Raw genomic sequence first — 57,671 nt, 5'->3', positions numbered from 1 at the left:
ACGGGTGCATTTTGCATAGCGGTTTTATCGCGATGCGAATGTGTGAAGCGTCGAAAGTGGTTCAACGGAAAATCAGGCAATTATGAAGAGAAAGGCCTTCAAAAGGTGGTTAATCCCCTCGGCAGCGGGCTGCTCGTCTCCCTCGCGGGATGTAGCGGCAACATGGTTCTGCTCGATCCCAAGGGCAGCGTGGGCGTGGCCGAAAAAGAACTCATCGCCACGGCAACATGGGCCATGCTGCTCGTCGTGGTGCCCGTCATCCTGCTGACGCTCTACTTCGCCTGGCGCTATCGAGCGTCGAACCGCGACGCCACCTACGCACCCAAGTGGGCGCACTCCACCGCGATCGAAGTGGTGGTCTGGACCATTCCGGCCATCATCATCCTGTTCCTCGCCATCCTCACGTGGAAGACCACGCACGAGCTCGACCCCTACAAGCCGCTCGAGTCGAACACGAAGCCCATCAACGTCGAAGTCGTCGCGCTCGACTGGAAATGGCTGTTCATCTACCCGGACCTCGGCATCGCGTCGGTCAACCAGCTCGCCGTGCCGGTGGGTACGCCGGTGAACTTCCGCATCACGTCGGATTCGGTGATGAACTCGTTCTTCATCCCGCAACTGGGCACCCAGGTCTACGCGATGGCGGGCATGCAAACGCGCCTGCACCTGATCGCCGACCATGCGGGCGACTACGCGGGTATCTCGTCCAACTATAGCGGCCGGGGCTTCTCCGACATGAAGTTCCGCACGATCGCCACGAGCCAGCAGGACTTCGACGCGTGGGTCCAGAAGGTCAAGGCGTCGCGCGCCGACCTCACGATGGACCAGTACGCGAGCGTCGCGCAGCCGCAGGAAAAGGCGCCGGTGGCGTACTTCTCGACGGTCGACCCGAAGCTCTTCAACAACATCATCGCGAAGTACAACAACGGCCACGTCACGAATTTCAGTGACCCGTCGTGCGCGACCAAGGGGTAAGCAGGCATGTTCGGCAAACTTACATTAGAGGCGATTCCATTCGATCAGCCGATCATCATGGGCGCGGCCGCGTTCATGGCGCTGATCGTGCTCGCGGTGTTCGGCCTCGTCACCGTGACGGGCAAGTGGAAGTATCTGTGGAACGAGTGGTTCACGAGCGTGGACCACAAGCGCATCGGCGTGATGTACATGATCGTCGCCGTGCTCATGCTCGTGCGCGGCTTCGCCGACGCGGTCATGATGCGTATCCAGCAGGCGCTGGCGTTCGATGCGCCGGGCTATCTGCCGCCGCACCATTACGACCAGATCTTCACGGCGCACGGCGTCATCATGATCTTCTTCATGGCGATGGCGCTCATGGTCGGGCTGTTCAACATCGTGGTGCCGCTGCAGATCGGCGCGCGCGACGTGGCGTTCCCGTTCCTGAACTCGCTGTCGTTCTGGATGACGGCGATCGCCGCGATCCTCATGAACCTGTCGCTCGTGATCGGCGAGTTCGCACAGGTGGGCTGGCTCGCGTATCCGCCGCTGTCTGAGTTGCAATACAGTCCAGGCGTCGGGGTCGACTATTACATCTGGGCGTTGCAGCTCTCGGGCGTCGGCACGCTGATCACGGCGATCAACTTCTTCGTCACGATCATCAAGATGCGCGCGCCGGGCATGAGCCTGATGAAGATGCCGGTGTTCACGTGGACCGCGCTGTGCTCGAACGTGCTGATCATGGCAACATTCCCGATCCTCACGATCGCGCTCGCGCTGCTCGGCCTCGACCGCTACGTCGGCACGCACTTCTTCACGAATGACGGCGGCGGCAACCCGATGGTGTATCTGAACCTGATCTGGGCATGGGGCCACCCCGAGGTGTACATCCTCGTGCTGCCCGCGTTCGGTATCTATTCGGAAGTCATGGCCACGTTCTCGAAGAAGCCGCTGTTCGGCTACAAGACGATGGTCTACGCCTCGTGCGTCATCATGATTCTCGCGTTCCTCGTGTGGGCGCACCACTTCTTCACGATGGGCTCGGGCGCCGACGTCAACGCGTTCTTCGGCATCATGACCATGATCATCGCGATCCCAACGGGCGTGAAGATCTTCAACTGGCTGTTCACGATGTATCGCGGCCGCATCGAATTCACCGCACCCGTGCTGTGGACCATCGGCTTCATGGTCACCTTCTCGATCGGCGGCATGACCGGCGTGATGATGGCCATCCCGGGCGCGGACTTCGTGCTGCACAACTCGCTGTTCCTCGTGGCTCACTTCCACAACGCCATCATCGGCGGCGTGGTGTTCGGCTACCTCGCGGGCCTGCACTACTGGTTCCCGAAGGTGTTCGGCATCAAGCCCAACGAGAAGCTCGGCAAGGCGTCGTTCTGGTGCTGGTTCGTGGGTTTCTACGTGGCCTTCGTGCCGCTGTACGTGCTCGGCTTCATGGGCGCCACGCGCCGTCTGAACCACTACGACAATCCGGCATGGCATCCGCTGTTCATCGTGGCGGCCGTCGGTGTGGCGATCATCGCGCTGGGCGTGGTGTTCCAGGTGCTGCAATGGGTGATGGCGTTCGTGAACCGCAACAAGGCAGAATGCCAGGACGTCGATGGCGATCCGTGGGGCGCGCGCACGCTCGAATGGTCGATTTCGTCGCCGCCGCCGGTCTACAACTTCGCGGTCATCCCGCAGGTGCATGACATCGACGCCTTCACGCACATGAAGGAAACGGGTCGTGGCCTCGGTCTCGCGGCGAAGTACCAGGACATCCATATGCCGTCGAACACGGCGTCGGGTTTCCTGATCGGCATGTTCAGCCTGGTGCTGGGCTTCGCGGGCATCTGGCACATCACGTGGCTCGCCGTGCTCGCGCTCGTCGCCATCGTCGTGACGGTTGCGGTGCATAGCTTCGGCAAGCACGACGGCTACTACATTCCGGCCGCCAAGGTCCGCGAGATCGAAGAGAAGCGCCATCGCGCGGCGGTTGCCGCCGAGCGCGAAATGGAAGCGCTGGAGGCTTAAACGATGTTACAGAAAACTCATACGGCAACGCTCGCCGATCTCGATCACGACGATCATCCTCCTTCGAACTCGGTGTTCGGCTTCTGGGTGTACCTGATGACCGACTGCATTCTGTTCGCGTCGCTGTTCGCCACGTTCGGCGTGCTCGGCCATCAGTTTGCGGGCGGCCCCACGGGCAAGGACCTGTTCAAGATCGGCGATGTCGCGGTCGAAACGGCGGCACTGCTGCTGTCGAGCATCACCTACGGTTTCGCGATGCTCGCCGCGCACCGCCGCAAGAGCGGCGCGGTGCTCGGCTGGCTGGCGGTGACCTTCGTGCTCGGCCTGGCGTTCCTCGGGCTCGAACTCAACGAGTTCTCGCACCTGATCGCCGAAGGCGCGGGTCCGCAACGCAGCGCGTTCCTCTCGTCGTTCTTCGCGCTGGTGAGCACGCACGGTCTGCACGTGTTCTTCGGCCTCGTCTGGATGGTCGTGCTGATGGTGCAGGTGATGCGCCGTCCGCAACTCGACGATCAGGCGATCCGCCGTCTCACGTGCCTCAGCCTCTTCTGGCACTTTCTGGACGTGGTCTGGATCTGCGTGTTTTCTTTTGTCTACCTCGGGAGCGTGCTCTAAATGGCTCATCCTCAAGCAGAAGCCCATGGCAGCCTCAGCAGCTATGCAACCGGCTTCATTCTCTCGGTGCTGCTGACCGCCGGCGCGTTCGGCATCGTGCTGCACGGTTCGCTGGACGCCAGCACCGCCCTGATCGCAATCGCCGTGCTGGCCTTCGTGCAGGTCGTCGTCCACCTCGTGTTCTTCCTGCATCTGAACTTGTCGGGGCAGGGCTGGAACGTGTTGTCGCTCGCCTATACTGTGCTGGCCGCTGCGTTCCTGATCTTCGGCACGATCTGGGTCATGCATAACGTCAGCATGAACATGATGTCGCGCTAAGCGTCATCGCGCGCGCCTCGTCCGGCGCGCAGGCACTTCCCGCAACGGCCGCACAGTTCTTTGATCTGTGCGGCCGTTGCCGTTTTGTCTGCGCTTTATGGACCGGATGCGCGCTTGACACCCGCGCGCCGCGACGCCTATCATGGGCGCCAAATGTTCGATTATCGACCATGAGTTCGCATATCGAACATCACGCACGAGGACGTGCGCGTTCGATCCCTCCTTTTCGCCCGCGCAGTCCGTCTATCTCAATCAGCTTGACATGAGATTCGGGTCGAGCCGCCACGCTCGCGCCGGGATCGACAGGAGACTTCAATGACGGAAGCTTTCATCTGCGACGCGATTCGCACGCCGATCGGCCGCTATGCGGGCGCGCTTTCCCCGGTTCGTGCCGACGACCTCGGCGCCGTGCCCCTCAAGGCGCTCATGGAGCGCAACAAGGAAGTGGACTGGGCCGCGATCGACGACGTGATCTACGGCTGCGCGAACCAGGCCGGCGAGGACAACCGCAACGTCGCGCGTATGTCGTCGCTGCTGGCGGGCCTGCCGCAGGCCGTGCCGGGCTCGACCGTCAATCGTCTCTGCGGCTCGGGCATGGACGCCGTCGGCATCGCCGCGCGCGCGCTCAAGTCGGGCGAAGCGGGCCTGATGATCGCGGGCGGCGTGGAAAGCATGAGCCGCGCGCCGTTCGTCATGGGCAAGGCCGCGACCGCGTTCGCGCGCGACGCCGCCATCTACGACACGACCATCGGCTGGCGCTTCGTCAACAAGCTGATGAAGCAGCAATACGGCGTCGACTCGATGCCGGAAACGGCCGAAAACGTCGCGGTCGACTACAACATCAGCCGCGCCGATCAAGACGCCTTCGCGCTGCGCAGCCAGTTGAAGGCCGCGCGCGCCATCGCCGACGGCACGCTCGCGCAGGAAATCGTCTCGGTCTCGATCGCGCAGAAGAAGGGCGATCCGCTCGTGGTGTCGCGCGACGAGCATCCGCGTGAAACCACGCTCGAAGCGCTCGCGAAGCTCAAGGGCGTCGTGGGCCAGGACGGCTCGGTCACGGCCGGCAACGCCTCGGGCGTGAACGACGGCGCCTGCGCGCTGCTGCTCGCGAACGAAGAAAACGCCAGGCGCTTCGGCCTCACGCCGCGTGCACGCGTGCTCGGCATCGCCACCGCGGGCGTCGCGCCGCGCGTAATGGGCATCGGCCCGGCACCGGCCACGCAAAAGCTGCTCGCGCGTCTGAACATGACGATCGATCAGTTCGACGTGATCGAGCTCAATGAAGCGTTCGCTTCGCAAGGTCTTGCCGTGCTGCGCATGCTCGGCGTGGCCGACGACGACGCGCGCGTCAACCCGAACGGCGGCGCAATCGCGCTGGGCCACCCGCTCGGCATGAGCGGCGCGCGCCTTGTGACCACGGCGATGTATCAGTTGCATCGCACCAACGGCCGTTTCGCGCTGTGCACGATGTGTATCGGCGTCGGTCAGGGCATCGCCATCGCCATCGAGCGCATCTAAGCCGGCGGCTTCACGCGGCGATGTTTTAAAACAAGCCGCACCGCGCTAAGTGCGCCAAACCGCGAACCTTCGGGTTCGCGGTTTTTTTTCGTCCCGATTGTCCGCTGATTTGCGCGAAGTCCAATTCCTGGCGCTTGCCGGTCGTAGTCCTGCATCCAACACGAATACCCTGATACCGGACGCGGACAGTTACGACGCTCGTTCAGAAAGCCGCGCGTAAAATTGCCTCCACATCGGCGCGAGATCGCCGGTCGTAAGTTGGTCGCGGATAGATCGCATTCCCGTTGCATCGTGATTCAAACCCCGTCTTTCAAGGAGACCGCGGATGATGAAGGCAGCGACTTTGGCAGCAGCAATGGTGATGGGCGTGGCCGCCGGCCAGGCGGCGTGGGCGCAAAACGAGCAACCCGCGCAGCCCGATCAGGCGGGCGGACAAACGGCGCTGGCGGGCGCGGCGCAGGCGATCATCGCCAATGTGCCGCCGGTGCATCTGAAGGCGAAGATCGTCGGGATCGACCGTGCCGCGCGCGTGGTCACGCTGCGCGGTCCGCGCGGCAACGACGTGGATATCGCGCTCAGCCCGCAGGTCGGCAATTTCGATCAACTGAACGTGGGCGATACCGTCGACGTGCTCTACAAGAACGCGCTGCTCGTGACGGCGAATAAGGTGACCGGCAGCGACAAGGGCATCCGCAAGCGCGTGGATACCAACGTCTATCTGCCCGCTTCGTCGGGATACGACGCCGCGCGCCAGGTCGAGGTGCAGGCGACGGTGCAGCACATCAATGTGAAGAAGCGTGAGGTGACGCTGCGCGGCGCGTATCAGACGGTCACGCTCGAAGCGCCGTCGGATATCGATCTCAAGAGCCTGAAAGTGGGCGACATGGTGCACGCCGTGTTCGTGTCCGCTTACGCGACGCAGGTGACGCCGGTGGGCGCGTCCGAATAAGCGCGCGCATCGTCCGGCTTCGCAAAAGACAACGCCGGCGCACCGCGAGTGATCGCGATGCGCCGGCGTTTTTTACATCGGCGAGCACGTCGCGTCGAGCGGTGTCGACGCGACGCGCAGGCGGATTACATGCCCGCCATGCACAGATACTTGATGACGACGTAATCGTCCACGCCGTAGTGCGAGCCTTCGCGGCCGAGGCCCGATTGCTTCACGCCGCCGAACGGTGCGACTTCGTTCGAGATCAGGCCGGTGTTGATGCCGACCATGCCGTATTCGAGCGCTTCGGCCACGCGCCAGACGCGGCCGATGTCACGGCTGTAGAAGTAGGCGGCGAGGCCGAACTCGGTGTCGTTCGCCATCTTGATCACTTCCTCGTCCGACGAGAAGCGGAACAGCGGCGCGAGCGGGCCGAAGGTTTCGTCGCGCGCGACCTTCATCGCGGGCGTGACGCCCGTCAGGATAGTCGGCTCGAAGAAGCCGTGGCCGAGCGCGTGGCGCTTGCCGCCCGTCAGCACCTGCGCGCCCTTGCCGAGCGCGTCCTCGATATGCGATTCCACCTTCAGCACGGCCGCTTCGTTGATCAGCGGGCCTTGCGTCACGCCGTTCTCGGTGCCGAGGCCGACCTTGAGCTTTTCGACCGCGTCCTTGAGCTTCGCGGCGAACGTGTCGTACACGGCGTCGTGCACGTAGAAGCGGTTCGTGCAGACGCAGGTCTGGCCGCTGTTGCGGTACTTCGAGGCGATCGCGCCCGCGACGGCGGCGTCGATGTCGGCATCGTCGAACACGATGAACGGCGCGTTGCCGCCGAGTTCGAGCGAGACCTTCTTGACCGTCGAGGCGCACTGGCTCATCAGCAGGCGGCCGACCGGCGTCGAGCCCGTGAACGACAGCTTGCGCACGGTCGGATTGCTCGTCAGTTCGCCGCCGATGGCCTTCGGGTCGCCCGTGACGACGCTGAAGATGCCCGCGGGCACGCCCGCGCGTTCGGCCAGCACGGCCAGCGCGAGCGCCGAGAACGGCGTCGCTTCGGCGGGCTTGAGGACGATCGGGCAGCCGGCGGCGAGCGCGGGGCCGACCTTGCGCGTGATCATCGCGGCGGGGAAATTCCACGGCGTGATCGCGGCGCAGACGCCGATCGCTTCCTTCGTCACGACGAGGCGCTTGTCGTTGGCGACGGTCGGGATCGTATCGCCGTAAATGCGCTTGCCTTCTTCCGCGAACCATTCGAGGAACGAGGCGGCGTAGCCGATTTCGCCCTTCGCTTCGGCGAGCGGCTTGCCTTGTTCGGTCGTGAGGATCAGCGCGAGGTCGTCGGCGTTTTCCATCATCAGGTCATGCCACTTGCGCAGGATGACGCTGCGCTCCTTCGCGGTCTTCGCGCGCCACTTCGGCCACGCGGCGTTCGCGGCGGCGATCGCGCGGCGCGTTTCGGCGGCGCCCATGCGCGGCACCGTGCCGATCAGCGCGCCGGTGGCGGGGTTGGTCACGTCGAGCGTGGCGCCGTCTTCGGCGCCTTGCCATTCGCCGTTGATATAGGCCAGATTCTTCAGCAGCGATGCGTCTTTCAGGTTCATTCTGGAACTCCCGACAGGCTTCGATTCGTTTCGGTTTGACGTGGCTGGCGCGCGCGCGACGAATGCGCGCGGCGCACAACGACGAACGGCACAGCGGCAAGCGCCGGTGTGCCGTCAGGGGATGGCCCGCGCGCGGCGGGCCGGTGTTGCGATGTGAGGCGCGAGGTGCGAGGTGCGGGGCTTACGCCGGCACGCCCACGGCTTCCTTGATCGACTCTTCGAGGATCGCGAGCGCTTCGTCGAACACGTTGTCCTGGATCGTCAGCGGGAACAGGAAGCGCACGACGTTCGAGTACACGCCGCAAACCAGCAGCAGCAGGCCGCGGTTCAGCGCGGCGGTCTGCACGCGCTTCGTGAAGTCGGCGTCGGCGTCGCTCGTGCCCGGCTTGCAGAATTCGACGGCGTTCATCGCGCCCGGGCCGCGCACGTCGGCGATTTGCGGCACTTCCGCCTTCATCGCGTTGAGCTTGGCCTTGAGCTTGTCGCCGAGCTTCGTGGCGCGCTCGCAGAGCTTTTCTTCTTCGATGATCTCGATCACCGCGTGCGCCGACGCCACGGCCAGCGGGTTGCCCGCGTACGTGCCGCCGAGGCCGCCGGGCGCTGCCGCGTCCATGACTTCCGCGCGGCCGACCACGCCCGACAGCGGCATGCCGCCGGCCAGGCTCTTGGCGATCGTCATGAGGTCAGGCGTGACGTCGTAGTGTTCCATCGCGAACAGCTTGCCGGTGCGCGCGAAGCCCGTTTGCACTTCGTCGGCGATCAGCAGGATGCCGTGCGTGTCGCAGATCTTGCGCAGGCCGCGCACGAAGTCCGCCGGCGCCTGGTAGAAGCCGCCTTCGCCCTGAACCGGTTCGAAGATGATCGCGGCGACGCGCTTCGGATCGATGTCGGCCTTGAACAGCATCTCGATGTGCTTGAGCGAGTCGGCCGTGCTGATGCCGTGGACCGCGTTGGGGTACGGCGCGTGGTAGACGTCGGACGGGAACGGACCGAAGTTCAGCTTGTACGGCGCGACCTTGCCGGTGAGCGCCATGCCCATCATCGTGCGGCCGTGGAAACCGCCCGCGAAGGCGATCACGCCCGGACGGCCGGTCGAGGCGCGCGCGATCTTGACGGCGTTTTCGACGGCTTCCGCGCCGGTCGTGAAGAACGCGGCCTTCTTCGCGAAGCTGCCCGGTGCGCGCGCGGCGACCTTTTCGGCCAGCGAAACGTACGACTCGTACGGCACGATCTGGTAGGCGGTGTGCGTGAAGCGGTCGAGCTGCGCCTTGATGGCGGCGACGATCTTCGGATGGCGGTGGCCCGTGTTGCACACGGCGATGCCGGCGGCGAAGTCGATGACGCGGCGGCCTTCGACGTCCCACAGTTCCGCGTTTTCAGCGCGCTCGGCGTAGAAGTTGCACATGACGCCCACGCCGCGCGGCGTGATGGCGTCCTTGCGGCTCTGCAGATCGGCGTTCTTGCTCACGTTCATCTCCTTCACAAACTTCGGTTTTCGGATTGGTTGGTGGACCGGCAAGCAGTCCATGGCGCGACTATACTCACGTTTGGCTCTAAATTTCAGAGCCATTCAAATAAATTCATAGGAGCCAATTTCGATGCGTGCGAGTGTCTTGTCCGACTGGCTGGCCCAGCGGATCGAGCGCGGCAGCGGACAGCCCGTCTATCGCCAGTTGCACCGGCTGTTGCAGCAGGCGATCCTGTCGCGCGAGCTGCCCGCGGGCGCGCGCGTGCCGTCCTCGCGGCTGCTGGCGGCGGAATTGGGGATCGCGCGCAATACCGTGACGCAGGTCTACGAACAATTGGTGCTCGAAGGCTATGTGACCTCGGCGACCGGACGCGGCACCTTCGTCGCCGATACGTCCCCGGACGAGATCGTCGGCGCGGCGGAAATTGGCTCTGTCGATGGGCGAAAAAATGCGTCCCTGTCAGGAGCCGCGCGGATCGGCGGCGGGATTGCAACTAACAGCCCCGGCGTGCAGGGCGCGGCGGGGTTGGCCGGAGCGGGGAGCGAGGCGGATCGGCTGGCGGATCGCGGCGCGGCGGGTTCGGCAGGTTCGGCGGGTGCGGCAGGTTCGGCGGGTGCGGCAGGTTCGGCAGGTTCGGCAGGCCGAGGCGGTTCGATTGGCTCGGGCCACGCGCCGCTCGCCTCCGCGACGATTTCCGCAACCCACGCCGCAACCCACGCCGCAACCCACGTCGCAACCCACGCCGCAACGTCCCCCGAAACCTCATCGCCCATCCTGCCCGCGACCGCGCCTTTCCATCGTCCCGCCGCGCGCGCCTTGTCCACGCGCGGCGCGCGCCTGATCGCGGGCGCGGGCGTTTCGAAGCGCCAGGGCGGCGCGTTCATGCCCGGCGTCCCCGACGTCTCGCGCTTTCCCGCGCGCGTCTGGACGCGTCTGCACAACAAATACTGGCGCAGCCTGCGCCCCGATCTGCTGACCTACGCGCCGGGAGGCGGCCTCGCGCTGCTGCGTCACGTGCTCGCCGACTATCTGCGCACCTCGCGTTCGGTGCGCTGCTCGCCCGAGCAGATCATCATCACGACCGGCATCCACCAGTCGATCGACCTCGCGGTGCGGCTGCTGTCCGATCCCGGCGACACCATCTGGACCGAAGACCCCTGTTACTGGGGCGTGCGCAGCGTGCTGCACGTCTCGGGGCTGAAGGCGCGTCCGGTCGCCGTCGACAGCGAGGGTCTCAACCCGTCCGCCGCCGATTTCGCCGCGCCGCCGCCGAAGCTCATCCTCGTCACGCCGTCGCATCAATATCCGCTCGGCATGGTAATGAGCCTCGCGCGCCGCCGCATGTTGCTCGAGTACGCGCGCCAGCATCAATGCTGGATCATCGAGGACGATTACGACAGCGAATTCCGCTACGGCAGCCGGCCGCTCGCATCGCTGCAAGGGCTCGATACGGCGGGTCAGGTGATCTACGTGGGCAGCTTCGGCAAGACGCTGTTTCCGGGCTTGCGCGTCGGCTATCTGGTCGCGCCCGAACCGCTCGCCGAAAGCTTCGCCACCGCGAGCGCGGAGCTGTATCGCGAAGGGCAGTTGCTGCAGCAGGCCGTGCTGGCGGAGTTCATCGCCGAGGGGCATTTCACCTCGCATATCCGCAAGATGCGCGCGCTTTACGGCCAGCGGCGCCAGGCGCTGCTCGACGCCGCCACGCGCCGTTACGGCGACGCGCTGCCTGCGTTGGGCGGCGATGCGGGGCTGCACGTCGTCATGCAGTTGCCCGAAGGCAGCGACGACCGCGCCGTGGCCGAGGCCGCGCTCGCGCGCAACATCGTCGTGCGGCCCTTGTCGGGGTATTACTCGGCGCGCGAGCGTGCGGCGTCGGGCTTGCTGATCGGCTATGCGTGCGTGCCCGACGAGGACATCGCGCCCGCGTTCGACACGCTCGCCGAAGCCATCGACGCAACCTTGCCGACGTTCGCCTGAGCGCCGGGCGCGCGGGCGCCTTGCGGGTTGAAGGCGCGTTCAGAGCCGGATCAGCACCGCGCCGCAGGTGACGAGCGCGCACGCGATCATGCGGCGCGCCGTGAGCTGCTCCTTCATGAAGAGCCAGCCGATCAGCACCGCGAAGATCGACGACAGTTCGCGCAGCGCGGAGACCATCGCGATCGGCAGGAAGCGGAACGCTTCGATCACGAAGCAGTACGCGACGAGCGCGAGCACGCCCGCGAGCATGCCGCGCGCGACGGCGGCCTTCGACGTGAACATCTGCGCCGCGCCGCCGCGCAGTTTGCAGACAATCAGAAATTGCGGCACGTTCCAGAGCAGATACACCCACATGATGTAGCTGAGCGCGTTGCCGGCGGCGCGCGCGCCGAGTCCGTCGACGATCGAATAGACCGCGATGAACAGGCCCGTGAGCAGTGCGTACGGCACGCTTTCGCCCGAGAAGCGCATGCCGCGCCGGAACGCCAGCGACATGATGCCGAGCGACACCAGCACCACGCCCGTCGCGGCCACCGCGTGCAGTGCCTCGTGCGCGAACACCAGCGCGCCCGCTGAAATCAGCAAGGGCGAGAGTCCGCGCGCGATCGGGTAAATCTGGCCGAAGTCGCCGCTGCGATACGCGCGCACGAGCGTGAAGCAGTACGCGAGTTCGAGCACGGCGGACGCGGCAATATAGGGCCAGCTCGCGGCGTCGGGCAGCGGCAGCACGCACACCCCGATTGCGCTCACGATCACATACGGCACCGAGAACATCCCGAGCAGCCAGACGCGGTCGTTCGAGAGATGAAGGAAGGCATTCCAGCTCGCGTGCATGAGCGCCGAGAGCAAAACCAGCAGGACGACGAAACTGGCCATCGAGAGTGATCGCGGGTGAGGCGTTGGAAGGGAGCGCACGGAGAGGCAAAGTGCGACACGCTGTGACGAATGCCACAATTTGCCACAAAGCGATGCAAATCGCCGCAAGCCTCCCATTATTCCAGTGAATGCCGGGCGATGCCAGTGAATTGAAAGTGGCGTGTGGCGAGGGGCCGGAAAGCGCGACGCGAGCCGCGGAACGGGGGCTCGCGTCGAGAAGCGAGAAGGGATTTCAGCGCCCGGAAGCGCGCCGCTCAGATCACCCGCGCGCGCAGCCGCGCCGACACCAGATCGATGATCGTCACCACGGCCACGACCATGATCAGCACCGCGGAAGTCTGCTGATAGTCGAACGAGCGGATTTCCTCGTAGAGCACGACGCCGATGCCGCCCGCGCCGACCATCCCCACCACCATCGCCGAGCGCACGTTCGACTCGAAACGGTAGAGCGCGTAGGAGATCCACAGCGGCATGACTTGCGGCAGCACGCCGTAGATGATTTCGTCGAGCGGCGTGGCGCCGGTCGCGCGCACGCCTTCGGCGGGACGCGGATCGATGGCTTCGACGGCTTCCGCGAACAGCTTCGCGAGCACGCCGGTCGTGTGCACCCACAGCGCGAGCACGCCCGCGAACGGCCCGAGCCCGACCGCGACGATGAAGAGCATCGCGAACACCATCTCGTTGATGGCGCGGCATGCGTCCATCAGCCGGCGCACCGGATGCAGCACCCAGGCCGGCGCGAGATTGTGCGCCGACATTAGCCCGCACGGCACCGCGCAGACGATCGCGAGCGCCGTGCCCCAGAGCGCGACCGCGATGGTCACCCACATCTCGTGCACGTAGGTGCGCCACTCGTGGAAGTCGGGCGGAAAGAAGCCTTCCGCGAAGGTGCCCATGTTGGCCGAATCGGAGAGCAGGTCGAGCGGGCGCATGTCCGCGCCGCGCCACGCCGCGCCGAGCAGCATCAGCACCAGCGCCCACAGCACGAGCGAGGACCAGCTGCGCTTGCTGGCGGCGGCTTGCAAGCGCGCTTTCGTATCAGCGTTCTGGGCGTTCTGCGCAGCAAGCGGCGAGGCGTCGAAGTCCATCGCGCCCATCACGGTTTCGCCGGGGCGTTGAGCGCGCCGATCTTCGCGTCGATGGCCGCGATCTGGCTCTTGCGGTCGTCGTCGGAGAGATGGGTGTCGGCGGCGATCTTCTGCTTCTGCTGGAACAGCGCGATCTGGCGGATCGGCAGCAGTTGCTCGTCGCTCGACGGCGCGAAGCCCGCGTAGCCCGTGATATCGGCCATGATTTTCTTCTCGCGCGGATCGGTCTTCGCGTAGTGATAGAAGAAGTCGCGCAGCTTCTGTTTGGTCGCTTCGGGCAAATCCTTGCGCATCACGAGCGGATCGGACGGAATCAGCGGCGAGGTCCACAGCACGCGTACTTCCTTGAATCGATCCGGATGCTTGCGCGCCAGCGTGGCCAGTTCCATCGTGTTGTTGGTGGCGATATCGACCTTGTTGTTCACCACGGCGAGCAGGTTCGCTTCATGGCTCGACGGCAGCACGGTCTTGAACGTGGTCGCGTTCACGGGCAGATTGCGCTGCGCGAACAGGTAATAGCCCGGCACCAGCGAGCCCGACGTGGAATTCGGATCGCCCCAGCCCAGCGTGAGATCCTTAGGATTCTTGAATACGTCGTCGAGCGTCTTCACGCGACTGTTCACGTTGGTGATCAGCACCGATTTGTAGCCGGTGTCGCCGTTCGCGTAGAGCACCTTCGCGAACACTTCGCCGTTCGAGCGGTCCACGGCTTCCATCGCCGAGGCATTGCCGAAATAGCCGATCTGCACCTTGTTGAAGCGCATCGCTTCGATAATGCCCGAATAGTCGGTGGCGAAGAACGCATTCACGTGCAGGCCCGTCTGACGATTCAGATCGTCGATGAACGGTTGCCAGCGCTGCTTGAGGACTGCTGACGAATCGGTCGAAATAATGCCGAAGCTCAGGTCGTCGGCGCGAGCGGCCGATGCGCCGAGCGCGGCGAAGGCCACGGCGCCGGCGGCGCAGCAGGAAAGCAGGGCACGGATCAGTTTCATGTGAGAGGCGGTCCGGTTCGTTGGGGAAGAGACAACGTTTGCGTGCGATGCGGTGAAGCAGGCTAGGCCGCCGTCGGCTGCGCGCCGAAATGCTGCGTGTGCGCTTGCATCAGTGATTGTTCGAGCGGCTGTTCCAGCGACTGATCGTGCGCGCCATCCGCGTCGCGCAATTCGCGCGCGGCGCTGCCATAGAGCTTTTGCAGCAACTCGGGCGTGAGCGCGGCGGACGGCCCGTCGTAGACCACGCGGCCGTCGCGCAGCGCGACCGTGCGCGGGCAATACTGCATGGCGATATCCACCTGATGCAGCGACACCACCACCGTAAGCCCGTGATTGCGATTGAGCATGCGCAGCATGTCCATCACGCGGCGCGACGATTCGGGGTCGAGCGAGGCGATCGGCTCGTCGGCGAGAATCAGGCGCGCGCGCTGCACCAGCGCACGCGCGAGCGCGGCGCGCTGCTGCTGGCCGCCCGAGAGATTCGCGGCACGCTCGTACGCTTTATCGGCGATGCCCACTTCCGCAAGCGCCGCAATCGACAGTTCGCGTTCGCTGCGCGGAAAGCGGCCCGTGAGACGCCGCCACAGCGGCAGGCGCGCGAGCGCGCCGATCAGCACGTTGGTCTCGACGGTCAAACGATGCACGAGATTGAATTGCTGAAACACGAAGCCGACGTCGCGGCGAATGCGGCGCACTTCGCGCACGATGCGTCCGTCCTGCTGGATCGGGCGGCCGAGAATCTCGATGCGCGAAGGCTGCGCATCGGCGGCGACGAAGCCCGCGATATGGCGCAGCAAAGTCGATTTGCCCGATCCCGACGCGCCGATCAGCGCGACCATTTCTCCCGTGCCCACGCGCAGGTTGATTTCGTCGAGCGCCTTGCGCTGCGGTCCAAAAGTCTTCGACAGTCGTTCGATTCGAATTGCGTCCATTTGCGCGCTCATGTCAGCGTCCTGCCTGATTCATCCGACGAGTGGGAGACGTACGCGTCCCGTGCTCGAGTCGGGGACATTCTAGGAAGCGACTATGACGGTTGAGTGAAGGCATCGCGACGTCTAGACGACTACACAACTGAAAACGCGTCGAATGAAGCCAGCAAGTCGAAGTGATGACATCTGTGTGACGTCTCGCACATGTCACGCGATCTGCCGCATGAAAAGGCTATATTGTTGGCAAACGCATGTGCTGTCCCCGGTTTTCGAATGCCGCGCTGTTTCCCTTGAACCGAACGAGCGACGACTTGCGCCGCCATGCAGGCACTGAGCTTCCTTCCTGACAGCTTCGCCGAATACGAGGACCTGAAAACGCTCCTCGACGCGGGCTCGCCCTGGTTCGACATCCGCAGCGCGGGCGAGGTCGAGGTGCGCGGGCGGCCGTTTTCGCTCTACGTGGCGGCCGTGGGCTCGCGCGATCCGCACGCGCCGGCGATCGGTTTTTTCGGCGGCATTCACGGGCTCGAGCGCATCGGCTCGCAGCTCGTGCTCGATTACATGCGCGCGCTCGTGGGCCGTCTCGCGTGGGACGAATTGCTGATGCGCCAGCTCGAATCGGTGCGGCTCGTGATGATGCCCATCGTCAACCCCGGCGGCATGTGGCTCGCCACGCGCGCCAATCCGAACGGCGTCGATCTGATGCGCAACGCGCCGCAGGACGCCGACGAGCGCGTGCCTTTTCTCGCCGGCGGCCAGCGCGTGGGATCGTGGCTGCCGTGGTATCGCGGACGGCGCGGCGCGATGATGGAAACCGAAGCCTCGGCGCTGCTCAAGGTCGTCGACGAGGAACTGACGAACCGGCCGCTCGCGTTCGCGCTCGATTGTCATTCGGGTTACGGCTGGAGCGACAGCATCTGGTTTCCGTACGCGCGCACGCGCCAGCTCATGCGTCATCTGCCTGAAATGTACGTGCTGAAAACCCTGTTCGAGCGCGCGCATCCGCATCACGGTTACACGTTCGAGCCGCAGAGCCATCAATATCTGCTGCACGGCGATCTGTGGGATTGCGCGTACGATCGCGCGCCCGCCGAGAATGTGTTTCTGCCGCTCACGCTCGAACTCGGTTCGTGGCTGTGGATCAAGAAAAATCCGCGCCAGATTTTTTCGCGCCAGGGCATCTTCAATCCGGTGATGCAGCATCGCACCGCGCGCGTGCTGCGGCGTCACGCCAATCTGTTCGATTTCCTCACGCGCGCCGCGTATTCGTGCGAGCGCTGGCTGCCCGAAGGCGTCGCGCGGCAGCAGGTGCTGCAAAGCGCGATCGGACACTGGTATCAGCGGCCCGGCGTATGAGCGCGCACTCGAATCCGGACCCGAATCCGGACCCGAACCCGAACGCGAATCCGTCGCCGTGGATTTTGCTGCGCGGCCTTACGCGCGAATCGCGTCATTGGGGCGCGTTCGCGTCGCTGCTCGAAGCGCGTTGCGGCGCCGTGCTGCCCGTCGATCTTCCCGGCAACGGCACGCGTCATCACGCGATCTCGCCGCTCGAAGTGAGCGAATACGTCGACGCCGTGCGCCGCGAGCTTCAGCGCGCGCTCGGGCAGGGCGACGGCGCGCCGCCGTACCGCGTGCTGGCGATGTCGCTCGGCGGCATGGTCGCGACGGCGTGGGCGCTGCGCTATCCGGCCGAGATCGCGCGACTCGTGCTGGTGAACACGAGCATGCGGCCGTTTAGCCGCTTCGACGAACGACTGCGGCCCGCCGCGTGGCCCGCGCTGCTGCACGCGGCGCAGCACTGGCGCGGGCGCGACCGCATCGGCGTGGCCGAGACGCGCATTCATGCCGCGACGTGCGCGCGCCGCGATACGCTCGCCGCCGACCTCGACACCTGGCGCGCGATCCGCGCGAGCGCGCCGGTGAGCCGCGCGAACGCGCTGCGCCAGCTGTGGGCCGCCGCGCGGTTTTCGGCGCACGGCGTGCCGCGTTGCGAGGTGCTGGTGGCGTCGTCGCGTGCGGATCGACTGGTGAATCCCGTGTGTTCGGCGCGGCTCGCGCAGGCGTGGGACGCGCGCCATCTCGAGCATCCGTGGGCGGGCCACGATCTGCCGCACGACGACCCGCACTGGCTCATCGATGCGATCTGCGCGAGCGAACCGGCGAGCGAACCCGCGAGCGCCGCGACCGATGCGCCAGCGCACGTCGATACGCGAGCCGATGCGGCCGCCGATCCGCGAACCGATCCGCGAACCGATCCGGCCGCCGCCCCGGACGGCCCAGCATCGCCGGCGTGACGATTGCCCCATAATAGGGACGTTTCGTCAGCATATTCAGGAAGACTCCCCGCCATGAACGACACCGTCCGCACTTCATCGGGCAGCGCCGCGCCGCGTCTCACGAGCCTTTCGCACGGCGGCGGCTGCGGCTGCAAGATCGCGCCGGGCGTGCTCTCCGCGCTGCTCGCGCGCAGCACGCCGCTCACGGCTGCGTTTCCCAATCTGCTCGTCGGCACCGAGACGGCCGACGACGCCGCCGTCTACAAGCTCAACGACGAGCAGGCCATCGTCGCGACCACCGACTTCTTCATGCCGATCGTCGACGATCCGTACGACTTCGGCCGCATCGCCGCGACCAATGCGCTGTCCGACGTCTACGCGATGGGCGGCAAGCCGATCCTCGCGCTCGCGCTGGTCGGCATGCCGATCAACGTGTTGCCGCACGACGTCATCGCGCAGGTGCTGCGCGGCGGCGAGGACGTCTGCGCGGCGGCGGGCATTCCCGTCGCGGGCGGGCATTCGATCGATTCCGTCGAGCCGATTTACGGGCTCGCGGCGCTCGGCGTCGTGCATCCGTCGCGCGTGAAGCGCAACGCCTCGGCGCGCGCGGGCGACGTGCTCGTGCTCGGCAAGCCGCTCGGCGTGGGCGTGCTCTCGGCGGCGCTCAAGAAGGACCTGCTCGACGCGGCCGGTTATCAGGCGATGGTCGCCGCCGCCACGATGCTCAACCGGCCGGGCGCGGCGCTCGCCGAACTCGACGACGTCCACGCGATGACCGACGTGACCGGCTTCGGCTTGCTCGGCCACACGCTCGAAATCGCGCGCGGCGCGAGTCTCACGGCGCGCGTGCGTTACGCCGATCTGCCGTGGCTGCCGGGCGTCGAGGCGTTTGTCGATCAGGGCGTCTTCACGGGCGCGTCGGGCCGCAACTGGGCGTCGTACGGCGAGGGCGTGACGCTCGCGCCGAGCCTGCCGGAAAGCGCGCGCACGCTGCTCACCGATCCGCAAACCTCGGGCGGTCTGCTGGTCGCCTGCGCGCCCGAGCGCGTGGACGACGTGCTCGCGCTGTTCCACCAGGACGGTTTCGCGGATGCCCGCGTGATCGGCGAACTGGACGAAGGCCCTGCTCGCGTCGAGGTCGTATGAGCGCGGAGTCGCCGAAAGCCATTTTCTACGCGCTCGCCGCGAACGCGGGCATCGCCGTCTGCAAGTACGCGGCGGCGGCGTTCACGGGCTCCGGCTCGATGTTCGCCGAAGCGATTCACTCGACCGCCGACTGCGGCAATCAGCTGTTGCTGCTGTTCGGCCTGCGCCAGTCGCGCGAACCACCTTCGCCGCTGCATCCGATGGGCTCGGGCCGCGCGATCAACTTCTATTCGCTGCTGGTCGCGCTGCTGCTGTTCTTCGTGGGCGGCGCGTTTTCCGTGTATGAGGGCGTGCACCGGCTGTTCACGCGCGAGCCGCTGCAATACGTGTATGTGGCGCTCGCGGTGCTCGGCGTGTCGGTCGTGCTGGAGGCGCTCTCGCTGTATGGCGCGATGCGCGAGATTCGCGCGGGCAATCCGGGCAAGCCGCTGTGGCGATGGTTCCGCGAAACGCGCGATTCGGACCTGCTGGTCGTGGCGGGCGAGGACGTCGCCGCGCTCGCGGGTCTCGCGATTGCGTTCGTCGCGGTGCTGCTGACGGTGATCACCGGCAATCCCGTGTGGGACGCGTGCGGCTCGATCTGCATCGGCTTTCTGCTGATGACGATCGCGTGGCTCGTCGCGCGCGAAGTGAAGTCGATGATCGTGGGCGAGTCGGCGAGTCCGGAAATGCGGCGCGACATCGAAACGTTTCTGCGCGCGCGGCCCGAGATTCGCCACATCATGAACGTCATCACCCTGCAATGGGGCAAGGAGATCGTCGTGGCCGTGCAGGCCGAGATGATCGACTACGAACACAGCCGCACGATGGTCGAAGCGATCAACGAGATCGAAGCGGATTTGCAGGCGCGTTTCCCGCAGGTGCGCTGGGTGTTCTTCGAGCCGGACTTCGTGAATCGTTAAATCGTGATCGGTCGTCAGCCGACAAGCTGACGATCCGGCAATCCCCGAACGGGCCGCCGCTCCTGGAGCGCGGCCCGTTTTTCTTGTCGATGCGCGGATGAGGCGCGCTGTCGCGTGCGTCGTCGATTTAAGAATCGTCCTATTTTGCGTTGTCCTACGTCGCTATAGGATTTCCTTTCGGTTGACTTGCATGAATTGCAAAATTTTGTCGCATGTCGCGCGCCTGTTCACGGCAGGACGCGCGATGTGCCGCCGCACTGTCGCAGCGGCGCGATGCGCGACATGGGCGTTCGATCCGGACGCCCTGCAACGCTGAATCGCGAAGCGCACCGGAGACGCCATCCTGTTCGTGATCTTTTGCTTCGCGAAAGTGCTTGCAATGATCAGGATGACGAATGAACAAGATTTATCGCACGATCTGGAACGCCGCATCGGGACGCTGGATCGCCGTGCAGGAAAACGCGCGCGCACGCGGGGCGAAGGGTGGAAGCGGTGCGCGTTCGCGTAGCCGGCTCGCATGCGGCGCGCTTGCCGTGGCGGCGGCGTGGGGCGGCGGCGTTCGCGCGGGCACGGTGCTGGACACGGACGGCGCGACCGTCATAGCGGCGGACATCTGCACGGGTACGACGATCGGCGGCTCCGGCCTCAACTATCTGGCGATGGGCTGCAATGCCAGTGCGTCGGATACCGATTCGATCGCCATCGGCACGTCGTCGGTGGCGAACGGCGCCTCGGCGCTCGCGCTGGGCGATCACACCTACGCGATCGCGAACGGCGCGACAGCGCTCGGCGGCGGCGCGACGGCGAGCGGCGTGCAATCGGTCGCGCTGGGCGGCGACAAGGTGGACGCCCATCAAGACGCCGCCGCCAAGGCCACGGGCGAGCGCGCGGTGGCGGTGGGCGCGGCGACGCGGGCGATGGGCAACAACTCGGTCGCGCTCGGCAGCACCGTGACGGCCGCCGCCGACAACGCCGTGGCAATCGGCTCGGGCGCCGCGGTGAGCGGCGCGGGATCGGTCGCGCTGGGCGTGAAGGCGAGCGGCGTCGGCGCGAATGCGGCCGCGATCGGCGCCGGTTCGGCGGCGTCCGGCGACGCGTCCACGGCGATCGGCAATCTTGCCATGGCAAGCGGCAAGAATGCGTTCGCGCTGGGCTCATCCGCGAGCGCGTCGGCGGACAATGCGATCGCGATGGGCCTGAGTGCGAAAGGCACCGTGAGCGGCGCGATTGCGATTGGTCAGGCCGCCGCCGCGCAAGGCGCGAACAGCATCGCGCTGGGCTACAACGCCAACACCGGCGCCGCGTCGACGGCGGACGGCAATATGGCGATCGGCGCGAACGCAGGCATTGCGAACAAGGGCGCGGGCATCATCGTGATCGGCCGCAACGCGAAGCTCAGAAACGACGGCGGCACGCCGGCCATCACGGGCGATGGATCGATCGTGATCGGTGACGGCGCCAGCATCTTCGGCAGCAATAGCACCGCGCTCGGCGCGAATACGTATTCGCTGTACTCGGGCGCGACGCTCGTCGGCGCGGGCGCGCGCTCGACGGTGTTGGGCGGCGGCACCGCGCTCGGCCAGGGCGCGTCAGTCACGGCGGACAATGCCGTCGCGCTGGGCGCCAATTCGATCGCCGACCGGTCCAATGCGGTCTCGGTCGGCACCGCGACCGCGGCGCGGCAGATCGTCCACGTGGCGGCCGGCGCGGTGAGCGGTACGAGCACCGACGCGATCAACGGCTCGCAACTCAACACGACGAATACGCAGGTGACGGCGAACGCAAGCGCCATTACCGCGTTGCAGGACTTGACCGACAACGCCGTGATGTACGACTCGACGGCGCGTGACCTGGTGACGCTGGGCGGCGTGGGCTCGAACGTGAAATTGACCAACGTCGCGGCGGCCACGCTGACCGGCACGAGCACGGATGCGGTGAACGGTTCGCAGCTTTACTCCACGAACAGCAATGTGACGGCCATTTCGAACACGGTGAACAAGATCGTGAGCGGTGATGGCATCAAGTATTTCCACACCGGCTCGGCGCTGGCCGATTCGGTTGCGAACGGCACGAACTCGACGGCGATTGGTCCGGCGGCCGTCGCTTCGTATGCCGACGATATCGCGATTGGTGACGGCGCTGCGGCAAGCCGCCCGGCCATCACCCAGCAAAGCGGCAACATCGCACTGGGTGCGAGCGCATCGGCGCAAGGCTATCGTTCGATTGCGATCGGCTATGGCGCGCAAACGAATACCGGCTCGCTCTATGTGAACTCATCCGATATCGCAATCGGGCAGTCTGCTTTTGCTGAAGGTTATAACTCGGTCGCGCTCGGCAACAATGCGAATGTCGGTACGGCAGGCGACGACGGCAACAACGTCGCCGTAGGCTCGAATACGTACGCGAAGGCAACGGGCGCCGTGGCGTTCGGCGGATCGTCGACCGCGGCGGCTTCGAATGCCACGGCGATTGGCGCGGCCGCTTACGCAGGCGGAAGCGGCTCGACGGCATTGGGCGAAGCATCGACGGCGAGCGCGGCGAACGCGATCGCGATCGGTAACGGTGCGAATGCGTCGGTTTCCAACTCGCTGGCGCTGGGTAACGGCGCGACCACGGCGGCTGCTGTCGGCACGGCGAATGGCGTGATCGGTGGTCAGACGTTCACGTATGCCGGTGCAACGCCGACCGGCGTGGTGAGCGTGGGCGCGGCGGGTGCCGAGCGCCAGGTGACGAACGTCGCGGCCGGTCGTGTGACGGCAGCGAGCACGGACGCCGTGAACGGCTCGCAGCTCTACGCGACGAACACGCAGGTCACTACGAACACCGGCGCAATCAGCACGCTGCAAGCGCTCACCGCTGATGCAGTAATGTACGACTCGACGGCGCATGATTCGGTGACGCTCGGCGGCGCAGATTCGAGCACTCCGGTCGCACTGCACAACGTCGCGGCAGGCACGGTGAGCAATTCGAGCAACGATGCGGTGAACGGCTCGCAGCTTTTCAAGCTCGCGAGCAGCACGGCAAGCGGTCTGGGCGGCGGCTCGACGGTGAACAGCGACGGTTCGATCACGACGCCGACCTACAGCGTCGGCGGCGCGACGTTCCACAACGCAGGCGAAGCCTTCACGAATATCGACGGCCGCACGACCGCGAACACGGACGCGCTCAGCACGCTGCAAGGCCAAACCGCTGACGCGGTGATGTACGACTCGACGGCGCACGATTCGGTGACGCTCGGCGGCGCAGATTCGAGCACGCCGGTCGCACTGCACAACGTGGCGGCAGGCGCAGTGAGCGATGCGAGTAACGATGCGGTGAACGGCTCGCAGCTTTTCAAGCTCGCGAGCAGCACGGCAAGCGGTCTGGGCGGCGGCTCGACGGTGAACAGCGACGGTTCGATCACGACGCCGACCTACAGCGTCGGCGGCGCGACGTTCCACAACGCAGGCGAAGCCTTCACGAATATCGACGGCCGCACGACCGCGAACACGGACGCGCTCAGCACGCTGCAAGGCCAAACCGCTGACGCGGTGATGTACGACTCGTCGTCGCACGATTCGGTCACGCTCGGCGGCACGAGTGCGACCGCGCCGATCGCGCTCCATAACGTCGCGAATGGCGCAGTCGACGCATCGAGTTTCGACGCCATCAACGGCTCGCAACTCTTTGGCGTATCGAGCGCGCTCGTCAATGCACTCGGCGGCGGCGCAAGCGTGTCTGCCGACGGCTCGATCACGACGCCGACGTATCGAATCGGCAACACGACCTTCCACAACGTGGGCGGCGCGCTCACGAATCTCGACGGCCGCGTGACGGATCTCTCCGATGCGGTGAGCAGCGGCACCATCGGCCTCGTGCAGCAGGATGCCACCACGCACGCCATCACGGTCGGCAAGGACGTGCCCGGCATTTCGGTCGATTTCGCCGGCACGAACGGTGTGCGTCTGCTGACGGGCGTGGCGGCAGGCAATGTCGATGCGAGCAGCGTCGACGCAGTGAACGGCTCGCAACTCTTCGCCATCGGCAACGCCACGGCGAACGCGCTGGGCGGCGGTGCGACGATGAACGCGAACGGCACCATGAGCGGCCCGAACTACGCCATCGGCGGCAACACGTACAACAACGTGGGCGGCGCGCTGACCGATCTCGACGGCCGCGTTTCGCAGAACGCGCAGGACATCAGCGATATCAAGGGCGATGTGGCGAATGCGGTGGCCTACGACTCATCGGCGCACGACTCGGTCACGCTTGGCGACGGCAGCACACCGGTGAGTCTGCACAACGTCGCGGCCGGCACGGCGGACACCGACGCGGTCAATCTCGGCCAGATGAACGACGCGATCGCATCGGTCCAGCAGGCGGCGGATGCGGCGGTCAATCCGTTCGTCGCGGCGCAGGGCAATCGCGACACGGAAGGCGCGATTGCCAGCGGCACACACGCAACGGCCGCCGGTGCGAACGCCGTCGCGAGCGGCGCGAACGCCGTGGCGCTCGGCGCGAACACGCAGGCGACTGGCGCGAATTCGGTGGCGCTCGGCGCGGATTCGGTGGCCGATCGCGACAACGCGGTGTCGGTCGGCTCGGCGGGCAACGAGCGTCAGATCACCAACGTCGCGCCCGGCACGGCCGGCACCGACGCGGCCAACATGAACCAGCTCAACGCGATGGCCGCGCAGGGCCAGGGTTACGTCGATCAGCGCATCGCGGGCGTGCAGAACCAGATCAGCGACGTGCGTCGGGACGCATTCGGCGCGGCCGCGGCGGCGATGGCGGTCGCCGGTCTGCCGCAACCGACCGAGCCGGGCAGGACGATGGTGGCCGCCGCCGGTTCGCGCATCGGCGGACAGACCGGCATGGCGCTCGGCGTGTCCTACGTGACGCGCAACAACCGCTGGGTCGCAAAGGCGTCGGCGAGCTCGAGCAGCCAGGGCAACACGGGCGTGACACTCGGCGCCGGGTATCAGTGGTAAGTCTCGTACGGTAAAGCCCGATGGTCGACAAACCATCGGGCTTTTTTTATTGCGCTTTCAATGACGGAACGGCGTCCACACCGGTGCGGTGTTGTTCCAGGTGTCCAGCTCGGAAGGCGTAGTCGTATTCATGATCAGTCATCCTGATTAATGATGAAGTTCGCGATGCAGGTCGACGCGTCGCGTGTTATTCGCTCACGCGCGCCACGCGTTGCGCGTCGTTCGCGCGGCCTTCCTGAATCGCGAGACGTTCTGCCTGCGTGCGGCCCACGAGACTCTGATTCGGATAGCTCGTCTTGTTCAGCGCGGGCAACGTGCCGTCGCGATACGCGGCGACGATTTCGGCCTTCACTTCTTCACGCGTCTTGGGACCGTTGTTCACCGATTGCGCGAACACCGATGCGCTGGCGGCAAGCGAAACAACGAGCGTTGCGCCGAGGGCGGTTGCGAGAGTGCGTTTCATGATCTGCTCCTGTTTTAAGGGCGCCGCAAATCGATGAAAACAACAACCGGTGCGGCGACAGGTGCAAATGTAGGTGTCCGCGCGTCGGCGATAAACAGTCTGAAAACGAAAGGAATTGTCGAGATTCCGGAACAATCGGTCGCACGCGTAGGCAATGCAAACGCTCAAAAGCAAGACGGGCGGGCTTTCGAAGCCCGCCCGTCTGGGCGCGAATATGCACGGTATCGCGCAATATCGCGCCTGAGAATCCGCGAAAAATTACGCAGCCCACTCCGAAATGACCGGCGTTTCGAGGCTCGGCGCCGACTCGCGCTCTTCGAGCGTGCGCAGCGTGCAGGCCTTGTCGAGCGAGCCGCGGCCGCTCAGCAGCGGGCAGCGGTCGAACACTTCGGCGATCCAGTCGACGAACACGCGCACCTTCGGCGACAGATGGCGGCTATGCGGATACACCGCCGAAATCGGCATCGGCAGCGGTTTGAAATCGGGCAGCACTTCCACGAGCTGGCCCGATTTCAGCAGCGGCAGCACCATGTAGCGCGGCGCCTGAATCAGCCCGAAACCTTCCACGCCGCAGGTCACGTACGCATCGGCGTCGTTCACCGACACCATGCTCTTGAGCTTGACCTCGACTTCCTTGTTGTCGACGAGGAAGGCCCAGTCGATCACGCGCCCCGTGCGGCTCGAAAAATAATTCACGGCGCGATGCTCCTGCAGATCGTCGAGCGTTCGCGGCATGCCGTGGCTTTCGAGGTACGAGGGCGCCGCGCACGACACGCCTTCGAACAGCCCGATGCGCCGCGCGACCAGCGACGAATCCTGCAACGCGCCCACGCGCACCACGCAATCGACGCCTTCCTGTAGCAGATCGACGGGACGATCGCTCAGGCCGAGCTGCAGATCGATGTCCGGATAACGCGTGTGGAATTCGCACAGCGACGGAATCACGATCAGCCGCCCGATGGAGCCGGGCATGTCGATGCGCAATTTGCCGTGCGGCTTGCGATTGCGATCCTGGAACGTCTGTTCGGTTTCCTCGACATCGGCGAGGATGCGCACGCAGCGCTCGTAATACGCGGCGCCGTCCGGCGTGAGCGAAAGGCGGCGCGTGGTGCGATGCATGAGACGCACGCCGAGAAACGCTTCGAGATTCTGAATGATCGTCGTGACCGAGGCGCGCGGCATGTCGAGCGTTTCGGCTGCGCGCGTAAAGCTGTTCGTGTCGACGACGCGGGTGAACACCTGCATGGCCTGAAGGCGGTCCATTGCCATTCTCCGAAAGTCATCGGACGCACGCCGCGCGGTGTTCGAAATAAACACTCGCGCGTAAAGAGGAGACAGATTGTTCAGGTGCGCCGAATTGTGTTGCCGGATTATAGGCATTTATTTAGAAGTCTGCCGAACCCACAATTCGCTCCATTCGAATCTACTCTCGCGCATTGCGCCGTTTCGACATGGATGCCTTTAAACGTTCGACGCCGTGGATTTCAGCCGCCGCTCAAGTTGCTAACGCTGCTAACGCGTCGGCCGATGCACCTTATGCGCCCGACGCGGCCAACGAGCCCGCCCAGCCGGCGCGCGTCGCGCCTGCCTCGCCCGTTGCGGGCAAGGCGCGCGGCCGGACGACCGCGATCGACGTCAGCGAAGTGACGATCGAAGGCCACGTGAAGGACATCGTGCTGCGTCTGTATCGTCCGCAGGGCGCGAACAATCTGCCCGTTCTGCTGTATTTCCACGGCGGCGGATTCGTGCGCGGCACGCTCGACGACGCCGACGTGCAAAGCCGCTTTTTCGCAGAACGCTTACCCGCGCTGGTGGTGTCGGTCGATTATTCGCTCGCGCCCGAATTCCCGTTTCCGGCCGCGCCCGAAGACGCCCATCGCGCGGCGCTGTGGGTGCTCACGCGCGCCCGCGCATTCGGCGGCAGCACGAAGCGCGTGATCGCCGCCGGTCACGACGCGGGCGGCCAGATCGCCAACGTGCTCGCGTTTATCGGCCGCGATCGCGGCGACGTGAAGCTCGCGGCGCAGGCCTTGTTCGCGCCGATGCTCGACCCGAGCCTCACGCGTCTGGGCGACGAGCGCCGCCTCGGTTCCGACATCACCGCGAGCGAATGCGCGCAGTGCTATCGCGCTTATCTGCCCGACGCCACGCAGCGCATGCATCCGTACGCGGCGCCGCTCGAATCGTCGCGGCTCGGCGGTTTGCCGCCCACGCTGATCGTCACCGCGCAGAACGACGTGCTGCATATCGAGGCGGAAAAGTACGCGAGCCGCCTGATCGACTCCGGCGTGCGCACACATGTGGTGCGTTATCCGAGCGTTTCGCACGCGCAGATCGGCGCGCACGAGGAAGCGCTCGCGGAAGCCGTGCGCTTTTTCAAATGCTGCTTCGAGGCCGACGCGAATCGCGATGCAAGCCGCGATGCAAGCCGTGACTCGCCGCGTTCGCCGCGCAATCCATAAACAACAACCACACACCCATCTGGAGCCCGCCAAATGTCACTCTTTTCGCAATCCCCATCACGCATCGCGCTAGCGGTCGTGGCCGTGCTCGTCGTCGCGGGGCTCGGCACGCTCGGCGCGATGCGCTTCGACGCGCATCCGGCCGTGGCGGCCGAAGCGCCGCCCGCGCCGGAAGTCGATGTCGCCGCCGTCGCGCAGCGCACGATCACCGACTGGCAGTCTTACTCCGGCCGCCTGGCCGCGGTCGAAAAAGTCGATATCCGTCCGCAGGTATCCGGCACGATCGTTTCGGTGAACTTCCGTGACGGCGCGCTCGTGAAGAAGGGCGACACGCTGTTCGTGATCGATCCGCGTCCGTATCAGGCCGCCGTCGATCAGGCCGCCGCGCAACTCGCCGCCGCGCAGGCGCGCACCGGTTACGCGCAGAGCGACTGGGAGCGCGCGCAACGCCTGATCGGCGACAACGCCATCGCCAAACGCGATTACGACGAGAAGCAGAACGCCGCGCGCGAAGCCAGCGCGAACCTGAAGGCCGCGCAGGCCGGGCTCGAAGCCGCGCAGATCAATCTCGGCTACACGCGCATCGTCGCGCCGGTCGCGGGCCGCGTGTCGCGCGCGGAGATCACGGTCGGCAACGTGGTGAGCGCGGGCGCAAGCGCCGCGCCGCTCACGACGCTGGTGTCCGTGTCGCCGATCTACGCCGAATTCGACGCCGACGAACAGACCTATCTCGACTACATCAGCCGCATGAAGGATGGCTCGAAGGTGCCGGTCGAACTGGGTCTCGCGAACGAAACCGGCTACTCGCGCTCGGGCACGATCGAGTCCGTCGATAACCGGCTCGATACCTCGTCGGGCACGATTCGCGTGCGTGCGCGTTTCGACAACGCCGACGGCGCGCTGGTGCCGGGTCTCTACGCGCGCATCAAGGTGAGCGGCTCCGCGCCGCATCCGGCGCTGCTCGTGGACGAAGCCGCCATCGGCACCGACCAGGACAAGAAGTACGTCTACGTGGTCGACGGCGCGGGCAAGGTCGCCTATCGCACGGTGCAGATCGCCGGTCAGCAGGGCAATCTGCGCGTGATCGTCGATGGCCTGAAGGCGGGCGAGCATGTGGTGGTGAACGGCACGCAGCGCGTGCGTCCGGGCGAGGCGGTGCGCTCGCATATGGTGCCGATGAACGGCGACCCCGACGCCGACGCGGCTGCCGTCGCCACGCAACCGGCTGCGAAAGACAGCAAGGACGCGAAGACTTCCTGACGCGCAGCGTCTCGCACACGGCGCGCGTCGCCGTGTGTGTCAGCCTCGCAGTTAGTTAGTGATACGAATGAATTAAGAGCGACCCATGAACATATCGAAATTCTTCATCGACCGGCCGATCTTCGCGGGCGTACTGTCCGTGCTGATCCTGCTGGCCGGGGTGATCGCACTGTTCCAGTTGCCGATCTCCGAATATCCCGAGGTCGTGCCGCCTTCGGTCGTCGTGCACGCGCAGTATCCGGGCGCGAATCCGAAAGTGATCGCCGAAGCCGTGGCCGCACCGCTCGAAGAGCAGATCAACGGCGTCGAGAACATGCTGTACATGCAGTCGCAAGCGAATAGCGACGGCAATCTCACGCTCACGGTCACGTTCCGTCTCGGCACCGATCCGGACAAGGCCACGCAGCTCGTGCAGAACCGCGTGAATCAGGCGCTGCCGCGTCTGCCCGAAGACGTGCAGCGTCTGGGCATCACGACCATCAAGAGCTCGCCGACGCTCACGATGGTGGTGCACCTGATCTCGCCGAACAATCAGTACGACATGACGTACCTGCGCAACTACGCGCTGCTCAACGTCAAGGATCGCCTCTCGAACATTCAGGGCGTGGGCGAAGTGCAGCTATGGGGCGCGGGCGATTACGCCATGCGCGTCTGGCTCGATCCGCAGAAAGTGGCGCAGCGCAATCTCACCGCGCAGGACGTGGTCAACGCGATTCGCGAGCAGAACGTGCAGGTGGCGGCCGGCGTGATCGGCGCGTCGCCGAGCGTGCCCGGCACGCCGTTGCAGCTGAACGTGAACGCGCGCGGCCGTCTGCGCACGGAAAGCGAATTCGGCGACATCATCGTCAAGACCAATCCCGACGGCGGCGTGACGTATCTGCGCGACATCGCGCGTATCGAACTCGCGGCGTCGGAATACGGCCTGCGTTCGCTGCTCGACAACAAGCCCGCCGTCGCGCTCGCGATTAACCAGGCGCCGGGTGCGAATTCGCTCGCGATTTCCGAACAGGTGCGCGCGGCGATGAAGGATCTCAAGCAGGACATGCCCGCGGGCGTGGACTACAAGATCGTCTATGACCCGACGCAGTTCGTGCGTTCGAGTATCGAAGCCGTGATTCACACGCTGCTCGAAGCGATCGCGCTGGTCGTGATCGTGGTGATCGTGTTCCTGCAAACGTGGCGCGCGTCGATCATTCCGCTGATCGCCGTGCCGGTGTCGATCGTGGGGACGTTCTCGCTCCTGCTGGCGTTCGGTTTCTCGATCAACGCGCTGTCGCTGTTCGGGATGGTGCTCGCGATCGGCATCGTGGTGGACGATGCGATCGTGGTGGTGGAGAACGTCGAGCGCAACATCGCAAGTGGATTATCCGCGCGCGACGCCACCTATAAGGCGATGCAGGAAGTGAGCGGGCCGATTATCGCCATCGCGCTCACGCTGGTCGCGGTGTTTGTGCCGCTCGCGTTCATGAGCGGTCTCACGGGCCAGTTCTACAAGCAGTTCGCGATGACCATCGCCATTTCGACGGTGATCTCGGCGTTCAACTCGCTCACGCTGTCGCCTGCATTGTCGGCGCTGCTGCTGCGCGGCCACGATGCGAAGGAAGACTGGCTCACGCGCGGCATGAACCGTGTGCTCGGCGGCTTCTTCACGCGCTTCAACAAGGTGTTCCATCGCGGTTCGGAAAGCTATGGCCGCGGCGTGAACGGCGTGCTGCGCCGCAAGGGCGCGATGCTCGTGGTCTATGTGGTGCTGCTCGGCGCGACCGTGCTGATGAGCCGCGTCGTGCCGGGCGGCTTCGTGCCCGCGCAGGACAAGGAGTATCTGATCGCGTTCGCGCAACTGCCGAACGGCGCATCGCTCGACCGCACGGAAAGTGTGATCCGCGAGATGAGCGCGATCGCGCTCAAGCAGCCTGGCGTGGAAAGCGCGGTGGCGTTCCCGGGTCTCTCGGTGAACGGCTTCACGAACAGTTCGAGCGCGGGCATCGTGTTCGTCACGCTCAAGCCGTTCAAGGAGCGCAAGGGCAAGGCGCTGGCCGCGGGTGCGATCGCGGGTGCGCTGAACCAGCAGTACGCGAGCATCAAGGACTCGTTTATCGCCGTGTTCCCGCCGCCGCCGGTGCTCGGTCTCGGTACGCTCGGCGGCTTCAAGATGCAACTGGAAGATCACGGCGCGCTCGGTTACGAAGCGCTCAATCGCGCGACGCAGGACTTCGTGAAGCGCGCGGCGCAGACGCCCGAACTCGGCCCGACCTTCACGAACTATCAGATCAACGTGCCGCAACTGAACGTCGATCTGGACCGCACGAAGGCGAAGCAGCTCGGCGTGCCGGTGACGGACGTGTTCGACACGATGCAGATCTATCTGGGCTCGCTGTATGTGAACGACTTCAACCGCTTCGGACGCGTGTATCAGGTGCGTGTGCAAGCCGATGCGCCGTTCCGCCAGAAGGCCGACGACATCCTGCAACTGAAGACGCGCAACGCCGCGGGCGACATGGTGCCGCTCTCGTCGCTCGTCACGGTGTCGCCGACGTATGGTCCGGAAATGGTGGTGCGTTACAACGGCTATACCGCCGCCGACATCAACGGCGGACCGGCGCCCGGTTACTCGTCGGGGCAGGCGCAGGCGGCAGCCGAGCGCATCGCGGCCGAAGTGCTGCCGCGCGGCGTGAAGTTCGAATGGACCGACCTCACGTATCAGCAGGTGCTGGCCGGCAACGCGGGCATCTGGGTGTTCCCGATCAGCGTGCTGCTCGTGTTCCTCGTGCTGGCCGCGCTCTACGAGAGTTTGACGCTGCCGCTCGCGGTGATCCTGATCGTGCCGATGAGCGTGCTCTGCGCGCTGACCGGCGTGTGGCTCACGCAGGGCGACAACAACATCTTCACGCAGATCGGCTTGATGGTGCTGGTGGGGCTGGCGTCGAAGAACGCGATTCTGATCGTGGAATTCGCCCGCGAACTGGAGCATGACGGACACACGCCGCTGTCGGCGGCGATCGAAGCGAGCCGTCTGCGTCTGCGCCCGATTCTGATGACGTCGATCGCGTTCATCATGGGTGTGGTGCCGCTCGTGCTCTCCAGCGGCGCGGGTTCGGAAATGCGCCACGCGATGGGGATCGCGGTGTTCTTCGGCATGCTGGGCGTGACCGCATTCGGTCTGCTGCTCACGCCGGTGTTCTACGTGGTGCTGCGCACGCTCGCGGGCGGCAAGATTCACGTCGCGCAGAAGGACAATGTGCACGCGCCGAAGCATACGGTGGACGCGTAAAGAAGGATGATCAAGATGACTAACTATTCGTTCTCGCAGGAACATGCGGCGCACGCGGGCGCGTTCTGGCGCCGCACGCGGCTCGCGCTGGGCGTGGCGCTGTTCGCCTGGCTCGCGGCGTGCTCGGTCGAGCCGACCTACAAGGTGCCCGATTCGGGCGTGCCGAACGCCTACAAGGAAGCGCCGCAACAGACACAGGCCGCACAAGCCGCGAATCCGCACGACGTGGGTTCGTGGACGGCGGCCCAGCCCGCCGACGCCATGCATCGCGGCGAATGGTGGAAAGTGTTCGGCGACCCGACGCTCGACCAGCTCGAAGATCAGGCGCTGGCCGCGAATCAGGACCTGAAGGCGGCGGCCGCGCGCGTGCAGCAGGCGCGTGCGCTGACGCAGGCGGCGCGCGCTTCGTGGTTCCCGTCGTTCGACGCGGGCTTCGGTCCGACTTACGAGCGCGCTTCGCCCGCTTCGCAGTATCTGCCGCAGAACACGCCGGTGGCGACGCAAACGCTCTGGCGCGCGCAGGCCACGGCGAGCTACGAAGCCGATCTGTTCGGCCGCGTCAGCTCGAACGTGAACGCGGCGCGCGCGGACGCGCAGCAAAGCGAGGCGCTGTTCCTCTCGGTGCAACTCGCGTTGCAGGCCGACGTCGCGCAGAACTACTTCCAGCTGCGCCAGTTCGATTCGGACGTCGATCTGTATCGGCGCACCGTGACGCTGCGCGCCGACGCGCTCAAGCTCGTCGAGCGCCGCTTCAAGGAAGGCGATATCAGCGAGCTCGACGTGGCGCAGGCGCGCAACGAACTCGCGAGCGCGCGTGCGGATGCGGTCGGCGTGGCGCGTCAGCGCGCGGCGTCCGAGCACAGTCTCGCGATTCTGCTCGGCAAGGCGCCCGCCGATTTCACGTTCCCCGAAACGCCGCTGCAAAGCGTGAACGTGAGCGTGCCGCCGGGCTTGCCGTCGACGCTGCTCGAACGCCGTCCGGACATCGCCGCCGCCGAGCGCGCGATGGCCGCCGCGAACGCGCGCGTCGGGCTCGCGAAGTCGGCGTTCTTTCCGAAGCTCGATATCACGGGCGCGTTCGGCTACGAATCCGCTTCGCTCGGCGATCTGTTCATGTGGTCGAGCCGCGCGTTCCTGCTCGGGCCGCTCGCGGGCACGGCGCTCACGGTGCCGCTGTTCGACGGCGGCCGCCGCAAGGCCAATCTCGCCCAGGCGCGCGGCAAGTACGACGAGGACGTCGCGCAGTATCGCCAGCAGGTGCTCGTGGCGTTCCGCGAGGTCGAGGACAATCTCTCTGATCTGCGTCTGCTCGACGACCAGATTCGCCAGCAGGATGAGGCGGTGAACGCCTCCGAGCGCTCGGCGCATCTTTCGCGCACGCAGTACGAGGAAGGCGAGGTCAGCTATCTGAACGTGATCGACAGCGAGCGCACGGTGCTGGTGTCGCAATTGCAGGCGAGCCATCTGCAGGGCTCGCAGGCGGTCGCGGCCGTCAACCTGATCCGCGCGCTCGGCGGCGGCTGGGGCGACGCGAAGCCGCAGACGCCCGCGCAACCCGACGGCACCGCGCCGCCGCCCGCGCCGCTCGCCGCGCGTTAAGCGACGCGCCAATTGCCGCACCTTCGGTGCAGGCGCTTCGCGGCTGGCCCGTATGCACGTGCATATCGCCAGCCGCGATTTCATTTGCGTAAACGGTTCGTAGACCGTGCCGGCGCCTGCCACTATCATCGTTTGATTGAAGCTGGAGCGGACGCGCGCCGTCCGCCGGTTAGCTCGTTCGCGAGCGTCACTCATTCGGGAACCCAGGCATGAACGATCCACGACCGCCGCGCACGGCGGAGCACGCTACGTCTTTCTCGACCCGGCTCGCGACGCTCGCCGCAACCCTGCGCGAAAGCGCGGCGCGCCGCGACCTCGCGGGCGGTCACGCCGCCGCCGAAAAGCAGTTGATCGCCGATGCCGGTCTGCTCGCGCTCGCGGTGCCGCGCGAGTTTGGCGGCGCGTTCGACGACGCGTTTGACGACGTACCCCGCGCGCAAAACGGCGCGCGCTGGCCTGAAATCTACAGAACGATTCGCACGCTCGCGCGCGCGGACAGCGCACTCGCGCATCTGCTCGGCTTCCAGTTTCTGCAGATCGTGAGCGTCGATCTGTGGGGCAGCGCCGCGCAACGCGCGGACTGGCTGCGCGGCACGGTCGAGCATCGCTGGTGGTGGGGCAACGCGGTCAATCCGCTCGACACGCGGCTCGTCGCGCAGGCGGACGGCGAGGGCGGCTGGCGTCTGCACGGCAAAAAGGGCTTCTGCTCCGGCACTTACGGTTCGCAGATGATGACCGTGAGCGCGCACGATCCGGCGACCGGCCAGCCCGTGTTCGCGGTGGTGCCGACGACGCGCGCGGGCATCACCGTGCACGACGACTGGGACCCGATCGGCCAGCGTCAGACCGACAGCGGCACGGTGTCGTTCGACGCGGTCGAAGTGCGCGCGCATGAAGTGCTCAAGCGTCCCGACACGCCGCGCGCCTCGCTGCGCACGCTGGTCTCGCAACTCGTGCTGACGAACCTGTTCGTCGGCATCGCGGAAGGCGCGCTCGAAGAGGCGCGCGAGTACGTGCTCGCGAACGGCCGTCCGTGGGTGAATTCGGGCGTGCAGCGCGCCGCCGACGATCCCTATCTCCAGCAGCGTTTCGGCGAGATGCGCATTCAGGCGCTCTCGGCGTCGCTGCTCGCGGACCGCGCGGCGTCGCTGCTCGACGCCGCCTGGGCGCAAGGCGACGCGCTCGGCGCGGACACGCGCGCCGAAGTCTCGCTCGCGGTTTCCGAAGCGAAGATCGTTGCGCATCGCGCCGCGCTCGATGCGGGCGAGCAACTGTTCGACGCCTGCGGCGCGCGCGCCACGGCCGCCGCGCTCGCATTCGATCGCTTCTGGCGCAACGCGCGCGTGCATACGCTGCACGATCCGCTCGACTATCGCGTGCGCGATGTGGGGCGCCACGCGCTCACGCGCGAATTGCCGGAGCCGACGCTGTACACTTGAGGGACCGATCGCGCGCCCCTCGTTTTGCGGGCCGCGAAAAAATCCACCCTCGAGGATCGCACCGTTGGAGTTCAAATTACCCACAACGGCGACGGCGCCGTTTTGCCCATCGGAAGTGCAGGGCAGCGTGGCGGTATCGCCGGCTGCGCCGTTCTGGAAAAAGTTTCTCCAGTTCGCGGGCCCAGGCCTGCTGATCTCGATCGGTTACATGGATCCGGGCAACTGGGCCACCGACATCGAGGCCGGTTCGCGCTACGGTTACAACCTGCTGTTCGTGGTCGTGCTGTCGAGCATCGCCGCAATGGCGCTGCAATGTCTCGCGATGCGGCTCGGCATCGTCACGGGCCGCGATCTCGCCGAACTCTCGCGCACGCGTTATTCGAAACCGGTCGCGATCGGCCAGTGGGTGCTCGCCGAACTCTCGATCATCGCCTGCGATCTCGCCGAAGTGCTCGGCGGCGCGCTCGCGTTCCATCTGCTGCTCGGCTGCTCGCTGATGTGGGGCGTGGTGCTCACCGCGTTCGACACGGTCATCGTGCTCGGCCTGAAGGGCAAGAACTTCCGCACGCTCGAAGCGATCATGGCGGGGCTGATCGCCACCATCGGCATCGGTTACGTGATCGAACTCGCGCTCGTGAAGCCGCACTGGCCGTCGGTGTTCGCGGGCGCGGTGCCGTCGTGGCACGCGATCGCCAGCCAGGAGCCGCTCTATCTCGCGATCGGCATTCTGGGCGCGACCGTGATGCCGCATAACCTTTACCTGCATTCGTCGATCGTGCAGACGCGCGCCGTGAAGCGCGACGAAGCGAGCATCGGTCAGGCGATCGGTCTGTCGCGGCTCGACACCATCGTCTCGCTGGTGCTCGCGCTGCTGATCAACGCGGCCATTCTGATTCTCGCGGCCGCGGCGTTTCACGCGACGGGCCACAACCAGGTCACCGAAATCGAGGACGCCTACAAGCTGCTCGCGCCTATCGTCGGCAGCGGCGCGGCGGCCGTGCTGTTCGCGATCACGCTGCTGGCGTCGGGGCAAAGCTCGACCTTCACCGGCACCGTGGCGGGCCAGGTGATCATGGAAGGCTTTTTGCGGATGAAGATTCCGTGCTACCAGCGGCGGCTCATCACGCGCGTGCTCGCGCTGATTCCGGCATTCGCGGGCGTGTGGCTGCTGGGCAACGGCGCGGTGGGCAAGCTGCTGGTCGCAAGCCAGGTGGTGCTGAGCCTGCAGTTGCCGTTCGCGCTCTGGCCGCTCATCCGCATGACGAACGATCGTTCACTGATGGGCGTGTTCGTGAACCGGCTGCCCACGCGCATGATCGCGTGGCTGCTGTTTGCCATCATCACGGCGGCGAACCTGTGGCTGGTCTGGCAGACCTTCGTGGGGAATTAAGGGAACTGAGGGGAATTGAGGCGAAGCAATGCGCTTCGCCGTCCGGCGCCGCGTGGGGCACCGGACGGTTTCGCGTCTAGTCGTGCTGCTGCGTCCGGTTGACCGGATCTTGGCTCTCCTACGCTTATGCAGCCTCGGCAATGCCATCCGGCGTTTCCACCGGAAGGTCGCTCTCGGTCTGCTCTGCGCCCCGTCGCGCTGCAGCCGCCTTCTTCGTCTTGCCAGCGCGCGAAGGCGGCTGGCATGCGCCACACACGACGTTGTGCTGCAAGTCGTGGCGGTGCGCGACGAACTTACCGCCACAACGGCAGCAAGGCGTCATCTGCAGAATATCGGCATCGAAAAAACGCACCAGAGTCCACGCACGCGTGAGGTCGAGCACCGGCTCGGTCTCGCTGTGGCGGCAGTGTTCCAGATACAGCCGGAACCCTTTGGTGAGCGCGTCGAGATGCGAACAACGCGCTTCGTTCTTGAGGAACAGGTACGTGTTGTAGAACAGCGAAGCATGAATGTTCGCCAGCCACGTCATGTACCAGTCCGCCGAGAACGGCAACATACCCTTGGGCGGCGATACGCCGCGGATCTCACGATACAGGCGAATCATGCGGTCCCGCGAGAGCGACAGCTCGCTCTCCAGAACCTGCATGCGCGCGCCCAGTTCGATCAGCGCGATCGCGCGAAACACTTCCTGGGCATCTTCGGTGAGGCTGCGGCGGTTCGTCATGTCCGTTCCCCTCAGGCGAATTGCCCGGCGGGCTGTCCCGCAAGCAGGATAGCCGCATGAGTCGCCGCTACGTTGGCATGCCGCGAAGTCTGCGTCAGAGCGGACAACATGGCATGGTCATCGAAGCGGAAAAGGCAAAGAAGCTGGTCGGAAGCAGCCAGCTTGACGATCTGTGCCAAAGACAGATTGGAAAGCAGATCGGCCAGTTCCGACGACAGACCCAGTCGGAACATCCCGACCGGTTTGTCCTCGCGCAGCATGCGCTGTGCGAGCATCAGATACGACAAATTAATTTCGCGGATAGATTCCAGCGTCTCGCTGCTACGGTCCATTTCTCTCTTTTCCGAAGCCCCGATTAAACCCCCGGCATTTGCTGCCGTTGTAACTTTTCTGGTCGTCGTCGGCCCGCTCTTTGTCGGCCCTGACTCTTTGATACAACGTGTTACAACTCGTAACACGTTGAAGCGAATTGTATGAGGACTAATCTCAGAAATCAATCCCTGTTCAAAAAAATAATTCGGCTGTTACAAATATTTTCGGTAAGTCTTTCTGGTGTCCGAAACAACGGCCTCCAGGAACCCCGAGCGCACGCGAAGCAGTCTGAAATCTCTCGTAAACCCAAGTGGTATAAGGGATTCCTCGAAGGCACCGCTGCATGCGCAACGAATCGTAAATCGCGGACGGACGCTTGTCATCCGAATAAACGGTTTGAAAGGATTTGCGTTGACAGGTAAGAAATGCGCAGTCAGCGATTAATACGTATGAGGATAAATCTGTAACAAGTGTTTCGACCCTGTGTAACGAGGCTTGTCAAGATGTGACAAGCCGCAGGCATGCGCGTCGCGTTGACGCGCTTTGTAACAGTGCTGGTTTACACGAATATGTAAATCGCATGGAAATGCGGAATTGAACGCATGGCGGCGCATGCGTGCCGGCGCGCAACGGACGATCTGACGCCGGCTATGGATGCCGTGCCGATTCAGACGGCACGGTCGCCGAGAATCGGGGTGCGCTTGACCTCGGAAACATAGAGCAGGATCAGCGAGACCCAGACGACGCCGTAAAGCAGCATGAAGCAGCTCGAGCGGATCTTGAGCAGGTCGAGCAGCGCGCCGAACAGGATCGGCAGCAGAAAGCCGCCCAGCCCGCCCGCCAGTCCGACGATGCCGGTCACGACGCCCATGTTGGACGGAAAATCGTCGGCGACATATTTGAAGGTGGACGCCATGCCGAACGCGAACACCGCGCCGAGCACGAAGGTGAGCGCCACGAAACCCGCGAGCGGCATGCTGATATGGAGCGTGGCGGTGCCGTCGATGGTGTGGATCACGAAGTCGGTGGCCGGGTACGAGAGGATGAAGAGACAGATCCACGCGACCCACAAGCCCCACCAGGTGACGTTGTGCGCGCCGAGTTTGTCGGCAAGCAGGCCGCCGACCGCGCGCAGCACCGAGCCCGGCAGCGAGAAACCCGCCGCGAACGCCGACGCCATCACGAGCGACATGCCGTATTCGGCCTTCAGATACTGCGGAATCCACAGCGAGAGCGCGGTGAAGCCGCCGAACGTGATCGAGTAGTACTGGCACAGGCGCCAGACGCGCGGATCGGCGAGCACCTTGAACGAGTCGAGCAGCGAGCCGTTCGACTTGCCCGCGCCCGGATCGCGCGCCGAGGCGAACCAGAAGATCGCGGCGGTCACGAGCAGCGCGACGGCGTAGATGCGCGGCACGAAGCGCCATCCGTACAGCGACTGCAAGGTGGGCGTGACGAACAGGTTGACGGCCGCGCCCGCCGTGCCCGCGCCGAAGAAGCCCATCGCGAAGCCGCGTTTCTGGGGCGGGAAGAAGCGCGCGACATACGGCGTGCCGACCGCGAACGACGCGCCCACGCAGCCGAGAAAGAGGCCGATGAACAGAAACTGCCAGAGCTGGCTCGCATAACTGACGATATAGACCGGCACCGCGCAGACCACGAGCAGGATCGTCATGACGATGCGCCCGCCGTAGCGGTCGGTCCACGCGCCCAGCGGCAGACGCATGATCGCGCCGGTCAGCACGGGCGTGGACGTGAGCAGGCCGAACTCGGTGCTGTTGAGCTTGAGCTCTTCGCGCAGCGGCACGCCGAGCACGCCGAACATCATCCACACGACGAAGCAGACCAGAAAGGCGAGCGTGCTCGCGAACAGAACGGACCATGCCTGCCCGCTCACGCGTGGGGGAGTGGCGGCGGTCGGGGGCGGTTCGGTGCGCAGATTCATGATGTTTTTCCTGGTCGCGCGTGGTGCGGGTGGGGCATGGGCGGGTTACTGCACGAGCGGACTCGTCGCCGCCTCGACGGCGGCGTGTTCGAGCGTCGCCGCCGATGCGAGGATCGAGACGTATTGCTGAATCGCCTTGTGACGCACGCGTTCGGTGAGAAAGCGTGCGATGTCGTCGGCGGCGGTTTCGAATGCGACCGGCTCGCCGGGCACGCGCCGGTCGATACGCACGAGGTGGAAGCCGAAGCGCGTGCGCACGAGGCGCGGCAGCAAACCGAGTTCGGGACTGTTGAACAGCGCCTGCTCGAATTCGGGCACGGTGTCGCCGCGCGTGAGCTGGCCGAGGCTGCCGCCCACGGCACCCGACGGGCAGTTCGACAGTTCGCCCGCGCGCGCCTCGAACGCGTGCGGTTCGCGCAGCAACGCGTTGAGCGCGTCTTCGGCCTGATGGCGCAGCAGCGCGAGCGGCACGCGCTCCGTCACGGCGAACAGAATATGGCTCGCGTAGACGATCTCGTTGCGCACGAACTGCGCGGCGTGCTGCGCGTAATAGCGGCGGCAATCGTCGGGCGTCGGCTCGGGCACGCGCAGTTCGCGTGCGAGCAGCGTGTCGAGTGTGGTGTCGTCGAGGGCGGCGTCGGCGTCGATCAGCGCGAGTTCGACGGCGCGCTGGCGCAGCAGTTCGCGCACGACCAGCGCGCGGCGCGCCGCCAGCGGCGGGTCCGGGTCGTCGGCGTGATGGCGGCTTTCCTCTTCGATCGCCGCGGCGGCGATTTCCACGTGATTCACGCGCGCGGCCTGCGCGTGGTCGAGCGTGTGCGGATCGGCGTTCATGGTCTCGCCTCCTGGCGTTCGCGGGGTATCGGCTCAGCGTTTGCGCACGAGTTGATACGGACGCAGCAGATAGGCCACCGAGGCCAGCCCGCTCCAGATATGCACCATCCGCGTGAACGGCGAGACGAGGAAGATCGTGAAGCCGAGCGCGATATGCATCTGATAGACGAGCGGCACGCCGTCGAGCAGCGCCGCGAGATTGCCCTGGAACGTCACCACGCCTTTCACGTAATCGGTGAGCTGTTCGAACATCGCGCCGTCCATGTGATGTGCGGACAGCACGACGGTCATGAGCCCGAGCGCGAGCTGCACCCACAGCATCAGCACGATGACGATGTCCCACACCTTGCTGTTGCGGCGAATGCGCGTGTCGCCCAGACGCCGCGCGATCAGCAGCGTGAGCCCGACGATGGCGAATGCGCCCGCGATGCCGCCCGCGACCATCGCAAGCAACTGGTGCATCGACGCGGAGATGAACGGCGCGACGAGCCAGTGCGGCGCGAGAAAGCCCGCGAAATGACCGGCCACCACGACGAGAATGCCCCAGTGAAACAGGTTGCTTCCAAGCCGCAGCGTGCCGCGTCGCAGGAGTTGCGACGAGTCGCTTTTCCACGTGTATTGCTCGCGGTCGAAGCGCACCAGCGAGCCGAACAGCAGGACCGCGAGGCAGATGTACGGGTAGATGCCGAACAGGAACTGATGGAAATATTGGCCCATGACTGATCCTTTCCAGGTGAGACGTGTCGTGCGGTTGAGTGCTGTCTCTTGTGCCGCTTTCTTGCGCCGCTCATTTGCGCCGCTTTCTTGCGGCGTGCCTCAACGCGGCGGCCGCCGTGCGTGGAACTGCACCGGCGCGACGCCCGGCTGCGTGTTGCCCATGAAGCGCACCGGCTCCTCGCTCCAGGCGGCGTCGAGCGCGCTCAAGCCTTCGCGGTCGTGCGGCGCGTTGGCGTCGTCGTCGTGGGCTTCGTCGGGCTGTGCCGCGCCGTTGTCGCCCCCGAGCGCGAGCACCGCGCCGGTCACATACGCGTAGTGGCTGTTGCGGCGGCTCAGTTCCGCGGTGATCGATTGCAGAATGGCCGTGGTTTCGCCGAGCAGCGAGCGCGCCTCGTTCGCTTCGAGCAGCGAGAGATATTCGAGGAACACCGGCAGATAATCGGGCAACTGCTCGGGACCGAGCAGCAGGCCGTGGCGCTCGTAGGTCTGCTTCAGATCGATCATCGCCTGGCCGCGATCGCGCGATTCGCCATGCACGTGCTCGAACAGATGCAGCGAGGTCGCGCGCCCGCGATCGAATAGCGCCACGTAGTTTTCCTGTAGCGCAAGCAGATCGCGCGAGCCGAGATAATCGAAGAAGCGCAGCAGACGCTCGCGCGTTTCGCCGCGCAGCGCGCGCTCGCCTTGCAGATACGCGCGCGCTTCGCCGACGGAGTGAATCAGCGTGTCGTCGGGATACTCGAGACACGCGGCGAGCAGCCTGAATGTGAGGCCGTTGGGGCGGGGCGCGAACATCTCAGATCTCCTGAATCGGAATGTTGCGATGGCCGCTTTTCGGCGCGAAGAGGCTCGCGTCGCTGCGTCCATCGGAACAGCCGTTGCCGAACGTGAAGCCGCACGACGAATGCAGATCGAAGGCGTTTTCCGCGTATTCGCGGTGCGTGGTCGGAATCACGAAACGGTCCTCGTAATTCGCAATCGCCAGATAGCGATACATCTCTTCGACCTGATGCAGCGAAAGCCCGGCTTGCGTGAGCACCTGCGTGGCGTCGACGCGATCGACGTGACGCGCGCGCATGAACGCGCGCATAGCGAGCAGACGTTCGAGCGCGACCTGCACGGGCTGTTCGTCGCCAGCCGTGAGCAGATTCGCCAGATAACGCAGCGGAATGCGCAGCGAATGCACGTCGGGCAGCCAGCCGTTCATGCCCAGATCGCCGCTATTGGCGGCGGCGTTGATCGGCGAAAGCGGCGGCACGTACCAGACCATCGGCAGCGTGCGGAACTCGGGATGCAGCGGAAACGCAATGCGCCAGTCGATCGCCATCTTGTAGACCGGTGAGCGTTGCGCGCCCTCGATCCACGCGGCGGGCACGCCGTCGCGCTCGGCTTGCGCGATCACTTGCGGATCGAACGGATCGAGAAACACATCGAGCTGCGCCTGATACAGATCTTTTTCGTTTGCGACGCTGGCGGCTTCCTGAATGCGGTCCGCGTCATAGAGCATCACGCCGAGATAGCGGATGCGGCCCACGCAGGTTTCCGAGCACACGGTGGGCTGGCCCGCTTCGATGCGCGGATAGCAGAAGATGCACTTCTCCGCCTTGCCGCTCTTCCAGTTGTAGTAAATCTTCTTGTACGGGCAGCCCGATACGCACATGCGCCAGCCACGGCACTTGTCCTGATCGATCAGCACGATGCCGTCTTCCTCGCGCTTGTAGATCGAGCCCGAAGGACACGCCGCCACGCACGCCGGATTCAGGCAGTGCTCGCACAGGCGCGGCAAATACATCATGAAAGTATTTTCGAACTGGCCGTAAATCTCTTTCTGCACGTTCTCGAAGTTGTAATCCTTTGCGCGCTTTTCGAATTCGCCGCCGAGAATTTCTTCCCAGTTCGGCCCCCATTCGATTTTCTCCATGCGCTCGCCGCTCACCAGCGAACGCGGGCGCGCGACCGGCGTCGCCTTCGTATTGCCGGCTTCCTGCAAATGCGCGTAATCGAAGGTGAACGGCTCGTAGTAATCGTCGATTTCGGGCAGGTGCGGATTGGCGAAAATCTGCGCGAGCAAACGCCACTTGTTGCCCAGACGCGGCTCGATCTTGCCGTCGGCTTTACGCACCCAGCCGCCGCGCCAACGCTCCTGATTTTCCCAATCCTTCGGATAGCCGATGCCCGGCTTCGTTTCGACATTGTTGAACCACGCGTATTCCATGCCTTCGCGGCTCGTCCAGACGTTCTTGCAGGTGACCGAACACGTATGGCAGCCGATGCATTTATCGAGGTTCAGCACCATGGCGATCTGCGCGCGCACCTTCATGACGTTTCTCCTTCGCGAACGACGGGCGGCAATGCGCCCACGGGCGTTTCTTCGCCATCGAGCCAATCGACGTTCTTCATTTTGCGGACGATGAGAAACTCGTCGCGATTGGAGCCGACCGTGCCGTAGTAATTGAAGCCGTAAGCGAGTTGCGCGTAGCCGCCGATCATGTGCGTGGGCTTGAGCGAAATGCGCGTGACCGAGTTGTGAATACCGCCGCGCGTGCCGGTGATTTCCGAGCCCGGCGTATTCACGATCTTTTCCTGCGCGTGATACATCATCACCATGCCGCGCGGAATGCGTTGACTCACCACGGCGCGCGCGCACAAGGCGCCGTTCGAGTTGTAGCACTCGATCCAGTCGTTATCGACCACGCCGATCTGCTGCGCGTCCTGCTCGGAAATCCACACGATCGGGCCGCCGCGCGAGAGCGTGAGCATCAGGAGATTGTCGGTGTACGTGCTGTGAATGCCCCACTTCTGGTGCGGCGTGATGAAGTTCAGCGCGATCTCGGGATTGCCGTTCGAGCGCGAGCCCACCATGTTTTCGTAGCTGCCCGTGTCGATGGGCGGCTTGTAGACGCAAAGCGCTTCGCCGAAGGCGCGCATCCACTCGTGGTCCTGATAAAGCTGCTGCCGGCCGCTGAGCGTGCGCCAGGGAATCAGCTCGTGCACGTTCGTATAACCGGCGTTATACGACACATGTTCCGATTCGATGCCGCTCCATGTCGGCGACGAAATGATCTTGCGCGGCTGCGCCTGAATATCGCGAAAGCGGATCTTTTCGTCGGCGCGCGCTTCGGACAAATGCGCGTGCTGAATACCGGTGATCTTGCTGAGCGCGTCCCACGCTTTCACCGAGACTTCGCCGTTGGTTTCGGGCGCGAGCGAGAGAATGGTTTCGGCGGCGTCGATCGCGGATTCGATGCGCGGGCGGCCGGCGGCGTCGCCGAATGCGGGCTCGTTCGCGTAGCGATAGTTGAGATCGCCGAGCGCCTTCACTTCGTCCTGCGTGTTCCAGCTGATGCCCTTGCCGCCGTTGCCGAGCGTGTCCATGAGCGGGCCGAGCGACGTGAAACGGTGATACGTCTCGGGATAATTGCGCTCGACCACGGCCACGGTCGGCATGGTCTTGCCGGGTATCGGCTCGCATTCGCCGCGCTTCCAGTCGGCCACGCCGAACGGCTGCGCGAGTTCGCCGGGCGCGTCGTGCGCGATCGGCGAAAGCACCACGTCGCGCTCCACGCCCAGATGCCCGACGCTCAGTTCGGAGAAGCGCTTCGCGATGCTCTTGAAGATTTCCCAGTCGCTTTTCGCCTGCCACGAAGGATCGACGGCGGCCGAGAGCGGATGAATGAACGGATGCATGTCCGACGTGTTCATGTCGTCCTTCTCGTACCACGTGGCCGTGGGCAGCACGATGTCCGAGTACATGCAGGTCGTGGACATGCGGAAGTCGAGCGTGCAGAGCAGATCGAGCTTGCCGCGCGGCGCTTCGTCGTGCCAGACGATTTCCTCGGGATGCGGCGCGCCTTGCTTCGACATTTCCTCGCCCTGCACGCCGTTGGTCGTGCCGAGCAGATGCTTGAGGAAATACTCGTGGCCCTTGCCCGACGAGCCGAGCAGATTCGAGCGCCACACGAACAGGTTGCGCGGGAACGCATCCGGATCGTCGGGATCTTCGCAGGCGAGCTTGAGACTGCCGTCCTTGAGGCTCGCGGCAACGCGTGCGCCCGCTTGCGCGCCGTCGCCGATCGAGCGCCCGAGTTCGAGCGGATTACTTTTCAGTTGCGGCGCCGACGGCAGCCAGCCCATGCGTTCCGCGCGCACGTTGTAGTCGATGGGCGCGCCGTGATACGCCGATTTGTCCGCGAGCGGCGAAAGCAGGTCGGTCGGATTCATCGGGTCGTAGCGCCACTGGTCGGTGTGCGCGTAGAAGAACGAAGTGGCGTTCATCTGGCGTGGCGGACGGCTCCAGTCGAGTGCGAACGCGAGCGCGGTCCAGCCGGTTTGCGGACGCAGCTTTTCCTGGCCCACGTAATGCGACCAGCCGCCGCCCGATTTGCCCACGCAACCGCACATCACCAGCATGTTGATGATCGCGCGGTACGCCATGTCCATATGGAACCAGTGATTGATGCCCGCGCCGATGATGACCATCGACTTGCCCTCGGTCTTGTCGGCATTCTCGGCGAACTGGCGCGCGACGTTGATCACGTCGGCGCGCTTCACGCCCGTGATCGCTTCCTGCCACGCGGGCGTGTAGGGCACGTCGTCGTCGTAGCTGTGGGCGACGTCCTTGCCGCCGAGGCCCTGATCGAGCCCGTAGTTCGCGATGAACAGATCGTAGACGGTGGCGACGAGCCGCTCGCCTTCGCGCGTGGCCACGCGGCGCACGCCGATGCGGCGCGAGAGGATCGACTGGTGCTCCGTATGCGCGAAGTGCGCGTGCGCGACGTTGCCGAAGTAGGGGAATGCGACGTCCACCACGTCGTCGTGTCCGGCGACGAGGGAAAGCGCGGGCGTGAGCGGTTCGCCTTCGGCGTTCTCCTCGCGCAGATTCCATTTGCCCAGATCGCCGCCGACCTGCTGGCCCCAGCGGAAGCCCGCCGATCCGGCCGGCACGGCGAATTCGCCATTCGCGGCGTCGATCACCACGGTCTTCCAGTCGGGATTGTTGGACTGGCCGAGCGCGTCGGCGAAGTCGGAGGCGCGCAGATAGCGGTCGGGCACGTACTGGCCGTCGCGCTCGACGAGCGTGACGAGACACGACATGTCGGTGAAGCGGCGGCAGTAATCGGAGAAATACGCGCTTTTGCCCGCGAGGTGATATTCCTTGAGGATCACGTGGCCCATCGCGAGCGCGAGCGCCGCGTCGGTGCCCTGCTTCGGATGCAGCCAGATGTCGCCGAACTTCGCGCCTTCCGCGTAATCGGGAAAGATCGACACGATCTTCGCGCCGCGATAACGCGCCTCCACCATGAAGTGCGCGTCGGGCGTGCGCGTTTGCGGCACGTTCGAGCCCCACATCATGATGAAGGTGGAGTTGTACCAGTCTGCCGATTCGGGCACGTCGGTCTGCTCGCCCCAGGTTTGCGGCGAGGCGGGCGGCAGATCGCAATACCAGTCGTAGAACGACAGACACACGCCGCCGATCAGCGAAAGGTAGCGCGAGCCGGCCGCGTACGAGACCATCGACATGGCCGGAATGGGCGAGAAGCCGATCACGCGGTCGGGGCCGTGGCGCTTGACCGTATGCACGTTCGCGGCGGCCACGATCTCGGTGACTTCGCTCCAGTCGGCGCGCACGAAACCGCCGAGGCCGCGCCGCGATTGATAGCTCTTGCGCGCGGTGTCGTCGTCGACGATGGCGGCCCACGCTTCCACGGGGCCGAGCGTGCGGCGTTTCTCGCGCCACAGCTTGACGAGCGCGCTGCGCACGAGCGGGTACTTCAGACGGTTCGCGCTGTAGAGATACCAGGAATACGACGCGCCGCGCGAGCAGCCGCGCGGTTCGTGATTGGGCATGTCGGGGCGCGTGCGCGGGTAGTCGGTCTGCTGCGTTTCCCACGCGACGATGCCGCCTTTCACGTAGATCTTCCACGAGCACGAGCCGGTGCAGTTCACGCCGTGCGTGGAGCGCACGATCTTGTCGTGCGCCCAGCGCGTGCGGTAGGCGTCCTCCCATTTCCGGTCTTCGTCTGTGACGGCGCCGTGGCCGTCTGCGAATGACGGTCTTGCGGTGGTGAAATAACGCAGACGATCCAGAAAATGGCTCATGACACCTCCAGACAACCCTGTGGGGACAGGCTTATTCGAGAATATGAAACTTAACAAGTAGATCTAATACATCAAATGTTAATAGACACTTGTAGCCATATGCACGCGTTGCGAATGCAACGCGACTTGAATCAAAAGAAGTGTGTGATGGCATTGTGCACGATGCGATATTTGTGCGTGTGCAATTTGTGCCAATGAGGTTATGTATCGTTTCGATATATTTTAAAAGGAATAGCGAATTGAATTGAAAGTGTTGAATGCTTTGGCCGAAAGGAAAGGCGGTGGATGGCCGTCAAAACCGTGTTTACAAGTTGATTCGTCGTGCGGCGCGTATGAAAGGCGATGTTAATGAAGTCCCGAACGACGTGCGGCGCAGCGTCACGCGCTATTTACATCGGCGTGAAAAATGAATTAACGAAGCGCGGGGAAAGCGCGGGGATGCGTAAAGCATCGATATTTTAAATATGACAACTGCAATCGTGACGGTGGTCTCAATGACGATCATTTCGCCATCGGTACGAGGCCGAAAAGCCGTGGGGTTAATCGCGCTGTGTCTGCAATGCGTGGACAGTACGGGCATCCGCGGGAAAGAAAGCCTCGATGGCCAGTTCGGCAAGCGTGATGTCCACGGGCGTGCCGAACACGGTCGTGGTGCTGTAGAACGCCAGTTCGCCGAGCGCCGTCTGCACGCGCAGCGGTATCGCGATGGGATGCTGGACCGGTTCGACGGCCGCGTGGCCCGTGTGCGGCGGCGCGGGATAGGCGGCGAGTTCGTCGTGCAGCGCGGCGAGCGTGGGGTCCGCGCTGACGTCGATCTGCCGTTGCAGGCGCGCGAGCAGATGCGCGCGCCAGGCGTGCCAGTTGAGGATGCGCGGGGCGATGCCGTCGGGATGCAGCGAGAGGCGCAACGCATTCACGGGCGCGGCCAGCAACGCGGGCGACGCGTCGCCGATCAGCGGCGCGAGCGCGTCGTTGGCGGCGACGATATTCCAGTGGCGATCGACCGCGAGGGCCGGATAAGGCGCGTGAGCACGCAGCACGAGTTCGACGGCCTCGCGCGCGGCCGCGAGTTGCGGATCGTCGAGCGCGCGTTCGCGATAAAGCGGCGCGTAGCCGGCCGCGACGAGCAGCGCGTTACGTTCGCGCAGCGGCACGTCGAGACGCTCGGCGAGATGCATCACCATTTCGCGGCTCGGCGTGGCGCGCCCCGACTCCACGAAGCTCAGGTGGCGCGTGGAAATTTCCGCTTCGGTGGCGAGCATCAACTGACTCATGCGGCGACGCTGCCGCCATTCGCGCAACAGTTCGCCGACACCGCGGCGCGCATCGCCGGAAGCGGGTACGGCGAGCGCCGACGTGAATGCAGACGTGAGCGTGTTCATGGCGCCGATTCTAACGAAATCGCGCCGTCGCGCGATTACTTCAGACGTAATGGCGGCGCTGCATGCGTGCGATTCTTTTTTTGTCGACGCGGCGATGCGGGCATCATGTGAATCCCGCGCGTTTGTGCGCGCGCGGTGTGCGCGCAAGCCACTTATCGCTGCGCGTGCGATCGCCTAGAATGCAATTTCACTTTTCGTGCTGACATGGCGGGAGAAGGCCATGAGGGAAACGGTTGTCGCTTATCTGCTGGGTCCGGCCGTGATGGTGCTGATCTGCGCCGCCATGTGGGCCGCGTCGCGCCATCATCGCGGCGGTTTCGAGGCGCGCGTCGCGCGCTGGCTCGATGCGCACCGGGGGCACGGCATTCGCCACAAGCATTGAGCGTGCCAGTGTAGCGCTGCAATCGGTGCAACGGCGGCGGCGCCTTGCGGGTATACGTGCATTCCATTCGCGGCGAGCGTCAGGCGATTTACGCCAATTGAATGGCACTCCGAAGTAATTGATGCGCTGCGGCGCTCCGGCCGTATCGGGTCTGTCCCGTATGCGGGGAACTGTATGACAGTACACGTGTCACTGCCATATTGCGAAACGGAGCCTTCCATGACACGACCCGCCGACTCCCTGATCATTTTCATCGCCCGCATCCTGCTCGCGATCCTGTTTTTGTGGGGCGGCGCCATGAAACTGCTGGGTTACGCGGGCTTCATCGGCTATCTGCATTCGCGCGGCGTGCCGTACGTGCAGGTCGCGGCGCCCGTGGTGATCGCGGTCGAACTGCTCGGCTCGCTCGCCCTGATCTTCGGCGTGCGCATGCGCGCCATCGCGTTCCTGCTGGCCGTGTACGCTGTCGTCACGGCCGTGCTCGGGCATGACTTCTGGAATGTCACCAATGCCGCACAGCAGCAGGAAGCGGCCGTGCATTTCTGGAAGAACGTCGCCATTGCCGGCGGATTTTTGCTGCTCACGGTAACGGGCGCGGGACGTGCTTCCATCGATGGAATGCGCGCGCCGCGCGGTGGCCTGCGAGGCTGAGCGCCGCGCCGCATCCCCGATCCCCTGAACGCAAGGAGCCGGCTTTGATCCAGAATTTCGATTTCAACGTGGGCGGCAAGACCGGGCAATTCTGCGCGAGCCTCGCCGACGACGGCACGCGCCGCGTGCTGATCAGCACCGCCGATACGGCCAAAACGCTGGTGATCCTCGACGCGACCGGCGTGCTCGGCGCGCTCAAGGCCGAACTCGAGGAGCCCGAGCAGTTGATCGCGCACGCTATCCGCAAAGCGCAGACCGAAGGGCTCATCGAACGCGCGCTCGCCTCGGGCGCGATTCAGGAGACGTCGCTCTAGCGCGCCTCTTCTTATCCGCACGTTCGGGCGATGTTGCGTCGACGCGGTGTGTCACGCAAGCGTCATGCTCGATGTCGTCTCAAGCGCGCCGCCGGGCTTTGGCCTTCGCGGCGCGCGTTGACGTCCTTCTCTTTCGTTTAGCGCGATGCCTTCATGCGCGGCGCCGTCTCGGCGGCGGGCGGCGCGTGGGCGGCGTCCGTCCGCACGAAGCACGCGAGCGCCGCCGCAATCAGCAGCAGGATCGCCGAGATCGCCGCGTCCGCGTGCAGACCGCTGACGACTTCCGTCGCCGCGCCGCTGCCCGTAAGCGAGCCGAACGCCGCCACGCCCACCGCGCCGCCCGCCTGGCGCGCCGTGTTCAGCAACGCCGACGCCGTGCCCGCGCGCGCCGGTTCGACCGAGGACAGCACGGTCGTCGTCATGGCCGGCACGGCGAGTCCCATGCCCGAGGGAATCAGCAGGAAGGCGGCCATCATCGCCAGCAAGGGCGTGCTTGCGTCGACGGGCATCAGCAGCGCGTAGCCGAGTCCGGCGAGCAGGGCGCCGCCGATCATCGGCGCACGCGTGCCGAAGCGCGCGACCACGTGGCCGCTCGCGATATTCGAGAGCAGAAAGCCACCTGTGAGCGGGATGAACGTGAGCCCGGCCTGTAGCGGCGTCTGACCGCGCGCATGCTGGAGAAACAGCGCGAGCACGAACACCGTGCCGTAATAGGTGAAGTTCACGCAGATGCCGAACAGCACCGACGCGCTGAAATTACGGTTGCGCAGCATGCCGAGCGGCAGCATCGGCGAGTCGATGCGCGCTTCGAGCATCACGAAGGCCACGCCGGCGATCAGCGCGAGCGCGAGGCCGCCCGACACCGCCCAGTGCGCGAGGCCGAGCGGCCGCCATTCGATTACCGCGCCCGTGAAAGCCGTGAGCGCGACGACGGCGAGCAACTGGCCGCGCAAGTCGAGGCTGCGCGCGGCGGCGGGTTGGGCGGTGCCTGTTTCGGAAGATGCTGAAGCGGCGGAAGCCTTGCGCGGCGCGGGAATCCACAGCAGCGTGGCGGCGAGCCCGGCCGCGCACAACGGCAGATTCACGAGGAAGATGCTGCGCCAGCCGAACGCCGCGATCAGCAGGCCGCCCGCGACCGGCCCGGCGGCGATCGAGATGGCCCCGGCGGCGGTCCAGAAGCCCACGGCGCGCGCCCGCAGCGTGCGTTCGTGGCGGCAGGCCTCGTTGAGCAGCGCGAGCGAATTCGGCAGCATCGCGGCCGCGCCCGCGCCTTGCAGTGCGCGCGCGGCGATCAGCATGACCGGATCGGCGGCGAGTCCGCAGGCCAGCGAGGCGAGCGCGAACACCACCAGCCCGAGCGCGTACAGACGGCGCGCGCCGTAGCGGTCGCCGAGCACGCCGCCGGACAGCATCAGCACGGCGAAGGCGAGCGTGTAGGCATCGACGATCCATTGCAGCCGCGCGACATTGGCGTGCAGGTCCGTGGCGATGCGCGCGAGCGCGATATTGACGATGGTGACGTCGAGCTGCGTCACGACGAAGCCCACGCTCACGGTGGCGACGATGCGGGCGAGCGCCGGCGTGAAGCGCGCGGGCGGGGCGGAGTGCGGATGGGAGGGGTTCATGCGACTCATCATAGGCCGCGTGAGGCCGACGACGTTTCGGGTTGAGGTGAAAGATGGGCGCAGGTTCCAGGCCCGCGAAGTCGGCGCCTGCGCGCGCGCCAATAAAAAAGCGCCACATCGCGAACGATGTGGCGCTTTTGACGACGGCGTAGCCTTTCGGGGACCGATCAGCGAGTGCGCGCCGGGTCCTTGAAGAACAGCGTGGTCAGCGCGCCCAGCACGCAGATCGCCGCGACGTAGTACGGCGGCGCGAGCGGCTCCGACTTCATCATCAGCGCGACGACGATCGGCGTGAGTCCGCCGAACACCGCGTAGGCGACGTTGTACGAGAACGAGATGCCCGAGAAGCGCACCACGGCCGGGAAGGCGTTGACCATCACGAACGGCACCGCGCCGATCGTCCCGACGAGCAGGCCCGCCACGGCGTAGAGCGGCATCAGCAGCGAGCTGTCCACGGCGAGCTGGCGGAACAGCGTGTAGTAGGCGATGGCCAGCGCCACGCCGCCGATCGACAGCACGCGGCGCGCGCCGAAGCGGTCCGCGAGCGCCCCGGCGCTCACGCAGCCGACGGTGAGGAACAGCGTGGCGACGCAGTTGGCGAGCAGCGAGGTGGTGGCGTCGAGATGGAACTGCTTCTGCAGCAGCGGCGGCGTCATCAGGATCACGACGACGATGGCGGCCGACAGCATCCACGTGAGCAGCATCGACACGATCACGGCGCGGCCGTGGTCGCGCAGCACGGCCTTGAGCGGGACTTCGTCGGCGAGCGACTTGCGCGCCTGCATTTCCGCGAACACGGGCGTTTCGTGCAGCCATTGGCGCAGATACACCGAGAACAGCCCGAACACGCCGCCGATCAGGAACGGCACGCGCCACGCCCAGGCCGAGATTTCCGACGGCGCGAAATGGTGATTCACCGCCGCGGCGATCAGCGAGCCGAGCAGGATGCCGAAGGTCAAACCCGCCGTGAGCGTACCGCACGCGTAGCCGATATGGCGGCGCGGCACGTGCTCGGAGACGAACACCCACGCGCCCGGCACCTCGCCGCCGACAGCCGCGCCCTGCAGCACGCGCAGCGCGAGCAGCAACACGGGTGCGAATACGCCGATCGTCGCGTAGGTCGGCAGGCAGCCCATCGCGAGCGTGGGCAGCGCCATCAGCAGGACGGAGAGCGTGAACATGCGCTTGCGGCCGAGCAGGTCGCCGAAGTGCGCCATGACGATGCCGCCGAGCGGACGCGCCAGATAGCCCGCCGCGAAGATGCCGAAGGTCTGCAACTGGCGCAGCCAGTCGGGAATTGCCGCCGGAAAGAACAGCTGGCCGATGGCCGGCGCGAAGAACACGAAGATGATGAAGTCGTAGAACTCGAGCGCGCCGCCGAGGGCGGCGAGGCCGAGCGTCTTGTAGTCGCTGCGCGTGAGCGCGCGCGCCGGTGCGCTCGCCTGAGCGCCCAGATCCGTAGCTTGCATGTCCGAAAACCGAGAAGTTGTTATGAGCCGTGGGACGGCACGTCTATTGGCTTCACCGGCAGGCGCGCGGGTGGCGCGGCGGGCGGCGGTGGTCGGGCGCGGATCGCGGGTGCGGATCGAGGCCTGGTAGGCACGGGGAACGGCGCGCGGTTCCGGGTAGGGCACGCGCCGACGCTGACCAATCCGCGATTTTACAGTAAGCCGACGATGCGCCCGGCATCGGCTTCTGGAGGATTCCTGTCAGGTTTGGTGGAGTCGCCGTAGGAATGCGGCGCACTGTTGCGCAATTCGGACTGATCTGATGGGCGGCCTTTGCAATTCTCCACAGAATTGCCGCCAGGTTGTCTGACATAGAGAGGTGTCTTCATGCGTATCGCGATTCTCCAGCGCGACCCCGTTCAACGCGCGCAGATCGAGCGGGTGCTCGGCCAATGCGGGCATGCCTGCATGCCGTTCAGCGACGGCATTTCGCTGGCCAAGGCGCTCGCCGCCTCCACGGTCGACATGCTGGTGCTCGACTGGCAGGGCACGCGGCTCTCGGGCGCGGAGCTGCTGAAAACGGTGCGTGCGATCAACGGCAATCAGATTCCGGTGCTGTTCGCGTCCGAAGACACGTCGGACGACAGCGTGCTGCGCGCCTTTTCCGTGGGCGCCGACGACTACGTGAGCCTGCCGGTGTGTCCGTCGGTGTTTCGCGCGCGCGTGAACGCGCTGCTGCGGCGCGCGTTTCCCGATCGCTTCGACAACGTGACGCTCGACGCCGGCGCCTATCGCTTCGACATGCGCCGTCAGGCGGTCACGGTGCGCGGCAAGAGCGTGGAGCTGTCGGGCACGCAGTATCGGCTCGCTTCGCTGTTCTTCGCGAACGTCGGGCGCGTGCTGTCGCGCGATCATATTTACGCGATGGTCTGGGGCCGCGAGTTGCAGACGCTCACGCGCACCATCGACAGCCACGTTTCGCGGCTGCGCGTGCTGCTCGACATCGAACAGCACAACGGCTACCGGCTGCAGCCGGTCTACAAGAGCGGTTACCGCCTGTTGCGTCTGCAGGACGACGCCGCGCCGCTGGAGCGCGAGGCGGCCTGATCTTCGCGAACGCGCCGTCGCGAACGCGGCGGGCAAAAAAAGGCGGCACGTCATGCGTGCCGCCTTTTTGTTTGCGCGGTCCGGCTGTGCGGGACCGGCGCGGAATCTGTGCGCCGCTTCAGCGCGCGAGGCCGAGTCCTTGCAGGACCGCATTGCCTTCGTTCGTCAGGCGGATCTTCGTGGCGCCCACGTCGACGTCGCCGGGCACCTGCTCCACGAGACCCGCTTCCTGGAGCATGGCGATCTCGGGCTTGGCGTGCGCGTCGATGGGCGCGTGCAGCAGCAGCAGCAGCGTGGCGAGCTCGTGATGGCTCAGCAAGCGGCGCAGGATCGTGCGTTTCGCGGGCTTCGCCGGTTGCTCGTTGCTTGCTGCCTGATTCTTCGAACTGGTCCAGTACACGGGCACCTCCTGCTACGTTGTCTTTCTGGTGACGCGATGATGCGGACGAAGACTTAAACGATTCTTAAAACCGCCCGCCCAATTGTGTCGCGGTACTACACCGGGTTACGCCAGTAAGCAGGTGTTAATGCGGGCGGCATCGACAGCCGGAATGCCCGCCTGGTGTTCCGCAGCGCGGACCGCAATTCCGGAATCATGGTGCGCAGGTTTTGCTCGCGCCCTCAATCCAGAGATTCTTCGCGTGGCGCTTGCCCGCGTAGAAACGATAGGTGGTCGTGCCGTTGTCGGCGCGCACCTTGATCACGTTCGAGTCGCCGAAATCGAGCATTTCGCCTTGCGGCAGCGACGTCGTGTTGAAGCTCGATCCGTGCCGCGTCGCTTCCACCGTCAGGCAGGAGATCACGTCCCGCACCGAGCGGTTGGTCGTGGAATCGATAACGGGCTGGCCGGAATCCGGATTGCTCTGGAACCAGGCGCAGGCGCCAAGCGTGAGCGAAAGGGCGAGGGGCACGACGAGCTGCTTCATATTGCTCCTGTTAACCAGTTAACCGTGTGGGCGACCGGCGCGAAGTGAGGGGAAGCCCTTGCGGGCCGCGTGGCGGCGCGCCGGAAAAAAGAGCCAAAGATTATATCGGCAGCACGTCGCGTGCCGCCGCGCGCAAGGCAACGCAGCGCGTGAAAAAACGCGCGATGCGTGACGGAAAGCGGGCGCATCGCGGAACAAGCGGGCACGTGTGTTGCACAGACGCGACTTGCGCGCCCGTCGCGCGACACAGACGCACACGTTTGATCGCGGCGAGATAGACTATTCGACAGGTGCACTCCGCGATCTGACGCGACGTCAGGGAGAATAACCATGAGCCGCCCGTCGATCCGTTTTCCTGTTCGTGCCACCGGTACCGGCTCGGTCTGGCGGTGGATCAAGTGGGGTGTCATCGTCGCGCTGCTGGCGGCGATCGTGATCCTCGCGCGCATCGTACAGATCGAAATCGACACCTCGCGATTGCAGGCGCGCTATCTCTCCGAACTCACACGCGACATCGGCTTCACCGTCGAAAACGGGCCGAGTCACAGCATCCGCTTTCCCACCACGAACGGTCCTTACGACACGCGGCTCGGCTACGCCCAGCTGCCGATGTTCACCGACCGTCTTGCGCAGCGCGGCTTCGCGGTTGCTTCGCAGGCCCGTGATTCGGAACGCATGATTTCGCTGGCCGATCAGGGTCTCTTCATCCCGTTCGAGGAGAAGGACCAGGCCGGCATCGCGCTGCGCGACGCGAATGGCGCGACGCTGTTCCACACCCGCTATCCGCAGCGCGCCTATGAAAGTTTCGACGCCGTGCCGCCGCTCGTGCGCGACTCGCTGCTGTTTATCGAAGACAAATACCTGCTCGCCGCCGATCAACCGAACCGCAATCCGGCCATCGACTGGGGCCGTTTCAGCCACGCGCTGATCGATCAGGGCGCGCGCCTCGTGAACCGCCATCAGCAGACGCCGGGCGGCAGCACGCTCGCCACGCAGATCGAGAAGTTTCGCCATTCCACCGGCGGGCGCACGTCCACGCCGCCGGAGAAACTGCGCCAGATCGCGTCGGCCTCCGTGCGCGCGTATCTCGACGGGCCGCAGACCATGCCCGCGCGTCAGCAGATTCTCGTTCATTACCTGAATTCCGTGCCGCTGTCGGCGAAGGCGGGCATCGGCGAAGTCAACGGGATTGGCGACGGGCTCGCGGCCTGGTACGGGCGCGATTTCCGCGACGTGAACCGCGTGTTGCGCGCGCCGGTGTCGAGCGCGACGCTCGACGAACAGGCGCTCGCGTTTCGCCAGGTGCTGTCCTTGCTGATCGCGCAGCGCGCGCCTTCGTATTTCCTGCAAAAGAACAACGAAGCGCTCGCGAAGCTCACCGACAGCTATCTGCGCCTGCTTGCGAACGGCGGCGTGATCACGCCGCAATTGCGCGACGCCGCGCTCGCCACGCAACTGACGCTCGACCGCTCGAAGCCCGCGCCGCGCCCGGCCGTGTCGTACGTGGACCGCAAGGCGGTGCTCACGTTGCGCACGCAACTGATGCAGGCGCTCGGTCTGAAGACGCTTTACGACCTCGACCGCCTCGACCTGACCGCGACCGCCACGCTCGACGACGGCGTGCAGCAGGCCGTGAGCGACCGGCTCGCCGATGCCGCGACGAAGGACGGCGCGCGCGCGGCGGGACTCGTGGGCTTCGAGATGCTGCGCCCTGCCGACGATCCGTCGAAGATCGCGTACAGCTTCACGTTGTTCGAGCGGCGCGGCGGCGAAAATCTCGTGCGCGTGCAGACCGACAGCGTGAACCAGCCCTTCGATATCAATTCGGGCGCGCGCCTGAATCTGGGCTCGACGGCGAAGCTGCGCACCATCATCACGTATCTGCAGATCGTGAGCGCGCTGCACACGAAATACGCCGACCAGGATGCGAAGACGCTGCGCGCGGAACTGCCGCAGGTGGACCCGAGCGATGCGCTCACGCGCTGGGCGATCGACTATCTGTCGAAGACCTCGGACCGCTCGCTGCCCTCGATGCTCGAAGCGGCCGTGGAGCGCAAATACTCGGCGAGCCCGGGCGAAACCTTCTACACGGGCGGCGGCGCGCAGAGCTTCAATAACTTCGAGTCGAGCGACAACGGGTCGATTCTCACTCTGCACCGCGCGTTCCAGCATTCGGTGAATCTCGTGTTCGTGCGGCTCATGCGCGACATCGTCCACTACGAGATGATCCAGACGTCCGGGCCGCCCGCCACGTGGCTCGACGATCCGGCCGTGCGCAACCGCTTTCTCACGCAGTTTGCCGACGGCGAAAGCCAGGTCTACATGAAGCGCTTCTACGCGCGCTATCAAGGCAAGAGCAACGACGAAGCGATCCAGAGCCTGCTGCAACACACGCGCAAGGGACCGGCGCGGATCGCGACCGTGCTGCGCAGCGCGAATCCGGACGGCTCGCTCGCGTGGTTCGATACGCAGATGCGCGCGCAACTGAAGAACACGAAGTTCCAGTGGCTCGACGACGAAGAGCTCGCGAAGTACTACGACAAGTACGCGATCGACAAATTCAACCTCAACGATCGCGGCTATATCGCGGGCATTCATCCGCTCGAACTGTGGCTGCTGCTGTATCTGCGCTCGCATCCCAACGCGACGCTCGCGCAGGTTCAGCAGGCGAGCCGCGATACGCGTCTCTATACCTATAAGTGGCTGTTCAAGACGAAGTATCACGCGA

General features: G+C 65.3%; 46 protein-coding genes and 1 pseudogene (1 of these 47 running past the window's edge). 25 read left to right on the top strand and 22 right to left on the bottom strand.

Features of this window, described 5'->3' with window-relative positions; translation table 11 throughout:
• Positions 1-162: 162 nt before the first annotated feature.
• The 6 genes from cyoA to G5S35_RS20115 all read left to right on the top strand — a co-directional run bounded on the left by cyoA (position 163) and on the right by G5S35_RS20115 (position 6,385).
• Positions 163-975: a ubiquinol oxidase subunit II gene (gene cyoA, locus G5S35_RS20140; protein ID WP_237181457.1), complete on the top strand. Its 813-nt coding sequence runs from the start codon at positions 163-165 to the stop codon at positions 973-975.
• A gap of 6 nt (positions 976-981) precedes the next feature.
• Positions 982-2,985: a cytochrome o ubiquinol oxidase subunit I gene (cyoB, locus tag G5S35_RS20135; protein ID WP_065057634.1), complete on the top strand. Its 2,004-nt coding sequence runs from the start codon at positions 982-984 to the stop codon at positions 2,983-2,985.
• 3 nt (positions 2,986-2,988) lie between these two features.
• Positions 2,989-3,600: a cytochrome o ubiquinol oxidase subunit III gene (gene cyoC, locus G5S35_RS20130; RefSeq protein WP_065057635.1), complete on the top strand. Its 612-nt coding sequence runs from the start codon at positions 2,989-2,991 to the stop codon at positions 3,598-3,600.
• A complete protein-coding gene (gene cyoD / locus G5S35_RS20125; RefSeq protein WP_183038905.1) occupies positions 3,601-3,918 on the top strand; it encodes a cytochrome o ubiquinol oxidase subunit IV in 318 nt (105 codons plus the stop codon).
• A 315-nt stretch (positions 3,919-4,233) separates the two neighbouring features.
• The gene (pcaF, locus tag G5S35_RS20120; protein ID WP_065057637.1) at positions 4,234-5,436 is read left to right on the top strand and encodes a 3-oxoadipyl-CoA thiolase; all 1,203 of its coding nucleotides are present in this window, start codon (positions 4,234-4,236) and stop codon (positions 5,434-5,436) included.
• 328 nt (positions 5,437-5,764) lie between these two features.
• Positions 5,765-6,385, top strand: a complete 621-nt coding sequence (locus G5S35_RS20115; RefSeq protein WP_065057727.1) for a hypothetical protein — start codon at positions 5,765-5,767, stop codon at positions 6,383-6,385.
• A gap of 125 nt (positions 6,386-6,510) precedes the next feature.
• Here G5S35_RS20115 and gabD read toward each other — a convergent pair whose 3' ends face one another.
• Together gabD and gabT are read right to left on the bottom strand one after the other, a co-directional pair.
• The gene (gabD, locus tag G5S35_RS20110) at positions 6,511-7,962 is read right to left on the bottom strand and encodes an NADP-dependent succinate-semialdehyde dehydrogenase (protein ID WP_065057638.1); all 1,452 of its coding nucleotides are present in this window, start codon (positions 7,960-7,962) and stop codon (positions 6,511-6,513) included.
• Positions 7,963-8,143: 181 nt separating this feature from the next.
• Positions 8,144-9,436: a 4-aminobutyrate--2-oxoglutarate transaminase gene (gabT, locus tag G5S35_RS20105; protein ID WP_065057639.1), complete on the bottom strand. Its 1,293-nt coding sequence runs from the start codon at positions 9,434-9,436 to the stop codon at positions 8,144-8,146.
• A gap of 124 nt (positions 9,437-9,560) precedes the next feature.
• Between gabT and G5S35_RS40300 the strand changes: the two are divergent.
• Both G5S35_RS40300 and pdxR read left to right on the top strand, forming a co-directional pair.
• A pseudogene (locus G5S35_RS40300) lies at positions 9,561-9,755 on the top strand (GntR family transcriptional regulator); the annotation flags it as partial.
• On the top strand, positions 9,729-11,408 hold the full coding sequence (gene pdxR / locus G5S35_RS39515) for a MocR-like pyridoxine biosynthesis transcription factor PdxR (RefSeq protein ID WP_420874534.1): 1,680 nt from the start codon (positions 9,729-9,731) through the stop codon (positions 11,406-11,408). The pseudogene G5S35_RS40300 and the gene pdxR, both read left to right, overlap by 27 nt.
• A gap of 39 nt (positions 11,409-11,447) precedes the next feature.
• Here the strand turns inward: pdxR and G5S35_RS20090 are convergent, their stop codons facing one another.
• The 4 genes from G5S35_RS20090 to phnC form a co-directional block, all read right to left on the bottom strand.
• Positions 11,448-12,284: an EamA family transporter gene (locus G5S35_RS20090; RefSeq protein WP_074981272.1), complete on the bottom strand. Its 837-nt coding sequence runs from the start codon at positions 12,282-12,284 to the stop codon at positions 11,448-11,450.
• A gap of 254 nt (positions 12,285-12,538) precedes the next feature.
• Positions 12,539-13,249, bottom strand: a complete 711-nt coding sequence (gene phnE / locus G5S35_RS20085; protein WP_234775126.1) for a phosphonate ABC transporter, permease protein PhnE — start codon at positions 13,247-13,249, stop codon at positions 12,539-12,541.
• A 131-nt stretch (positions 13,250-13,380) separates the two neighbouring features.
• A complete protein-coding gene (gene phnD, locus G5S35_RS20080) occupies positions 13,381-14,367 on the bottom strand; it encodes a phosphonate ABC transporter substrate-binding protein (RefSeq protein WP_110325933.1) in 987 nt (328 codons plus the stop codon).
• A gap of 62 nt (positions 14,368-14,429) precedes the next feature.
• Positions 14,430-15,311, bottom strand: coding sequence for a phosphonate ABC transporter ATP-binding protein (gene phnC / locus G5S35_RS20075; RefSeq protein ID WP_173816920.1), 882 nt, complete (start codon positions 15,309-15,311; stop codon positions 14,430-14,432).
• Positions 15,312-15,617: 306 nt separating this feature from the next.
• Between phnC and G5S35_RS20070 the strand changes: the two genes are divergently transcribed.
• The 5 genes from G5S35_RS20070 to G5S35_RS20050 all read left to right on the top strand — a co-directional run bounded on the left by G5S35_RS20070 (position 15,618) and on the right by G5S35_RS20050 (position 24,593).
• A complete protein-coding gene (locus G5S35_RS20070) occupies positions 15,618-16,652 on the top strand; it encodes a M14 family zinc carboxypeptidase (RefSeq protein ID WP_183038904.1) in 1,035 nt (344 codons plus the stop codon).
• Complete coding sequence (locus G5S35_RS20065; RefSeq protein WP_065057643.1) at positions 16,649-17,593, top strand: alpha/beta fold hydrolase; 945 nt, start codon at positions 16,649-16,651, stop codon at positions 17,591-17,593. Before G5S35_RS20070 ends, G5S35_RS20065 begins: the two co-directional genes overlap by 4 nt.
• A 54-nt stretch (positions 17,594-17,647) precedes the next feature.
• Positions 17,648-18,721: a selenide, water dikinase SelD gene (gene selD / locus G5S35_RS20060; RefSeq protein ID WP_065057644.1), complete on the top strand. Its 1,074-nt coding sequence runs from the start codon at positions 17,648-17,650 to the stop codon at positions 18,719-18,721.
• A complete protein-coding gene (locus G5S35_RS20055; protein ID WP_065057645.1) occupies positions 18,718-19,623 on the top strand; it encodes a cation diffusion facilitator family transporter in 906 nt (301 codons plus the stop codon). Before selD ends, G5S35_RS20055 begins: the two co-directional genes overlap by 4 nt.
• A 395-nt stretch (positions 19,624-20,018) precedes the next feature.
• Complete coding sequence (locus tag G5S35_RS20050; protein WP_183038903.1) at positions 20,019-24,593, top strand: YadA-like family protein; 4,575 nt, start codon at positions 20,019-20,021, stop codon at positions 24,591-24,593.
• 187 nt (positions 24,594-24,780) lie between these two features.
• Here G5S35_RS20050 and G5S35_RS20045 read toward each other — a convergent pair whose 3' ends face one another.
• The gene (locus tag G5S35_RS20045; RefSeq protein ID WP_074981280.1) at positions 24,781-25,056 is read right to left on the bottom strand and encodes a DUF4148 domain-containing protein; all 276 of its coding nucleotides are present in this window, start codon (positions 25,054-25,056) and stop codon (positions 24,781-24,783) included.
• Between the two features lie 258 nt (positions 25,057-25,314).
• Positions 25,315-26,319: a LysR family transcriptional regulator gene (locus G5S35_RS20040; protein ID WP_065057648.1), complete on the bottom strand. Its 1,005-nt coding sequence runs from the start codon at positions 26,317-26,319 to the stop codon at positions 25,315-25,317.
• Between the two features lie 188 nt (positions 26,320-26,507).
• Between G5S35_RS20040 and G5S35_RS20035 the strand changes: the two genes are divergently transcribed.
• The 6 genes from G5S35_RS20035 (at position 26,508) to G5S35_RS20010 (ending at position 36,477) form a co-directional block, all read left to right on the top strand.
• Entirely contained in the window at positions 26,508-27,518 is a 1,011-nt protein-coding gene (locus G5S35_RS20035; RefSeq protein ID WP_080180821.1) for an alpha/beta hydrolase, read from the top strand.
• Positions 27,519-27,551: 33 nt separating this feature from the next.
• Positions 27,552-28,778: an efflux RND transporter periplasmic adaptor subunit gene (locus tag G5S35_RS20030; RefSeq protein ID WP_183038902.1), complete on the top strand. Its 1,227-nt coding sequence runs from the start codon at positions 27,552-27,554 to the stop codon at positions 28,776-28,778.
• 85 nt (positions 28,779-28,863) lie between these two features.
• Complete coding sequence (locus tag G5S35_RS20025) at positions 28,864-32,049, top strand: efflux RND transporter permease subunit (RefSeq protein ID WP_065057650.1); 3,186 nt, start codon at positions 28,864-28,866, stop codon at positions 32,047-32,049.
• 15 nt (positions 32,050-32,064) lie between these two features.
• Complete coding sequence (locus G5S35_RS20020; protein ID WP_082991660.1) at positions 32,065-33,648, top strand: efflux transporter outer membrane subunit; 1,584 nt, start codon at positions 32,065-32,067, stop codon at positions 33,646-33,648.
• A gap of 209 nt (positions 33,649-33,857) precedes the next feature.
• A complete protein-coding gene (locus tag G5S35_RS20015) occupies positions 33,858-35,087 on the top strand; it encodes an acyl-CoA dehydrogenase family protein (protein ID WP_110325941.1) in 1,230 nt (409 codons plus the stop codon).
• 64 nt (positions 35,088-35,151) lie between these two features.
• A complete protein-coding gene (locus tag G5S35_RS20010) occupies positions 35,152-36,477 on the top strand; it encodes an Nramp family divalent metal transporter (protein WP_074981285.1) in 1,326 nt (441 codons plus the stop codon).
• 124 nt (positions 36,478-36,601) lie between these two features.
• Here G5S35_RS20010 and flhC read toward each other — a convergent pair whose 3' ends face one another.
• The 8 genes from flhC to G5S35_RS19970 form a co-directional block, all read right to left on the bottom strand.
• A complete protein-coding gene (flhC, locus tag G5S35_RS20005; RefSeq protein WP_065057653.1) occupies positions 36,602-37,201 on the bottom strand; it encodes a flagellar transcriptional regulator FlhC in 600 nt (199 codons plus the stop codon).
• 11 nt (positions 37,202-37,212) lie between these two features.
• Positions 37,213-37,533, bottom strand: coding sequence for a flagellar transcriptional regulator FlhD (gene flhD, locus G5S35_RS20000; RefSeq protein WP_065057654.1), 321 nt, complete (start codon positions 37,531-37,533; stop codon positions 37,213-37,215).
• A 647-nt stretch (positions 37,534-38,180) separates the two neighbouring features.
• A complete protein-coding gene (locus tag G5S35_RS19995) occupies positions 38,181-39,458 on the bottom strand; it encodes an MFS transporter (protein ID WP_074981287.1) in 1,278 nt (425 codons plus the stop codon).
• Positions 39,459-39,503: 45 nt separating this feature from the next.
• Positions 39,504-40,292 (bottom strand): peptidylprolyl isomerase, encoded by a 789-nt coding sequence (locus G5S35_RS19990; RefSeq protein WP_065057656.1) that lies wholly within the window; start codon positions 40,290-40,292, stop codon positions 39,504-39,506.
• 33 nt (positions 40,293-40,325) lie between these two features.
• Positions 40,326-41,009: a respiratory nitrate reductase subunit gamma gene (narI, locus tag G5S35_RS19985; RefSeq protein WP_065057657.1), complete on the bottom strand. Its 684-nt coding sequence runs from the start codon at positions 41,007-41,009 to the stop codon at positions 40,326-40,328.
• Between the two features lie 99 nt (positions 41,010-41,108).
• Positions 41,109-41,804 carry a nitrate reductase molybdenum cofactor assembly chaperone gene (narJ, locus tag G5S35_RS19980; RefSeq protein ID WP_065057658.1) on the bottom strand — a complete coding sequence of 232 codons (696 nt, stop codon included), beginning with the start codon at positions 41,802-41,804 and terminating at the stop codon, positions 41,109-41,111.
• 1 nt (position 41,805) lies between these two features.
• Positions 41,806-43,329, bottom strand: a complete 1,524-nt coding sequence (gene narH / locus G5S35_RS19975; RefSeq protein ID WP_065057659.1) for a nitrate reductase subunit beta — start codon at positions 43,327-43,329, stop codon at positions 41,806-41,808.
• Positions 43,326-47,108 carry a nitrate reductase subunit alpha gene (locus G5S35_RS19970; RefSeq protein WP_183038901.1) on the bottom strand — a complete coding sequence of 1,261 codons (3,783 nt, stop codon included), beginning with the start codon at positions 47,106-47,108 and terminating at the stop codon, positions 43,326-43,328. Before G5S35_RS19970 ends, narH begins: the two co-directional genes overlap by 4 nt.
• Positions 47,109-47,365: 257 nt before the next feature.
• Between G5S35_RS19970 and G5S35_RS19965 the strand changes: the two genes are divergently transcribed.
• Positions 47,366-47,518: a hypothetical protein gene (locus tag G5S35_RS19965; protein ID WP_161495605.1), complete on the top strand. Its 153-nt coding sequence runs from the start codon at positions 47,366-47,368 to the stop codon at positions 47,516-47,518.
• A gap of 129 nt (positions 47,519-47,647) precedes the next feature.
• Here G5S35_RS19965 and G5S35_RS19960 read toward each other — a convergent pair whose 3' ends face one another.
• Positions 47,648-48,490 (bottom strand): helix-turn-helix domain-containing protein, encoded by an 843-nt coding sequence (locus G5S35_RS19960; RefSeq protein WP_183038900.1) that lies wholly within the window; start codon positions 48,488-48,490, stop codon positions 47,648-47,650.
• A 220-nt stretch (positions 48,491-48,710) separates the two neighbouring features.
• Between G5S35_RS19960 and G5S35_RS19955 the strand changes: the two genes are divergently transcribed.
• The 3 genes from G5S35_RS19955 to G5S35_RS19945 all read left to right on the top strand — a co-directional run bounded on the left by G5S35_RS19955 (position 48,711) and on the right by G5S35_RS19945 (position 49,837).
• Positions 48,711-48,872, top strand: coding sequence for a hypothetical protein (locus G5S35_RS19955; protein ID WP_167371392.1), 162 nt, complete (start codon positions 48,711-48,713; stop codon positions 48,870-48,872).
• A 219-nt stretch (positions 48,873-49,091) separates the two neighbouring features.
• On the top strand, positions 49,092-49,523 hold the full coding sequence (locus G5S35_RS19950; protein ID WP_065057662.1) for a DoxX family protein: 432 nt from the start codon (positions 49,092-49,094) through the stop codon (positions 49,521-49,523).
• Positions 49,524-49,567: 44 nt separating this feature from the next.
• Positions 49,568-49,837, top strand: a complete 270-nt coding sequence (locus tag G5S35_RS19945) for a hypothetical protein (RefSeq protein ID WP_074981294.1) — start codon at positions 49,568-49,570, stop codon at positions 49,835-49,837.
• Between the two features lie 137 nt (positions 49,838-49,974).
• On the opposite strand, the gene G5S35_RS19940 is transcribed toward G5S35_RS19945, so the two are convergent.
• The 3 genes from G5S35_RS19940 to G5S35_RS19930 all read right to left on the bottom strand — a co-directional run bounded on the left by G5S35_RS19940 (position 49,975) and on the right by G5S35_RS19930 (position 53,299).
• The gene (locus tag G5S35_RS19940; RefSeq protein WP_420874528.1) at positions 49,975-51,462 is read right to left on the bottom strand and encodes an MFS transporter; all 1,488 of its coding nucleotides are present in this window, start codon (positions 51,460-51,462) and stop codon (positions 49,975-49,977) included.
• 167 nt (positions 51,463-51,629) lie between these two features.
• Positions 51,630-52,931, bottom strand: coding sequence for an MFS transporter (locus tag G5S35_RS19935; RefSeq protein ID WP_065057664.1), 1,302 nt, complete (start codon positions 52,929-52,931; stop codon positions 51,630-51,632).
• A 191-nt stretch (positions 52,932-53,122) separates the two neighbouring features.
• Complete coding sequence (locus G5S35_RS19930) at positions 53,123-53,299, bottom strand: hypothetical protein (RefSeq protein ID WP_156773564.1); 177 nt, start codon at positions 53,297-53,299, stop codon at positions 53,123-53,125.
• Here G5S35_RS19930 and G5S35_RS19925 point away from each other — a divergent pair.
• On the top strand, positions 53,298-54,017 hold the full coding sequence (locus tag G5S35_RS19925; RefSeq protein WP_124261891.1) for a response regulator transcription factor: 720 nt from the start codon (positions 53,298-53,300) through the stop codon (positions 54,015-54,017). The two genes, G5S35_RS19930 and G5S35_RS19925, sit on opposite strands and share 2 nt — an antisense overlap.
• Positions 54,018-54,135: 118 nt before the next feature.
• Here G5S35_RS19925 and G5S35_RS19920 read toward each other — a convergent pair whose 3' ends face one another.
• Together G5S35_RS19920 and G5S35_RS19915 are read right to left on the bottom strand one after the other, a co-directional pair.
• A complete protein-coding gene (locus G5S35_RS19920) occupies positions 54,136-54,417 on the bottom strand; it encodes a hypothetical protein (protein ID WP_065057666.1) in 282 nt (93 codons plus the stop codon).
• Positions 54,418-54,610: 193 nt separating this feature from the next.
• Positions 54,611-54,943, bottom strand: coding sequence for a hypothetical protein (locus G5S35_RS19915; RefSeq protein ID WP_065057667.1), 333 nt, complete (start codon positions 54,941-54,943; stop codon positions 54,611-54,613).
• A gap of 330 nt (positions 54,944-55,273) precedes the next feature.
• Here G5S35_RS19915 and G5S35_RS19910 point away from each other — a divergent pair, with 330 nt between their 5' ends.
• Positions 55,274-57,671, top strand: the 5' portion of a protein-coding gene (locus G5S35_RS19910) for a transglycosylase domain-containing protein (RefSeq protein ID WP_183038899.1). Its footprint extends 842 nt past the window's final position; the window shows 2,398 of its 3,240 coding nt (coding positions 1-2,398); it begins with the start codon at positions 55,274-55,276; the stop codon falls past the right edge of the window.

Origin of the sequence: Paraburkholderia tropica, assembly GCF_014171495.1 — a bacterium.
Classification (GTDB): Bacteria; Pseudomonadota; Gammaproteobacteria; order Burkholderiales; family Burkholderiaceae; genus Paraburkholderia; species Paraburkholderia tropica.
The sequence above is the reverse complement of the archived record's forward strand: the minus strand, read 5'-3'. Positions and strand labels throughout refer to the sequence as shown.

What these genes read in the sequence shown, in the direction of transcription:
- cyoA (WP_237181457.1), top strand. Translation starts at nt 163, where the DNA reads ATGGTTCTGCTCGATCCCAAGGGCAGCGTGGGCGTGGCCGAAAAAGAA.
- cyoB (WP_065057634.1), top strand. Translation starts at nt 982, where the DNA reads ATGTTCGGCAAACTTACATTAGAGGCGATTCCATTCGATCAGCCGATC.
- cyoC (WP_065057635.1), top strand. Translation starts at nt 2,989, where the DNA reads ATGTTACAGAAAACTCATACGGCAACGCTCGCCGATCTCGATCACGAC.
- cyoD (WP_183038905.1), top strand. Translation starts at nt 3,601, where the DNA reads ATGGCTCATCCTCAAGCAGAAGCCCATGGCAGCCTCAGCAGCTATGCA.
- pcaF (WP_065057637.1), top strand. Translation starts at nt 4,234, where the DNA reads ATGACGGAAGCTTTCATCTGCGACGCGATTCGCACGCCGATCGGCCGC.
- G5S35_RS20115 (WP_065057727.1), top strand. Translation starts at nt 5,765, where the DNA reads ATGAAGGCAGCGACTTTGGCAGCAGCAATGGTGATGGGCGTGGCCGCC.
- gabD (WP_065057638.1), bottom strand. Translation starts at nt 7,962, where the DNA reads ATGAACCTGAAAGACGCATCGCTGCTGAAGAATCTGGCCTATATCAAC.
- gabT (WP_065057639.1), bottom strand. Translation starts at nt 9,436, where the DNA reads ATGAACGTGAGCAAGAACGCCGATCTGCAGAGCCGCAAGGACGCCATC.
- G5S35_RS20090 (WP_074981272.1), bottom strand. Translation starts at nt 12,284, where the DNA reads ATGGCCAGTTTCGTCGTCCTGCTGGTTTTGCTCTCGGCGCTCATGCAC.
- phnE (WP_234775126.1), bottom strand. Translation starts at nt 13,249, where the DNA reads ATGCTGCTCGGCGCGGCGTGGCGCGGCGCGGACATGCGCCCGCTCGAC.
- phnD (WP_110325933.1), bottom strand. Translation starts at nt 14,367, where the DNA reads ATGAAACTGATCCGTGCCCTGCTTTCCTGCTGCGCCGCCGGCGCCGTG.
- phnC (WP_173816920.1), bottom strand. Translation starts at nt 15,311, where the DNA reads ATGAGCGCGCAAATGGACGCAATTCGAATCGAACGACTGTCGAAGACT.
- G5S35_RS20070 (WP_183038904.1), top strand. Translation starts at nt 15,618, where the DNA reads ATGCAGGCACTGAGCTTCCTTCCTGACAGCTTCGCCGAATACGAGGAC.
- G5S35_RS20065 (WP_065057643.1), top strand. Translation starts at nt 16,649, where the DNA reads ATGAGCGCGCACTCGAATCCGGACCCGAATCCGGACCCGAACCCGAAC.
- selD (WP_065057644.1), top strand. Translation starts at nt 17,648, where the DNA reads ATGAACGACACCGTCCGCACTTCATCGGGCAGCGCCGCGCCGCGTCTC.
- G5S35_RS20055 (WP_065057645.1), top strand. Translation starts at nt 18,718, where the DNA reads ATGAGCGCGGAGTCGCCGAAAGCCATTTTCTACGCGCTCGCCGCGAAC.
- G5S35_RS20050 (WP_183038903.1), top strand. Translation starts at nt 20,019, where the DNA reads ATGAACAAGATTTATCGCACGATCTGGAACGCCGCATCGGGACGCTGG.
- G5S35_RS20045 (WP_074981280.1), bottom strand. Translation starts at nt 25,056, where the DNA reads ATGAAACGCACTCTCGCAACCGCCCTCGGCGCAACGCTCGTTGTTTCG.
- G5S35_RS20040 (WP_065057648.1), bottom strand. Translation starts at nt 26,319, where the DNA reads ATGGACCGCCTTCAGGCCATGCAGGTGTTCACCCGCGTCGTCGACACG.
- G5S35_RS20035 (WP_080180821.1), top strand. Translation starts at nt 26,508, where the DNA reads ATGGATGCCTTTAAACGTTCGACGCCGTGGATTTCAGCCGCCGCTCAA.
- G5S35_RS20030 (WP_183038902.1), top strand. Translation starts at nt 27,552, where the DNA reads ATGTCACTCTTTTCGCAATCCCCATCACGCATCGCGCTAGCGGTCGTG.
- G5S35_RS20025 (WP_065057650.1), top strand. Translation starts at nt 28,864, where the DNA reads ATGAACATATCGAAATTCTTCATCGACCGGCCGATCTTCGCGGGCGTA.
- G5S35_RS20020 (WP_082991660.1), top strand. Translation starts at nt 32,065, where the DNA reads ATGACTAACTATTCGTTCTCGCAGGAACATGCGGCGCACGCGGGCGCG.
- G5S35_RS20015 (WP_110325941.1), top strand. Translation starts at nt 33,858, where the DNA reads ATGAACGATCCACGACCGCCGCGCACGGCGGAGCACGCTACGTCTTTC.
- flhC (WP_065057653.1), bottom strand. Translation starts at nt 37,201, where the DNA reads ATGACGAACCGCCGCAGCCTCACCGAAGATGCCCAGGAAGTGTTTCGC.
- flhD (WP_065057654.1), bottom strand. Translation starts at nt 37,533, where the DNA reads ATGGACCGTAGCAGCGAGACGCTGGAATCTATCCGCGAAATTAATTTG.
- G5S35_RS19995 (WP_074981287.1), bottom strand. Translation starts at nt 39,458, where the DNA reads ATGAATCTGCGCACCGAACCGCCCCCGACCGCCGCCACTCCCCCACGC.
- G5S35_RS19990 (WP_065057656.1), bottom strand. Translation starts at nt 40,292, where the DNA reads ATGAACGCCGATCCGCACACGCTCGACCACGCGCAGGCCGCGCGCGTG.
- narI (WP_065057657.1), bottom strand. Translation starts at nt 41,009, where the DNA reads ATGGGCCAATATTTCCATCAGTTCCTGTTCGGCATCTACCCGTACATC.
- narJ (WP_065057658.1), bottom strand. Translation starts at nt 41,804, where the DNA reads ATGTTCGCGCCCCGCCCCAACGGCCTCACATTCAGGCTGCTCGCCGCG.
- narH (WP_065057659.1), bottom strand. Translation starts at nt 43,329, where the DNA reads ATGAAGGTGCGCGCGCAGATCGCCATGGTGCTGAACCTCGATAAATGC.
- G5S35_RS19970 (WP_183038901.1), bottom strand. Translation starts at nt 47,108, where the DNA reads ATGAGCCATTTTCTGGATCGTCTGCGTTATTTCACCACCGCAAGACCG.
- G5S35_RS19965 (WP_161495605.1), top strand. Translation starts at nt 47,366, where the DNA reads ATGCTTTGGCCGAAAGGAAAGGCGGTGGATGGCCGTCAAAACCGTGTT.
- G5S35_RS19960 (WP_183038900.1), bottom strand. Translation starts at nt 48,490, where the DNA reads ATGAACACGCTCACGTCTGCATTCACGTCGGCGCTCGCCGTACCCGCT.
- G5S35_RS19955 (WP_167371392.1), top strand. Translation starts at nt 48,711, where the DNA reads ATGAGGGAAACGGTTGTCGCTTATCTGCTGGGTCCGGCCGTGATGGTG.
- G5S35_RS19950 (WP_065057662.1), top strand. Translation starts at nt 49,092, where the DNA reads ATGACACGACCCGCCGACTCCCTGATCATTTTCATCGCCCGCATCCTG.
- G5S35_RS19940 (WP_420874528.1), bottom strand. Translation starts at nt 51,462, where the DNA reads ATGAACCCCTCCCATCCGCACTCCGCCCCGCCCGCGCGCTTCACGCCG.
- G5S35_RS19935 (WP_065057664.1), bottom strand. Translation starts at nt 52,931, where the DNA reads ATGCAAGCTACGGATCTGGGCGCTCAGGCGAGCGCACCGGCGCGCGCG.
- G5S35_RS19925 (WP_124261891.1), top strand. Translation starts at nt 53,298, where the DNA reads ATGCGTATCGCGATTCTCCAGCGCGACCCCGTTCAACGCGCGCAGATC.
- G5S35_RS19930 (WP_156773564.1), bottom strand. Translation starts at nt 53,299, where the DNA reads ATGAAGACACCTCTCTATGTCAGACAACCTGGCGGCAATTCTGTGGAG.
- G5S35_RS19915 (WP_065057667.1), bottom strand. Translation starts at nt 54,943, where the DNA reads ATGAAGCAGCTCGTCGTGCCCCTCGCCCTTTCGCTCACGCTTGGCGCC.